Here is a 54703-nt window from a genome sequence, read left to right as displayed (position 1 = left end):
GCCCGGGACATAGGGGGTCAGCTCGCGAACGGCGGGGCTCCAGAACTTGCTCATGGTCACTCGCTCGGGGGATTGGACTTTGGTCATGGTGACCCGAGCCGCGTGACCGCGCAAGCCGCGGCCATGCTAGTCTCGGGGGCCGCTATCGATCATTCGCTGCCTACGGACCCACGCAATGACCGCCCAAATCCTTGCGACCCTGCTGCCCGTCTTCCTCATCGCCGGCTGCGGGACCCTCTATGGCCGCTTCCGTACGCCGGATATCCGCGGCCTTAACACCCTCAACATGGAACTCTTCGTGCCCATGCTGGTGTTCGCCGTGCTGGCCGATCGCCAGGCGCCGCTGGCGGATTACGCTAACCTGGCCCTGGCGGGGGCCGTGGTGGTGCTGGGTTCGGGACTCGTGCTCTGGCCGGTGGCGAAGTGGCTGAAGCTCGAGACCAAGACCTTCCTTCCACCGATGATGTTCAACAACTCCGGCAACATGGGAGTCCCCCTGCTGGTACTGGCCTTCGGTGAGAAGGCCCTGCCGGCGGCGGTGGTGCTGTTCATCATCGAGATGCTGCTGCACTTCTCGGTGGGGCTCTACATGCTCAACCCGCATACTCCGCTGTGGCGGCTGCTGCGCATGCCCATCGTGCTGGCGAGCCTGGCGGGCCTCACCGTCAACCTGGGCGGCATCCCCCTGCCTGGCTGGTTCCTGGAGGCGTTGCACATGCTGGGCGGGGTCTGCATTCCGTTGATGCTCTTCGCCCTGGGCGTCAGGATGCTGGATATCGATTTTGGTGACTGGAAGACGGGCCTGCTCGGGGCGGTGCTCTGTCCGCTTTCCGGCCTGGTGCTGGCCGTGCCGCTGATCTGGTGGCTTGAGCTGTCTGGCCTGCAGGCAGCGGCCCTCTGGGTGTTTGCCGCCCTGCCGCCGGCCGTGTTGAATTATCTTGTGGCCGAGCAGTATCGCCAGGAGCCCCACAAGGTGGCTTCGCTGGTGCTGATCGGCAACCTGGGAAGCCTGGTGGTCATGCCGCTGGTGCTGGCATTGATCTTCACCCATGTCTATCCGCTGGCCTGACGCATGGTGGGTGAGGCTGTCCGCTGAGGACGCGAGAGGTTATGCTGTCTTCAGGCTGCCGTGCATCACGGCGTCATGCTCATTGGTTAGGAGGACGCAAATGCAAATCAGGACATTGCTGGCCGGCACCGCACTGGCCGCCCTGTTGGCCGGCTGCGCCGCCGGACCCACCGATCAGGCCGTCGCACCGGAGATGGAAGCGACCACGGCGACCTACCAGGGAACCCTGCCGTGTCGCAACTGCGACGGCATCGACCTGAACGTGACCCTCAACGGCGAGGAGCAGGGGGCCATTGACGAGCGTACTTTCGATCTCGAGGCGTCCTACAGGGGGCACCCCCAGAGTCCCCCGGACGAGAACTACACAGGCAACTGGGAAGTTCTCCAGGGCACCGAGCAGGATTCCTCCGCCACCGTCTACGAGTTGACCCCCGATGGCGAAGGGCAGACCTACTACTTTCTGCGCGTCGATCAGCAGACTCTCGAGCTGATCGATCCCAACCTGCGTCGCTTCCAGAACAGCGAGATGCTGCAGCTCAAGCGTCTGTAAGCGTCTGGGTGCACAGTATCGGGGCGGCCCTAGGGTCGCCCCTTATTGTTGCGGGTATGCCATCGGCACAGGCAGATGGCGACGCAACGATGGCCTCGATCGTGGGAGAGAGTATCGCATGGCCAAAGCGAAGAGCGCCTTTGTCTGCACCGAGTGCGGTGCCGAGTATCGCAAGTGGCAGGGGCAGTGCAGCAGCTGTCAGGAGTGGAACACCCTGAGCGAAGTTCGTCTTTCGGAGGCGCGACCCGGTGCCGCCACGGGCGCCGCCTCGAAAACCGCTCGTGGCGGCTACGCTGGTGACCTCTCCCGCGAGGTGGTCGACCTGGGCAGCGTCGATCTCAGCGAGGTGCCGAGGCTCTCTTCCACCTTCGCCGAGTTTGACCGTGTGCTGGGGGGAGGGCTGGTGCCGGGTTCGGCCGTGCTGCTGGGGGGAAATCCCGGGGCCGGCAAGTCGACGCTGCTGCTGCAGACCGCCTGTAAGCTGGCCCAGTCCCGCCAGGTGATCTACGTCACCGGTGAGGAGTCGCTTTCCCAGGTGGCGATGCGCGCCCATCGCCTGCAACTGCCGGTGCAGGGCCTGAAAATGCTGGCCGAGACCAGTATCGAGACCATCCTTGCTGTCGCCGAGCGCGAGCGGCCCGATATCCTGATCATCGATTCCATCCAGACCATGCATCTGGAGGATATCGCCTCGGCACCCGGTGGCGTCGCTCAGGTGCGCGAGTCCGCCGCGGCCCTGACCCGTTTCGCCAAGCAGAGTAATACCGTATTGCTGTTGGTGGGGCACGTCACCAAGGATGGCACCCTGGCCGGCCCCAAGGTGCTGGAACACATGATCGATGCCTCACTGCTGCTGGAGGGCGGAGCGGATTCGCGCTTTCGCACCCTGCGCGGTCAGAAGAACCGTTTCGGTGCGGTCAACGAGCTCGGCGTGTTCGCCATGCTCGAGCACGGTCTCAAGGAGGTGAAGAACCCCAGCGCCATCTTCCTCTCGCGCAACGAGGAGCAGAGCCCCGGCAGCCTGGTGATGGTGGTCTGGGAGGGCACCCGGCCGATCCTCGTGGAGGTCCAGGCGCTGCTCGACGAGTCGGCGCTGGGCAATCCGCGTCGCGTCGCCGTAGGCCTCGACCAGAACCGCCTGGCCATGCTGCTGGCGGTGCTGCACCGCCATGGAGGACTGTTCACCGGCGACCAGGACGTCTTCCTCAATGTGGTCGGTGGGGTCAAGGTGCTGGAGACCAGCGCCGACCTCGCGGTACTGCTGGCGGTGGTCTCCAGCCTGCAGAACCGGCCGCTCCCCCGCGAGCTGGTGGTGTTCGGCGAGGTGGGGCTTTCCGGCGAGATTCGCCCGGTGCCCAGTGGCCAGGAGCGCATCGTCGAGGCGACCAAGCATGGCTTCAAGCGCGCCATCGTGCCCCGCGGCAATGCGCCCAAGCGCTCACCCGAAGGCATGGAGGTGATCGCCGTGGACAAGCTCGCCGAGGCTCTGGACGCCCTCTAGGCCCTTCGCTCTGATGTAGAATGCGTGTAGTGAATGCCAAGGAGAACGAGATGAGTGCCATCCGCCTGACCCAGTACAGCCACGGCGCCGGCTGCGGCTGCAAGATCGCTCCCGACGTGCTCGACAGCATCCTCGCCAAGGCCAGCCCCGGGGCCCGCCACTCGAAGTTGATCGTCGGCAACCAGGGGCGCGAGGACGCCGCCGTCTACGACCTCGGTGACGGTCGCGGCATGATCGCCACCACCGACTTCTTCATGCCCATCGTCGACGATCCTTTCGACTTCGGCCGCATTGCTGCGATCAATGCCATCAGTGACGTCTATGCCATGGGCGGCAAGCCGGTGCTGGCCCTGGGCATCCTCGGCTGGCCGCTGGACAAGCTCGGCGCTGACGTCGCAGGTGACGTGGTGGCCGGTGCCCAGGCGGTGTGCCGTGAACTGGGCGTGGCGCTGGCCGGCGGCCACTCCATCGATGCCCCGGAGCCGATCTTCGGCCTGGCGGTCAACGGCCTCGTCGACCTCGAGTATCTAAAGCTCAACAAGGGGGCAAAGCCCGGTGACCTGCTGTTCCTCACCAAGCCATTGGGGGTGGGTCTGCTGACCACGGCCGAGAAGCAAGGTCTGATCGAGCCCGGCCATCAGGGCCTGGCGCGGGAGACCATGCTCAAGTCCAATGCCATCGGCATGGAGTTTGCTCGGGTCAAGGGCGTGCATGCCATGACCGACGTTACCGGCTTCGGCCTGGCCGGCCATCTCGCCGAGATCTGCGCGGCCAGTGAAGTGGCCGCCCGGGTCAACTTCCGCCGCCTGCCACGGCTCGCCGAAGCCGAGGCCTATCGCCGCCAGGGCGCAGTGCCCGGCGGCACCCAGCGCAATCGTGAGGCGCTGGGTGCGAGCCTGCCGCAGATGGACGAGGCCCACTGGCAGTGGCTATGCGACCCGCAGACCTCCGGTGGCCTGCTGCTCTCGGTGCACCCCTCCTGGGAAGACGATGTGGAGCGTATCGGCCGTCAGCACGGCATCGAGCTTGTGCCCTTCGGCGAGGTCGTCAAGGCCAGCGGACCCGCGTTGATCGAGGTGCGTGGATGAGTTTGCCGCTGGTCGAGCCCGACCTTGCGCTGCTGCGGGAAGGGCGCGTGCTGATCGATGTCAGGGCGCCGGTGGAGTTCGCCCAGGGCGCCCTGCCCGGGGCGGTCAACCTGCCGCTGATGGACGACGAGGAGCGCCACCTCGTGGGGATAACCTACAAGGCGCATGGCCAGGACGCGGCCATCGCCCTGGGCGAGCGGCTGGTCAGTGGAGGCCTCAAGGCGGCGCGGATCGCCGCCTGGCAGCGGCTTCTCGCGGCGCACCCCGACGCCATCCTCTACTGCTTCCGCGGCGGGTTGCGCTCCCAGCTCGCCCAGCAGTGGCTGGCGGATGCCGGCATCCGGCGTCCCCGCATTCGCGGTGGCTGGAAGGCGATGCGCCAGGCCCTCTGTGCGCGCATCGACGCCGCGGCCGAGCAGCCGCTGCTGGTAGTGGGCGGCCTCACCGGCTGTGCCAAGACGCCGCTGATCCTGGCGCTGGACAATGGCCTCGATCTGGAGGGCTGTGCCCGCCACAAGGGCTCGGCCTTCGGGCGCCACCCGCTGCCGGCGCCCAGCCAGATCAACTTCGAGCATGCCATGGGGCGGCGCCTCCTGGACCTGCCCGGGCCGCTGGTGCTGGAGGACGAGTCCCGGCGCATCGGGGCGGCCAACATACCCCTGCGCTTCTGGGAGGCCATGGTGCCGGCGCCGCGGATCCGCATCGAGATGCCGCTGGACTGGCGGCTGGCGCAGATCCGCAAGGACTACATCGACGATCTGTGGGAGATCCATCGGCGACAGTTCGGCGACTGGCTGGGCTGGGCGCTGATGCGCAAGCAGCTCTCCTCGGCCCTGGGCAGGCTGAGGAAGCGCCTGGGCAGCGAACGCCTGGCCCGTCTGCAGCGCCTGCAGGCGCTCGCCTTCCGCGAGCATGAACGGGGCAACCGCCAGGCCCATGAGGCCTGGTTGGCCCCGCTGCTGACCGAATACTACGACCCCCTCTATCGCCACCAGCTGGAGAAGCACCCCGAGCGCCACTTCCTCCACGTCGGCGACTGGGAGAGCTGCCTGCGGGTCGCCAGGGAGTGGTCCGCCGAGGCGGCGAGCAAGGACGGCCGGCCGCAGTCCCAGTCGGCCTGAATTGTCATGCCGCTGCTGTGCTGTGCAGCCATTGGCTGAGCAGGCGGTCGAGGAGCGGGGCCAGCCGGTCGAAGCGCCTCGGGTCGTCGAGCATCGCCGCCCGGTCCTGGGCATGGGGGCTGGTTGGGCTGCCTTCGGGCGGCGCCTGATGGTCGAGCAGGGCCCGCACGCTGTCGGCAGTGGCTTCCAGGTGGCACAGCAGGCCGACCACCCGGCCGTCGTCCCAGGTGAAGCCCTGCAGCGGGCTGGCCTCACTGCGGCCCAGGGCCAGGGCATAGTCGGGCAGGGCGAAGACCTCGCGGTGCCACATGAAGGCCTCGAAGGTGTCGGGCAGGTCGACGGGGCTCAGCGGGGCGAGGTCCACCCGGTGCCAGCCGGTCTCGGCCACGGAGCCGCGGGCCACCACCGCCCCCAGCGCCTCGGCGATCAGTCTGGCGCCGAAGCCGATCCCCAGTAGCGGCTTGTTGCCGTTCAGCGCCTGGAGGATCAGCTTGCGCTCGCCCCTGAGCCAGGGGCACCGTTCGGTTTCGAGGCTGCCCTCGGGGCCGTCGAGCACGATCAGCGCATCGCCATCGGCCAGCCGCGGCGGCAGCTCTCCTGCATCGAGGTGGAAGACGGTGTGACTGTGGCCCATGCTGGCAAGCCAGTCGGCGATGCGGGCCGGTCCCTGGTGGGGGCTGTGCTGGAGAAGATGAACGTGCATGCGGGCCTCGCCTTGATGGTATGCCGAGTGACGGACGGGACGGAGCGCAAGGGTACATGAAGCCGGAGCTGCGGGAACAGATACTGACCATCCTGGCCGAGATCCCGTCCGGCCGGGTGACCACCTATGGACGCATCGCCGCGATGACCGAGGGTGCCACGCCGCGCCTGGTGGCCCGGGCGCTGCGCGAGTTGCCCGCCGGCCACGACCTGCCCTGGTTCCGGGTCATTACCGCCTCGCGCAAGCTGGCCGACCATCCCTGTGCCGCCGAGCAGCGCGAGCGTCTGGCCGCCGAGGGCGTGCTCTTCGATCCCCGTGGGCGGGTGGCGGCCGAACGCCTCTGGCCCTGAGACAACGCAACCCAAAGGAGACTCCATGAGCGGCTTCTTCCAACGCCTGCAGCAGCTCGATCCGCGTCGCCAGCAGGCCTTCATGGCGGCGCTCTGCGAGCGCCTGCTGCCCAACTACGGCCTCTATGCCGAGACCACCGGCCAGGGCGACCCGCATGGCATCAGGGTGATCCTGGACCTGGTCTGGGAGCAGCTGGGGGTGAGGGAGGCGCGCATCGACTTCGACCGCCAGGCCGAGAAGCTCGCCGAGCTGGAGCCGCCCGCCGAGGACGACAGCTTCGGCGCTCGGCGGGCGCTAGAGACGGTGGTGGCACTCTCGGCGATCCTCGACACCTTGCGTGGTGAGGCCTCGGAGGCGGTGCTGGAGGTTAGCCGTGTTTCGCGCAGTGGGGTGCGCGCCTTCATCGAGCTCACCGAGGGTGAGGATGACGCCACGCGGCTGGACGAGCTGGTTCGCCGTCATCCGCTGATGGCGGACGAGAACGATTTCCAGGACGCCGTGCTGGAGGCCGTTGAGACAGGGCCATTGAATCGCGAGACCCTCAGGTCGCTGCGCCGGCTGGGGCGCAACGACGGTGTCAGCAACCTGGGGCTTTCCGCCGACTGAGTCGGCGGTACAGGCTCGGGACTAGAGCCGCATCTCGATGCCCCGCTCGGCCATGTAGCGCTTGGCCTCGGGGATGGTGTATTCGCCGAAGTGGAAGATGCTGGCCGCCAGCACCGCATCGGCACCCCCCTTGATGACGCCCTCGACCAGGTGATCGAGGTTGCCGACCCCGCCGGAGGCGATCACCGGCACGCTCACCGCCTCACTGATGGCATGGGTCACACCGATGTCGAAGCCGACCTTGGTGCCGTCGCGGTCCATGCTTGTCAACAGCAGTTCACCGGCGCCGTAGGCCACCATCTTCTTCGCCCATTCCACCGCATCCAGTCCAGTGGGGCGGCGTCCGCCATGAGTAAAGATCTCCCAGCGGTCCGGCTCGCCTTCCTCGGAGACCTTCTTGGCGTCGATGGCCACTACGATGCACTGGCTGCCGAAGCGCTCAGAGGCCTCGTATACGAAGTCGGGGTTGGTCACCGCGGCGGTGTTGATGGAGACCTTGTCGGCACCGGCGTTGAGCATGGTCCGGATGTCGTCGCAGCTGCGGATGCCGCCGCCCACGGTGAGCGGGATGAATACCTCGCCGGCGATGCGCTCGACCATCTCCACCGTGGTGTCGCGGTCCTCGTGGCTAGCGGTGATGTCGAGGAAGGTGATCTCGTCGGCGCCCTGCTGGTTGTAACGCTGAGCGATCTCCACCGGGTCACCGGCGTCGCGGATGCCGATGAAGTTGACGCCCTTGACCACGCGGCCGGCGTCGACGTCCAGGCATGGAATGATGCGCTTGGCGAGTCCCATGGATCAGCTCCCCTTCTGGCTGAGTTCGTCGCAGAGCCGCTGCGCCTCGGCGACGTCGAGGCTGCCCTCGTAGATGGCTCTCCCGGTGATGGCACCCAGGATTCCGGGTTCACCGGCGGCGATCAGATCACGCAGGTCGCCCAGGTTGGTCACGCCACCGGAGGCAATCACCGGCAGGCCGCCTTCGCGGGCCAGGGCCGCGGTGGCCTCGACATTGACGCCGTTCATCATGCCGTCGCGGGCGATGTCGGTGTAGACGATGCTGGAGACGCCATCGTCGGCGAAGCGCTTCGCCAGTTCGGTGGCCTTGAGCGTCGAGACTTCGGCCCAGCCATCGGTGGCCACGAAGCCATCGCGGGCATCCAGGCCGACGATCACGCGTCCGGGAAAGGCTCGGCACATCTCGCCGACGAAGTCCGGTTCCTTGACCGCCTTGGTGCCGATGATCACGTAGGAGACCCCGGCTTCGAGGTAGTGCTCGATGGTCTCGGCGCTGCGAATGCCGCCGCCGATCTGGATCGGCAGGTCGGGCCAGGCGCGGGCGATGGCGGTGACTGCCTCGCCGTTGACCGGCGTCCCTTCGAAGGCACCGTTGAGGTCGACCAGGTGCAGGCGTCGGGCGCCGGCCTCCACCCAGCGGGCAGCCATGGCCACCGGGTCGTCGCCGTAGGTGGTGGCATCGTCCATGCGCCCCTGCTTGAGACGCACGCATTTGCCGTCCTTGAGATCGATGGCGGGAATTACCAGCATGTCAGTGTCCTTGGTTGGCGCGGCGTCGTGCGCCTGTAGAAGAGTGGCGCCCCTCAGGGTATCCATTGAACGAAGTTTTCCAGCAGCTTGAGCCCGGCCCGGGAACTCTTCTCCGGGTGGAACTGCACGGCGAAGGTGGCATCCCGGCCAATGGCCACATGGGCAGTCAAGCAGCCGTATTCGGTGGTGCCGAACACCGTGGCGTCGTCGGTGGCATCGACATAGTAGCTATGCACGAAATAGAAGTGCTCGTCCTGGTCGATGCCCGCCCACAGGGGGTGGTCGTGGTGCTGGTGCACCAGGTTCCAGCCCATGTGGGGTACCTTGAGCCGGTTATCCCTGTCATCGCGCATGTCGGTGGGGAACTTCCTCACCTCGCCGCGCAGGAAGCCCAGACAACTGATGCCGCCGTTCTCATCGCTGTGATCGAGCAGCATCTGCTGGCCGACGCAGATGCCTAGCAGCGGCTTGGCCTGGCTGGCGAGCAGTTCCTCGACCAGGCCGCGCAGCTCGGTCTTTTCGAGCTCGCCCATGCAGTCGCGGATGGCGCCCTGGCCGGGCAGCACCAGGCGGGTGGCGCCGCGAATGCGACGGGCATCCCGCGTCACGATCACATTCTCGTGAGTGACGTGTTCCAGTGCCTTGGCGACGGAATGCAGGTTACCCATCCCGTAGTCGATGACGGCAATGGTCATGGAGCGCTCCTCTTGTGATCGTTCGACGGCTTCAGAGGCTGCCCTTGGTGGACGGCATCTGGCCGGCCATGCGCGGGTCCGGTGCCACGGCCATGCGCAGCGCGCGGCCGAAGGCCTTGAAGATGGTTTCTGCCTGGTGGTGGGCGTTGAAGCCCTTGAGATTGTCGATGTGCAGGGTCATCCGGGCATGATTGACGAAGCCCTGAAAGAACTCCCCGAACAGTTGGGTATCCAGGCGGCCGATGCTGGCGCGGGTGAACTCGACGTCCATGAACAGACCAGGACGGCCCGAGAAATCCACTACCACCCGCGACAGGGCCTCATCCAGGGGCACGTAGGCATGGCCGTAGCGGTAGATGCCGCGCTTGTCGCCGATGGCCTGGTGGAAAGCCTGACCCAGGGTGATACCGAGGTCCTCGACGGTATGGTGGTCATCGATGTGCAGGTCGCCCCGCGCCTCGATGTCGATGTCTATCAGACCGTGGCGGGCCACCTGGTCGAGCATGTGGTCGAGGAAGGGCACGCCGGTCTCGCAAGTCAGGCGTCCCTCGCCGTCGAGATTGATGGTCACCGTGATCTGGGTTTCCCGGGTGTTGCGGGTGACCGTGGCGATACGCTCGGACATGTCGGGTCTCCAGCGCCGGAGCGCGTGTGAGAGGGGCCGGTGGTGGTCACCAGCCGGCAAGGCATAAGGGCGCCGGATGCTGTGCCTGACGCCGCGAGCCTGCCATTATAGTGAATCGCCCGCCCCATCCGCTACAATGCGGGTCATTACAGTGGTGGCGACCTCGCCGCCCCGGCTCAAGGAGAATCCCGCATGCCGGTGACCCTTCAACAGGTCGACCACGCCGCCTGGGAAGCGGATGCCCAGGTACGTCTCGACCTCGCGCGCATCTATGCCGACGCTCCTGCCGAGCGCCTGCCCCTGCCCGTGGACGACTTCATTCGCGATCATCTCGCGAGTGGCCACCTCTTCAGCTGCGCCCGTTTCAACGATCGGCTGCTGGGAGCTGTGGCGGTTATCCCCGATCAGCATACCTGGTGGCTGTCGAATCTCTGTGTGCGCAAGACGACCAGACGTCGTGGCGTCGGGTCACGGCTGCTGGCGCTGGTCAGCGAGGTTGCCTATGCCGAGGGACGTCGCCTCTATGCCGCTTCTTCCCAGTTGCCGGTCGCCGACCAGATGCTGCTCACCAGGCTCGGCTATCGGCTCACGAAGGACGGTGACTATTTCGAGCTCGACCTGCCTCCTCGGGGAGGCCAGCAATGAGGCGCCTGTTGCGGACCCTGCTTGCCGCCATCGGTGTGCTCGGCCTGGTGATGGTCGGCGCCGTGGTCTATGTCACCACCTTCTTCGACCCTAACGATCTCAAACCGCGTCTGGTCGAGGTGGTGCGCGAACACAGCGGGCTGGAGCTGAGCCTGGATGGCCCCCTCTCCTGGTCCTTCTATCCTCGTCTGGGGGTGGGCATGGAGAAGGCCGAGGCACGCCTGCCGGATCAGTCAGAGGACTCGACGCCCTTCGCTGCTTTCTCCCACGCGGAGGTAAGCCTGGCCTTCACGCCGTTGCTGCGCGGCGAGATTGCTATCGACGGCCTGACCCTCGAGGGCCTCTATCTCGACCTGCAGCGCGACGCCCAGGGTGAGGGCAACTGGGAGGTGCTGCTCGAGAGGCTGAGTGAGAGCAGTCAAGAGGCCGAGGCCGCCCTGGCCCCGGCAAGCGCGGGGCCCGACCCGAATATCGATACCGGCCTCTCGGTAGCGCTCAACGTCGCCAGCGTGCAGGTCCAGGATGGTGAGGTGCGCTTCCGCGATGCCCTGAGCGACCGTGAGCTGCTCTTCGAGAACCTCCAGGTCAGCGGCAGCAACGTCAATCCCGGGCGGGCCTTTCCGATCGTATCCTCCTTCCGGCTAAAGGCCTACGAGGGCCTCGACTGGCAGGGGCAGGAGCGTGAGCCGCGTCTGGGCAGTGACATTTCCCTGGAGGGTCGGGTGGCTCTGGGCCTTGCAGAGGGTCGGCACGTGCTGGAGGGGTTGAGTCTGGCGACGGTCAACCGCCTCCATGGACTCGACGGCGAACAGCAGGTCAACCTCACTGGCGCCGAACTGGTGGTGAACGTCGGTGAAGGCAGCCTTCAGTTGAAGGAAGGGAAGCTCGACGCCAGTCTGAAGCATCCGCGGCTGGGCGAAAAGGTGCTTCCGCTGTCGCTTGCCTTCACCCTGGATGCCGACCTCGACGAGCAGAGCGCCAGCTTGCGTGATATGGCGCTCACCGGCCCTGACGGCCTGGAGCTCAACGGTAACCTCAACCTCAGCGCCCTCGCCGAGGCACCGGCCTACACCGGCCAGCTGCGCATGGCGTCGCTGTCGCTGCGACCCTGGCTGGCGAGGCTCGATATGATGCCGACCATGGCCGATGGCGAGGCACTCTCCGACGTGGCGCTGACCAGTCCCGTCAGCGGCGACCTCGAACGCTTCGAGCTCGCCGGCCTGACCCTGGTGCTGGATGGCAGCACCTTCACCGGCCGTCTGGCGGGACAGTACGACGGCGAGCAGCTGGCCGCCGACCTGCAGGGCGACCGGCTCGACCTGGACGGCTACCTGCCGCCCCCGGGGGTGGAGGACGATGGCGCCTGGCTGTGGCGCTTGCCGGGCATCCGCCGGGCCCATGCCGCCGAGTCGGATGTGCTGGTGCCGACGGAGTGGCTCTCCGCCCTCACGCTCGATGCCCACCTGGCTCTGGGCGAACTGCGCCTGGCGGGGATGGATTTCTTTGACGTCGACCTGACTCTCGAAGGGCGCGATGGTCGCCATCGCCTGGTTGCCTTCGAGTCTCGCTTCCACGATGGCCGGCTGGCCGCCAATGGTGCCCTCGACCTGCGCGAGACGCCGGCTCGCTGGCAGCTGTCGCCGACGGTCGAGCGGGTGCGTCTGGAGTCGCTGCTGGAGTCCTTCGGCAACGAGTCTGCACCCCTGAATGGCCGCTTCAGCGGCGAGGGTGAGCTTGCCACCCGTGGCAATACCCTGTTGGAGCTCAGGCGCCACCTGGGCGGTGAGCTTTCCACCCGCATCGAAGAGGGTGCGATTCCCGGCGTCAACATTTCGCGGGAGCTATGCACCACGGCCGCTGCCCTGGAGGGCGAGGAGCTCAACCGCGAATGGCGCGACGAGACTCGTTTCGAGCACATCCGTGCCACCCTGCGGCTTAACGAAGGTGCTGCAAGGAGTGATGATCTGCGGGTCACGCTGCCCGGCATGGAGGTGGACGGCAAGGGCGAGCTGGACCTGGTCAGCGAGCAGTTCGATCTGCGTGCCGCGCTGCGCCTGGTCGATGTTGAGAACGCTCCCTGCGAGGTTAACCCTCGCCTCGAGCGGGTGCCGCTGCCGGTGCGCTGCGAGGGGCAACTGGGCGGCAACAGTGCCGAATGGTGCCGCCTGGACCGCGAAGCCTTCCAGGGCACCCTGGCCGAACTGCTGCGCAACGAACTCTCGCAGCGTGCCGGCGAGGAGGTGGAGAAAGGCCTCGAGGGTGCCGCCGGAAAGATCGACGAACGCCTCGGCGAGGAAACCGGCAAGGAACTTCGCAATGCCCTGAAGGGTCTATTTGATTGAGCAACACGTACGACCAGTCCCTGCGCCGACTTCCCCAGTCGGCGCTTTTTTGTTCGCAGTGAGAGCCCCATGACGGACATGCCGCCAGCCATCCTGCCGCCGAAGCGCTTCCAGCAGCGCCTGCTCGCCTGGTTCGACTCGCACGGCCGCCACGACCTGCCCTGGCAGTATGAGCGCACCCCCTACCGGGTATGGGTCTCGGAGATCATGCTGCAGCAGACCCAGGTGGCCACGGTGATCCCCTATTTCGAGCGCTTCATGGTGCGCTTTCCCGACGTTGAGGCGCTGGCGGCGGCCGACCAGGACGAGGTGCTGCACCTGTGGACCGGCCTTGGCTACTACGCCCGGGGTCGCAACCTGCACAAGGCTGCCCGGGCGGTGGTCGATGAACATGGTGGGGAGCTTCCCGTCCACTGTCTCGAGGAAATGGCGGCCCTGCCCGGCATCGGCCGCTCCACGGCCGGCGCGATCATTGCCCAGAGCACCGGACGGCGCGCGGTGATTCTCGACGGCAACGTCAAGCGGGTCCTCACCCGCCTGCACGCCGTGGAGGGCTGGCCGGGACGGCCGGCGGTGGAGCGCCGGCTCTGGGCCCTGGCCGAGCATTACACGCCCGAGGAGCGGCTGGTCGACTTCACCCAGGCAATGATGGATCTGGGCGCGACCCTGTGTCGGCGTGGCACGCCAGATTGCGCCCGCTGCCCCTTTGAGGAGGTTTGCCTGGCCCACGCCCGTGGTGAGGAAAAGCGCTTCCCCGAGTCCAAGCCGAAGAAGACCCTGTCCACGCGCATGACCGTCATGTTGCTGCTGCAGGACCGAGAGGGACGTGTGCTGCTCGAACAGCGACCCTCCAACGGCCTATGGGGTGGGCTCTGGAGCCTGCCCCAGTTTGACGATATTCAGGCGCTGCAGGCCTGGCTGGACGCCCGGGCGCCGGGCAGTGAACTCCAACTCGCCTGGACGCCCTTCACGCATGCCTTCAGCCACTTCCGCCTCGAGATCACCCCTCAGCCGGCACGCATCGACCGGCTGGACTCGGTGGGCGAGGCGCACTGCTGGTACGATCCTACTGAGCCCGCCAGCATCGGCCTGGCGGCACCGGTCAAGGCACTGCTGGCGTCGCTGGCGCCTTTCACACTGACCACTACCGCCGGGCCCTGACCCACGCACGAGGAGAGACCCCGATGAGCCAGACCGTCTTCTGCCGCAAGTACCAGAAGGAAATGGACGCCTTGCCGTTCCCGCCGTTGCCCGGAAAGAAGGGGCAGGAGATCCAGGCCAACGTCTCCCGGCAGGCCTGGGAAGAGTGGCAGGCGCTGCAGACTCGCCTGATCAACGAGAAGCACCTCAACATGCTCGACGCCGCCTCGCGCGAGTATCTGATGGAGCAGATGGAGCGCTTCCTCGATAACCGTGAAACCGACCAGGCCGAGGGTTATGTGCCCCCGACCCAGTAGCCCCGTCATGTCGCCGTTCTCCGGCCATCTTTCTGAAACGGAAGGGGTTGACGGAAACGGTTCGCTAGGGTTTAATACGCCCCGTTGGCAGCGGCCAGATAGCTCAGTCGGTAGAGCAGGGGATTGAAAATCCCCGTGTCGGCGGTTCGATTCCGTCTCTGGCCACCAATCTGCTGGGGTATAGCCAAGTGGTAAGGCACCGGTTTTTGGTATCGGCATTCCCAGGTTCGAATCCTGGTACCCCAGCCACGCCAACCCTGTTTCCGATTCTGTGACTCGAGTCGGTTCCCGAGCCGGCATAGCTCAGTTGGTAGAGCAACTGACTTGTAATCAGTAGGTCGCGGGTTCGACTCCTGCTGCCGGCACCAATCAAGCATCGGGAAGTTCTCGGCCAGACGCCTAGAATACAATGAGTTGCAGCACAAAGAGGCCGCCCGTCGAGGTGGCTTTTTTTGGTCCTCGATATTTCCGCAGCATTATCGTATGGCATCGTTCGGCCTCTTAATCACGGCGTCAGCGTGATGGGTCGGTGCCGTCGGTACACTGGACCCAGGTTGTCGCTGGAGTAGACTGGAACCCTGTCGCCTGATCGCGGCGGCGATCACCAGAAGGAGAACAACCGCCATGCGCTTCGTGCCACGTTTCACCGATGGCCAGCCGTTCCCCGAGCCCCTGGGCAAGATCGTCTGCGTCGGCCGCAACTATGCCGACCATGCGCGGGAACTGGATAACCCGGTACCCAGCGAGCCCTTGCTGTTCATCAAACCGGCGACGGCCGCCGTCCCCCTGGAGCAGCCGGTCGATGCTCCTTTCGAGCGGGGTGAGGTTCACTATGAGACGGAGTTGGCGCTGCTGATTGGCGAAGAGCTTTCCCGCGTCACGAACGACGAGGCCGAGCGGGGCATCGTCGGCATCGGCCTGGCGCTGGATCTGACCCTGCGTGATGTCCAGTCGCGCCTCAAGGAGAAAGGGCATCCCTGGGAGATCGCCAAGGCCTTCGATGGGGCCTGCCCGATTTCCTCTTTCCTGCCGCTTTCGCAGGTGCCCAACTGGAGCGGTATCTCCTTTTCCCTGGAAGTGGATGGCGAGTCTCGTCAGCATGGAGAAGGGGCGGATATGCTGTTCCCGGTGGCGACCCTGGTGGCGGAGATGAGCCGCCACTTCACCTTGCAACCGGGGGACGTGGTACTCACCGGTACCCCGGCAGGGGTGGGCCCGCTGGAGCGTGGGGTGACGCTGCACTTCACCCTTACCGGCGGACTGGAGGTCACCACCCGCGTGGTGGATTAGCACCACGGCGCCCCTCTGAAAAGAAGACGCCCCGCAGCACGCAGTCTGCGGGGCGTCTTCGCGTTCCAGGTGACGTGCATCTACTCCAGGTAGGTGTAGCCGTCAAGGCCATCCGAGAGGTCGTCGAGGAAGGCCTGCTGTTCAGCCTGCTCCAGGCCGCTGCGCGCAAGCTGCTCGGCCAGCCGCTCGCGCAAGGCGGCGACGTCGAAGTTGACGTAGCCGAGCACGTCGGAAACCCGGTCCCCCTGCTGGATCTGGCTGATCGACCAGCAGCCGTTGCCGTCCAAGGCGGCATCCGCCGAGTCGGTGTCGCCGAACAGGTTGTGCAGATCGCCGAGAATCTCCTGGTAGGCGCCCACCATGAAGAAGCCGATGAGCTTCTCGTCGCCCTCCTGCCATTCCGGCAGCGGCAGAGTGGTCTCCACGCCCTGGCCATCCACATAGCCGTCGATGCGACCGTCCGAGTCGCAGGTGATGTCCTGGATGACGCCGCGACGCACCGGCTCACGGTCCAGGCCGGTCAGCGGCAGTACCGGGAAGATCTGCTGGATCCCCCAGACGTCGGGCACCGACTGGAACAGCGAGAAGTTGACGAACAGCTTGTCAGCGAGCTTCTCTGCCAGCTCGTCGTTGATCTCGCGGTGGGCACGGTTTCGGGTATCGAGCCGAGCGCGTAACCGGGCACAGGCGGCGAAGTAGACGCCCTCGCCCTCGGCACGGGCGGTGATGTCGGTGAGGCCCATCACGAAGCGCTCATGGAGTTCGCCCATGGCCTGCACCAGGTCATGCCAACCCTCCACCAGGCCGCGAGGCTCGGCCTGTTCGTGCAGCAGGTCATGGACGCGCCACAGCTCATCCACCTGCGGGTCGCCCACGACTCGGCGCGGGGGCGCCTCCTCGCCGATGCGCTCCTCGCCGATCACGTTGGTGATCAGTACCGCATGGTGAGCGGTGAGCGCCCGGCCCGACTCGCTGATCAGGTGGGGCTGGGGCAGGTCGAGCTCCTGACAGGCTAGGCGGAAGGCGTACACCACGTTACGCGCGTACTCCAGCATGGAGTAGTTGGCCGAGCAGAAGCTTCGCGAGCGGGTGCCCTCGTAGTCGACGCCCAGGCCGCCGCCCACGTCGACGGTGTCCACCGGGGCGCCAAGCTCCACCAGGCTCTGATAGAAGCGCGCACACTCGCGCAGTCCACGCTGGATGTCGCGAATGTTGGCGATCTGCGAGCCCAGATGGAAATGCACCAGCTGGAGGCTGGCCAGGGCATCGGCCTCTCGCAGCTGCTCCACCACCGCCAGTACCTGGCTGGCCGTGAGGCCAAACTTGGACTTCTCGCCACCGGTGTTCTGCCAGCGGCCGCGTCCCACGGTGGCCAGGCGGGCGCGCAGGCCGATGCGTGGCGTCACGCCGATGCGTTCGGCTTCCTCGAGAATCAGCGGCAGCTCCGAGAGCTTCTCTACCACCAGGTAGACCCGGTGGCCGAGCTTCTCGCCCATCAGGGCCAGGCGCACGTACTCGCGGTCCTTGTAGCCATTACAGACGATCAGCGAAGGGCCGTCGCCGGAGAGTGCCAGCACGGCGAGTAGCTCCGGCTTGCTGCCGGCCTCGAGTCCCACCCGGCCATGGCCGCGCTCCTGGGTGCCCAGGATCTCTTCCACCACCCGGCGCTGCTGGTTGACCTTGATCGGATAGACCGCGGTGTAGCCGCCACCGAACTCCTCCTCCTGCATGGCGGTATCGAAGGCGGCGCAGAGCTGCTCGACGCGATCGTGGAGGATGTCGGTGAAGCGAACCAGCACCGGCAGCCGCAGCCCGGCCTGGCGGAGTTCCGTCACCAGGTCGTTCAGTGGCAGGGCCGGGCCCTCGGCCTCGCTGCCCAGTGGGCGCACCAGGGCATGGCCGTTGTTGTCGACGTCGAAGTAGCCGCTGCCCCACTGATCGATGTTCCAGGTGCGCCGGGCGCGTTGTGCCGGGTCGGCGGCACTATTCTTGGGCTGGCTCATTCGTTCACCTCGGGCAGCGGCAGGGCGCCGTGTTCCAGGCGCGCCTTGAGAATGGTACGGAACTGCTCGGGATCATGGGGGGTGAGGTCGTGGGCCGGCGGGTCCACGTAGACCACCAGCAGACGCGAGAGCCAGTAGCGCAACGCGGTCAGGCGCAGCATCATCGGCCAGGCGTTTCGCTCGGCGGCGGTCAGCGGTCGGCGCGCCAGATAGGCCGCGAGGATGGCATCGTGCCGTGCGGCATCCAGGCGGCCATCGGGTCCGCTGGCCCAGTCGTTGATGACGATGGCCAGGTCAAACAGCAGATCACCGGTGCAGCCGTTGTAGAAGTCGATCAGCCCACCCAGGCGGTCGCCATCGAAGAGGGTGTTGTCGCGGAACAGGTCACCGTGAAGCGCGCCCTGGGGGAGGTCGGGGGCGTTGCCCAATGACTCCTGGTAGATTTCCACCTCGTCTTTCATCAACGCCTGATCCTGTGGGGAGAGATAGACCAGCACCTTGTGGTGCATGGGCAGCAGCCAGTGCAGGTCCCGCGGATTGGGGCGGTGGCCGGGGAAATGGCGGGAGACCATGTGCATGCGACCCAGCGTGTCGCCGAGCTCGCGGCACTGGGCCAGGTTCGGATCCTTCGGGTGCCGGCCCGGCAGTTTCGGGAACAGCAGTGCCGGCTTGCCGGCCAGGGCGTGCAGGGCGATCCCGTCACGGTCATGCAGGGGCCCGGGTACCGGCAATCGGTGTTCGTCAAGATAGTCGAGTAGCTCGACGAAGAACGGCAGTTCCTCGTGCTCGCCCTGTTCGAACAGGGTCAGCACCAGTTCGCGTCGGTCGGTGGTGACGAAGAAGGTGGTATTTTCGGTGCCGGCGGGCACTCCCTCAAGGGAAACCAGTGAGCCGGCATCGAAGCGGCTGAGGAGCTCGACGACCTGAGGTTCGGTAAGCGGTGTGAATACGGCCATGTGTCTCTCGCCCGGGAAATGCTAAGCCGCCTATTGTAGCGATTTGGCACACCGATGCACGTGCCTCTGCCGCGGCAGAGACCCTGCCGAAGCCAGGAGTCGTAAGGAGGTGGCAGCAGGTTCAGAAGGTCTTCAATACCCACTGGGGAACGGCGATGCGGTCACCCTCCCGGCGCTCGAAGTCGCCGTCGCCGTCGTGGTCGACGAGGTAGTAGGAGGGGCCGGAAGAGGGGCGGATCTCGATGGCATAGAGCTCGCCGTTGACGCGGTACTCGCGGATGGTGCGATCCTCCTCCTGGCGGACGGTGATATCCGGCTCGAGGTCGCCGGAGGACTGCGCCAGGGCACTGCCACCGGTGGTCAGGGCGAGGGCCAGCAGCAGGGCGGTGGTCGAGCAACTCGCGATCTTCTTCATGATGACCTCCAGGGCCGCACGTGGCGGGAAGCGGGATTGCCTACAGTGTAGGGGGTTGCGGCCGCCCGGCCTACCGCCCACGGCAAAAGATGGTGGCAATGGGTATCATGGATCATCAGGATCACCTCACGCCACGCTTCAATGGATACCTTATATGGCCGATACGCCCATCGTTCTCGTCGACGGTTCCTCCTATCTGTACCGCGCCTTTCACGCCCTGCCGCCGCTGACTACCTCAGATGGCCAGCCCACCGGCGCGATCAAGGGCGTGCTCAACATGCTCAAGCGGCTGATCAAGGACTATCCCGACAGCCCCATGGCGGTGGTCTTCGATGCCCCGGGCAAGACATTTCGGGATGAGTTGTTCGAACAGTACAAGGCTCACCGGCCACCGATGCCCGATGATCTGCGCTCCCAGGTGCAACCGCTGCACGACTGCGTAGAGGCGCTTGGTTTGCCGCTGCTGTGCATCGAGGGGGTAGAGGCGGACGACGTCATTGGCACTCTGGCCCATCAGGCTACCGAAGCCGGCCGTGATGCAGTGATATCCACCGGCGACAAGGACATGGCCCAGCTGGTCAACGAGCACATCACCCTCGTCAATACCATGAAGGACGAGACGCTGGACGTCGACGGCGTGACGGAGAAGTTCGGGTTGCCCCCGGAGCGTATCATCGATTTCCTGGCCCTGATGGGCGACAAGGTCGACAACATCCCCGGCGTGCCGGGTGTCGGCGAGAAGACCGCACTGGGCCTGCTGCAGGGCATAGATGGTGGGCTCGAGACCCTCTATGACGACCTGGAAAAGATCAAGGCGCTGGACTTTCGCGGTGCCAAGACGCTGCCCAAGAAGCTCGAGGAGTACCGCGACCAGGCCTTCCTCTCGTACCGACTGGCCACCATCAAGACCGACTGTAAGCTGCCGGTGGGGCTCGACGACCTGGACATCGCCCATCCCGACCGTGAGGCGCTGCTCGAGCTCTATCGCCGGCTGGAATTCCGGGCCTGGCTCTCCGAGCTGCTCGAGGGCAAGGACGAAGGGGTCGACTACGCGGCAGGCGGTACGCCGTTGCCGGCCGAGGATGAGGGGGCGACAAGCTCGGGCAGCCCCGCCGACCGTGAGGACCATGTGATCCTCGCCCAGGCCGATCTCGACGCCTGGCTCGAGCGGCTCGAGGCGAGTGATACCTTCTGCTTCGATCTGGAGACCACCAGCCTGAACTACATGGAGGCGCAGGTGGTCGGCGTCGGGCTCGCGCTCACGCCGGGCGAGGCGGCCTATATTCCGTTGGCCCATGACTACCTCGATGCCCCCGAGCAGCTTGACCGCGAGGCGGTGCTCGAGGCCCTGCGACCCCTCTGGCAATACGCCGGCAAGACCAAGATCGGCCAGAACCTCAAGTATGACATCTCGGTGCTGGCCAATTACGGCATCGAGGTAGTCGGGCCCCTGGAGGACACCATGCTGGAGTCCTATGTGCTCGACTCCACAGCGACCCGCCACGACATGGATTCCCTGGCCCTCAAGTACCTGGGCGAGAAGACCATCTCCTTCGAGGAGATCGCCGGGAAGGGCGCCAAGCAGCTCACCTTCAACCAGGTGGCCCTGGAACAGGCCGCGCCCTACGCCTGCGAGGACGTCGATATCACCCTGCGCCTGCACCAGGAGCTGCGTCCCCGCGTCGAAGCGGAAGGGAGGCTGGCCGAAGTGCTCGAGGAGATCGAGCTGCCGCTTATCCCGGTGCTCTCGCGTATGGAGCGCACCGGGGTGGCGCTGGACCCGGAGCGCCTGCACGCTCAGAGCAAGGAGCTCGAGACGCGTATCCGCGAACTGGAGGCTCGTGCCCATGAGCTCGCCGGGCGCGAGTTCAACCTTGGCTCCCCCAAGCAGCTCGGGCAGATCCTGTTCGAGGAGCAGAAGATCCCGGTGATCAAGAAGACCCCCAAGGGGGCGCCCTCCACCGCGGAGGCGGTGCTCGAGGAACTGGCGCTGGACTACCCGCTGCCCAAGGTGATCATGGAGCATCGAGGCCTCGCCAAGCTCAAGTCCACCTACACCGACAAGCTGCCGCGGCTGGTTAACAAGGCTACCGCGCGGCTGCATACCAGCTACCACCAGGCGGTCACCGCCACCGGCCGGCTGTCGTCATCGGATCCCAACCTGCAGAACATCCCCATTCGCACCGAGGAGGGGCGCAAGATCCGTCAGGCCTTTATCGCCCGGCCCGGCTACCGGATCGTCGCTGCCGACTACTCGCAGATTGAGCTGCGCATCATGGCCCATCTTTCCGGCGACAAGGGGCTGCTCGAGGCCTTCGCCGAGGGCCGCGATATCCACGCCGCCACCGCCGCCGAGGTGTTCGGGGTGGCGCTGTCCAAGGTCTCGTCCGACCAGCGGCGCAGCGCCAAGGCGATCAACTTCGGACTGATCTACGGCATGAGCGCCTGGGGCCTGGGTCGGCAGCTGCAGATCGAGCGCGGCCAGGCGCAGACCTACATCGACCGCTACTTCGACCGTTATCCCGGCGTGGCTCGCTACATGGAGCGCATTCGCGCCCAGGCGGCCGAGGACGGCTTTGTGGAGACGGTCTTCGGCCGGCGCCTCCACCTGCCGGAGATCCACTCCCAGAACCGCGCCCGCCGCCAGGGGGCCGAGCGCACCGCCATCAACGCTCCCATGCAGGGCACTGCGGCGGACATCATCAAGCGGGCGATGATCGACGTCGATGCCTGGCTCTCGGGCGAGGACTTCGATGCAGTGATGGTGATGCAGGTTCACGACGAGCTGGTCTTCGAGGTCAAGAAAGGCCAGGTCGAAGCCTTTATCAAGGAGGTGAAGGGGCGCATGGAAGGCGCCGCCCGGCTAGACGTGGCGCTGACCGTCGAGGCCGAGTCGGGGGCCAATTGGGACGAGGCCCACTGACCATGAAAAACGCCACCGCGGCTGCGGTGGCGTTTTCGTCCGGGCTGTCCCGAAGGCTTACCGCCAGCCGGCGCGATCGAAGATACGCACCGCTTCGGGGTTGTTCTTGCCCAGTTCGCTGACGTTCAAGTCATCCTTCTTGAAGTCGCCCCAGGAGGCGATGACGCCATCGGTCTCCACGGACTCCACGGCGGGAAACTCGTAGTTGCCGGTGGCGAAGAGAGCCTGGGCCTCGTCTGAAGCGAGGAACTCGAGGAAGTGCACGGCGTTCTCCTCGTTGGGCGCACCCTTCACCACGCCGGCGCCGCCCACGTTGACATGCGCGCCGCGACCTTCCTGGTTGGGGAAGACGATCTCGACATTCTCTGCCACTTCGCGGTCGGCCTCGTTGTCGGAGTTGACCAGGCGCACGTAGTAGTAGTGGTTGGCCAGGGCGATGTTGCATTCGCCGCTGGCGACGCCGCGGATCTGGTCGGTGTCGCCGCCCTCGGGGTCACGCGCGAAGTTGTCGACCACGCCCTCTGCCCACGCCTCGGCTTCTTCTTCACCGTGGTGAGCAACCAGCGAGGCCAGCAGCGACTGGTTGTAGATGTTGTTCGATGAGCGAATGCACACCTGGCCCTCGAACTGCGGATCGGCCAGATCCTCATAGCTTGTGATCTCGCTGGCATCGACTTCGCTGGGGTCGATGAAGATCGCCCGGACGCGCTGGCTGAAGCCGAACCACTTGCCTTCCGGATGGCGCATATAGTCGGGCAGCCGCTCATTGAGCACTTCCGATTCCACGCTGGCGAAGATGTCCTCCTGCTCGCCGCGCCACAGACGGCCGGCATCCACTGTGATCATCACGTCGGCGGGGCTGGCTTCGCCCTCCAGCTTGAGACGCTGGATCAGCTGGTCGGAGTCGCCCTCGAGAACATTGACCTCGATCCCGGTCTGTTCGGTGAAGGCGGCATAAAGCGCCTCGTCGGAATCGTAATGGCGAGCCGAATAGACATTGAGCTCCTCGGCGGCAGCGGCCTGGGAGGCCATGGCGGAGCCGGTCACCAGGGCGGCGAGGGGCAAGGCGAGACGACGGTTCAGCGGCATGGGACACCTCATTTTGCGGAGTTGTGGTTCAGAATGATAATGCTTTGCATTGCATTTCGCTATTGAAGCGCCTCCCATCCTCGGCGTCAAGGCCCGCTGGCGGGCAACCTGACCCAGGTCAGGGATCATCGTCTCTTGACGCCGGCGGTGCGAAATGCGAGCGATAGTACAACGCATTCAGGAGGTTTTCGCGTTACCATGCAGGCCATATCTTTTTTCCCAATGGCCGCTCAGATCCCATGACTAGCCAACCGATGCTCTCGATCGACGAGAATACCGATGCCGCGCCCGTGCTCGCCATGCACCAGGTCCGCCATTCCTATCAGCAAGTCCTGGCCGTGGAGGACGTCTCTCTGGAGGTCAAGCCCGGGGAGATCGTCTGCCTGCTCGGCCCCTCCGGCTGCGGGAAGTCCACACTGCTGCGTATCGCTGCGGGGCTTGAGGGGGTGCAACAGGGGCGTGTGGAACTGGGCGGCGAGTCGATGGGACGCGCCGGACGCTCCCATGTGCCACCTGAGAAGCGCAATGTCGGCCTGGCCTTTCAGGACTCGGCGCTGTTTCCTCACCTGTCGGTGCTCGACAACGTGGCCTTCGGGCTCGAGTCGCAGCCTGTCCAGCAGCGTCGCCGACGTGCCTACGAGCTACTCGAGCTGCTGGGCATGGAACGCTATGCCCGGGTCTTCCCGCACGTGCTCTCGGGAGGACAGCAGCAACGCATCGCCCTGGCCCGGGCACTGGCGCCGGCGCCGCAGCTGATGCTGCTCGACGAGCCCTTTTCCAGCCTCGATGCTCGCCTGCGTGACCAGATCCGTGACGATACCCTGCACGTGCTGAAGAAGTTGGGCGCAGGGGTGCTGCTGGTGACCCACGACCCGGAGGAGGCCATGTTCATGGCCGATCGCATTGTGCTGATGCGCGAAGGGCGGGTAGTGCAGGCGGGAACACCCCTTGACCTCTACTGTGCCCCCACCGATCCCTTCGTGGTCACCTTCTTCGGCGAGGTGAACGATCTCGAGGGGCGCGTGGTGGATGGCAAGGTGGCGACACCGGTGGGTGATGTCTCCGCTAGTGGGCAGCCCGATGGCAGCTGGGTGCGCGTGATGATCCGTCCCGAGGCCCTGCGGGTAGTACCACTAGACGAGCCCCCGGAGCATCACCCCAGTCATGTCATCATGGCCAAGCTACTTGGCCGCACCAGCCTTCTGCATATCTGCGCCCACACCCCCGATGGTCGGGAGTCACACCTGCATGCCCGGTCCCCGGGGGTCTTCCTGCCCCGTGAGGGCCAGCCGATCATGATCGGCCTGGATGCCTCCCAGGTCTTCGTCTTCCCCCTCGAGCCTTCAACGGCTGCCGGGGCGGGAGCGGCGCATGGCGATGCTGAGCAGTATCACCGGCAGGATGCCTACTGCCACGATGGCCAGTGACGAGGTCGATGCCTCGGCCAGACGCTCGTCCGCGGCGAGGTTGTGGGCGCGGATCGCCAGGGTATCGAAGTTGAAGGGGCGCAGGATCACCGTGGCCGGCAGCTCCTTCATCACGTCCACGAATACCAGGATGCCGGCGGCGATCAGGCTGCCGCGCATGATGGGGGTATGCACCTTGCGCAGGGTGCCGCCTGCCGTCTGACCCAGGGTCCGGGAGGCCGCATCCATGCTCGGTGTCACCTTGCCAAGGCTCGCCTCGATGGCATTGAAGGAGACGGCGAGGAAGCGCACCAGGTAGGCATACACCAGGATGAAGGCCGATCCGCTGAGCAGCAGCCCCACCACGACCCCGAATTGCCCCTTCATGAAGTCGTTGATCTGGTGGTCCAGCCACACGAAGGGGATCAGGATGCCCACCGCTACCACCGAGCCGGGTACCGCATAGCCCATGGCGGCCACGCGGGTCGCTATCCGCGTCACCTTGCCGGGGTTCAGGCGAGCACCGTAGCTGAGCAGCAGTGCCAGGCTTACGGCGACCACCGAGGCGAGTGTCGCCAGTATCAGGCTGTTGCCGGCAAAGCCGAGGAAAGCCGAGCCGAACAGGGCATCTCCGCCCTGGATCGAGAGGTAGCCCAGCAGCCCGCTGGGAATCAGGAAGCCGAGCAGCACCGGCGCCAGGCAGGCCAGGGTGGCGGCCCAGGCTCGCCAGCCGTAAAGCGCGAATTCCGGCAGATGCTGGTAGCGTCCGGTGGTATGGAAGTAGCGTCGCTTGCCGCGCGAGGCGCGCTCGAGCAGCACCAGAGCGATGACAAACGCCAGCAGGCAGGCGGCAAGCTGGGCCGCGGCCACCTGCTCGCCCATACCGAACCAGGTGCGATAGATCCCGGTGGTGAAGGTGTCGACCCCGAAGTACTGGACCGCCCCGAATTCGTTGAGGGTCTCCATCAGTGCCAGCGATACCCCACCGACGATGGCTGGCCGCGCCAGCGGCAGGGCCACGCCGCTGAACAACCGCCAGGGGCCCCGTCCCAGGGTGCGCCCTACGTCCAGTACGCAGACCGATTGCTCCAGGAAGGCTGCTCTGGCCAGCATGTAGACATAGGGATAGAGCACCAGGGTGATGAGGGTGGCCGCCCCCCCCAGGGAACGGATGTTGGGAAAGAAATAGTCACCAGCCGACCAGCCGAAGCTCTCCCGCAGCCAGGTCTGCACAGGACCGGCGAACTGCAGGAAATCCGTGTAGGCATAGGCGATCACATAGGTCGGCACCGCCAGCGGCAGCAGCAGTCCCCACTCGAACAGGCGGCGCCCCGGAAAGCGGCACATTACCACCAGCCAGGCGGAGCCGGTGCCGATCACGAAGGTGCCCAGGCCCACTGCTACCACCAGGAAGAGGGTGTTGCCGAGATACCTGGGCAGCACGGTGCTGGCCAGGTGCTGCCAGATGCCCTCGGCGGGCATGAAGAGGTGCGCCAACACCACGATGACCGGCAGTGCCACGATCAGGGCGATGCCGATGGTCAGGGCATTCCAGACATTGAAGGGCAACGATAAGCGGGAGGAGGCGGGAGCGCGGGCGTGGGGACTGGCCGGTCTGGTCAACGAGGTCTCCTTCCAGCGAAGTCTGGAGGCTGTGGATGCGAGGCATTTACGCGTGAGAATTGTATCAGCTGCCCCTCCTGGCTGCAGCTACTGCCACTGATCCGCATCAACATAAACGCCCGCCGCTCGGTGAGCGGCGGGCGCCTGGTGTTGCCACGGCAGGTGCTACGCGCTGACTACCCCAGCAGAACCGACGGCAGGCCAAGGATCAGGGAGGGGAAGAAGGCCATCAGCAGGCAGGCCAGCACGATAATGGCGACGAAGGGAATCACTGCCTTGTAGAGATCGACGATTTCAACGCCAGGTGGTGCCACCCCCTTGAGGTAGAAGAGCGCATAGCCGAAGGGTGGGGTGAGGAAAGAGGTCTGCAGTACCACGGCGACCATCACCACGAACCACAGCACGTCGACACCCATGTTCTCGACGATCGGCAGCATGATCGGGAAGCTCAACAGCACGATGCCGGTCCAGTCCAGGAACATGCCCAGGATGAAGACCAGAAACAGCATCAGGATCAGCGCTCCCGTGGTGCCGCCCGGCATCGCCATGACCAGGTCGTGGATCACCTGCATGCCGCCGCCACGGGAGAAGACCCCAGTGAAGGCGGTGGCGCCGACCAGTACCAGCATCACCATGGTGGTGGTCTTGCTGGCATCGATCAGCGTGCGGTAGCAGGTCGAGATCTTGCGGTCGCCGAAGATCAGGAACAGCAGGAAGGCGATGGTCACGCCGATCGCTGAGGCCTCGGTGGCGGTAGCGATGCCGGTGAATAGGGCGCCCAGCACACCCAGGATCAGCGACATGGGGGGGAGTACGTACTTGGCCAGCATGATCAGCAGCTCGCGGGTGCTGGTCTCGGCACGCTCTTCAGCTGGCACGCGGGGGCCGTAGGCAGGCTTGATAAAGCAAATAATCAGCACATAGAGGGCATACATGGCGCCCAGCATCACACCGGGTACCAGGGCGCCGGCGAACAGCGCGCCCACCGAGACCGGCGAGTAGCTGGCCATCAGGATCAGCATGATACTCGGGGGAATCAGGATGCCCAGGCAGCCGCTGGCCATGATCACGCCGGTGCTGAGCTCCTTGTTGTAGCCGTACTTGAGCATTGGCACCAGGGCGATCATGCCCATCACCGCGATCGAGGCACCGACGATGCCGGTGGTGGCGGCCAGCAGCACCGAGACGATGACCACGGTAAGCGCCAGGCCACCGCGCAGGTTGGCGAGCAGCAGGCGCATTGCCTCGAACATCTTCTCGGTGACCCCCGAGTCGTTGAGGAAGCGTGCCATCAGGATGAACAGCGGGATGGCCACCAGGACGTAGTTGTCCATGGCGTTGCCGTAGATATTGTTGATCAGGGTGCCGAGGATCTTGGCACCGGGGCCGAGCCAGGCGCCGAGCACGGCGATGCCGCCCAGCACGAAGGCCAGCGGATGGCCCATGAACAGGCCGACCAGCAGGCCGCCGAACATGAACAGGGTGAGCATTTCGGCACTCATGCGGCCTCCTCCTCGCGCAGTTGCTGGATGGCCCGAATGACGATGGCAACGGCCTGCAGCAGGATCAGGAAGGCGGCGATGACGATGACCGCCTTCACCGGATAGACAGGGATGGCGACCATGCCGTAAGTGGTCTCGCCGCGGCTGAAGGAGCGCTCGAAGAAGTCCCAGCCCAGGGTCAGCAGCATCCAGATGAAGGGCACGAAGAAGATCAGATAGCCCAGGATCTCGAGGGCGGCCTGCTTGCGGCGCGAGAGCAGCCGCTTGAGGACGTCGACCTCCACATGGGCATGGTGGCGCAGCCCGTAGGCAGCCATCAGCATGAAGTGGACGCCGAACAGCATCTTGGTGACATCGAAGGCCCAGTCACTGGGGCGTCCGATGAAGAAGCGCATGGCAATATCGTAGATCACGATCAGCGTGATCACGGCGATCAGCGGGGCGATCAGGCGACCGAATGCCTCGTTGAGGGCATCGATGACCTTGGCAATGGCGTTCATGTGCGGGGATCTCGTGAATCAGTGGGAGAACGACACACTGCCGGCCGGCGACGATCGGCCGCCGGCCAGGCATCAGGCCCTCCAGGGAGGGCCCTGGCGAAGCCTTACATGCAGGCTTCGATCTCCTCCAGCGACGGCAGGTTGTCGGTGACGCGGCTCATGTTGTAGGGCACCGAGATGTCACGCCAGTTGGCGTAGTGTTCCATGTAGCTGATCATGGAGTGATAGACCTTGGCGTGCATCGGGTCCTCGCAGGCCCCCTGGACGATCACGTTGTTGGTGATTTCCTGGATCTCGGCCAGGTCCTCTTCGGAGAGCTGGTTGATCTCGGTGCCGTCCTCCTTGAACTTCACCGTGCCCTCGGTGGACTCGCGCTCGGACCAGGCCAGCGACCAGGCCATGGTGGCCTCGGCGGCGATCTTCAGCGTCTCCTGGGTCTCCTCGGAGAGGGCGTCCCAGGCCTCCTGGTTGATCATCACGCCGAACACGCTGGCAGACTGATGCCAGCCCGGCACGGACCAGTAGTCGGCCACCTCGGAGAAGCCGGCCTTGTAGTCCACGCCCGGGGTGGAGAACTCGGCGCCGTCGACCACGCCACGCTCGATGGCCTGGTAGATTTCGCCGCCGGCCAGGGTGACCTGGGAGCCGCCCAGTTCCTCGAGCACGCGTCCCTGGTCGCGGCCGGAAAGACGCAGGCGCTTGCCCTCCAGGTCGGCGATGCTCTCGATGGGCGTGCCGCCGCGGAAGCCGGACTCGTTGTTGGTGATGCCGTAGGGCAGGTAGACCATGTTGTAGTCGCCATAGACCTCCTGATAGAGGTCGAAGCCGCCCCACTCCATGATCCAGTTCAGGTAGTCGACGCCATTGAACAGGCTGGTGGTGGTGGCGAGCGGCGAGAAGGCCGGGCTGTAACCCGCCCAGTACCCGGGCCAGTCGCCGGCGGCCTCGATGCTGCCGGTCTGGGTGGCATCGAAGACCTCGGTGCCGGGCATCAGGGTGCCGCCGGCGCGGAACTCGATCGTGAGTTCGTCACCGACCAGGTGGTTGACCAGCTCGACCCAGTGGCGGTCGATCTGGATCAGGTCCAGGTTGTCCGGCCAGGTGGTGGTCATGGTCCACTGCTCCTGGGCCTGGGCAGTGGAGCTCATGGCGGCGAGGGCAACGCCCGCTGCCAGCCCGGTGAGGGCAAATTTGTTCATCTTCTTCATGGAGGTGCTCCCTTGGTGGGTTGTTCTGCTTGTCGAGAGGTCGATGGAAGTCGGCCGTGGGTGCAGGGAAGCGGCCGTCTGCCCCGCGGGCGGGTCTGCCCATTCGCGCAACCCGACAACAGCAGACAAGCTAGCATGGGGCGGCGGACACACTCGACTGAGACCTTGGCCGCTCCGCCGCCTCGGTCAGGGCCTGCCTGGCTCTCCTCTAGCCATGGATAAGTTCTTTTTAATCAATAGGATAAAACGATCGTATGACAGCTATGTTGCACTGCCTTAACGCCTGCCAGCGTTGAAAGGTCGCACGGACTTAGACCAAAGTTGAAATTCCGAAGGAGCCTTTAATGACCCGCGACCGTTTCGCTTTCCTGCAGGATACCCGGCGCCGGCTGAGGCAGCATCGCTGGCGCAGCCTGGTCTGGTTGAGCGGTACCTCCGATGCCTGCCGTCGGGAGGCCCTGGCCCTTTGGCAGGAGAGTGCCTGGTTGTCGCCGCTGTGGGTCGCCGCCGAGCCTGGCGAAGGCATCGAGGTATCGCGCTGGTTGCCGGCGGCCAAGGCCCGCACGCGCCTGGGGGGCGAACAGGACCTGGTGGTGTTCGATGCCGTCTCGGCCGAGAGCGGCTTCGATCCCGAGGCCTTCGGTGCGCTGTCCGGCACGTTGCGAGCCGGTGGCCTGCTGGTGCTGATGACCCCGCCCGACTGGGGCGCGTACCCCGATGCCGACTACCGCCGTCTGGCCGAATACCCCTGGCGGGCCGAGCAGCTCAGCGCTCGCTATCTGGCCCGGCTTGCCCGTCTGCTGTTGGCCGACCAGCGCGTGATCCGCTGGACGGCGGGTGAGGTGCCGCAGGGTCTGCCGCTGCTCGAGGTACCGCCGTCAGGGAGGGCATCGAGCATCGAGGACCCGGACTGCCTTACTCCTGACCAGGCCGAGGCGGTGGCAAGGCTTACCCGGCTGCGTCGCCGTCGGCCGCTGGTGCTGACCGCCGACCGCGGTCGCGGCAAGACGGCGGCCCTGGGCATCGCCTGTGCGCGGCTGCTGGCGGCAGGGGAGACGGAAATCCTGGTCACGGCACCGCGCCCCTCGGCCGTGGCCGGGCTCTTCGAGCGGCTGGCAGCGCTCTGCCCCGAGGGGCAGCGGCGCGGCAATGCCTTCGAGGCGGGTCGCGGCCGGGTCGCCTTCCTGCCTCCCGACGCGCTGGGACAGCTGGCCGAGCAGGGCGAGGTCGGTGGCCCCGGCCGGCTGCTGCTGGTCGACGAGGCGGCGGCGATTCCCGCGCCATTGCTTGGACGCTGGCTCTCCGACTTCCCACGCATCGCCTTTGCCACGACGATCCATGGTTACGAGGGATCGGGACGCGGCTTCGCACTTCGTTTCCGCGAACGGCTCATGCGCCAGACCCCCGACTGGCGGGCGTACCACCTGGCCGAGCCGATCCGCTGGGCCCTGGGCGATCCGCTGGAGGCGCTGACCTCGCGCCTGTTGCTGCTGGATGCCGAGCCCGCGGCCTGTGCAGGCGCCGGGGGAGAGCCGACCCTTAGACGCCTGGACCGCGATGCCTTGGCCCACGACGAGCCGCGGCTGCGCGCGCTCTTTGGCCTGCTGGTGCAGGCACACTACCGCACCACGCCTGCCGACTTGCGTCACCTGCTGGATGGCCCGGGCGTTGCGCTTTCCACCCTGGAGGCCGGGCCGGCTCTGCGGGGTGTCGTGGTGAGCGGTGACGAGGGAGGCTTCGAGACTGACCTGGCCGAGCAGGTGGCGCGGGGCGAGCGGCGCCCGCGAGGCCATCTGCTGGCCCAGTCGCTGGCCGCCCATGCCGGCGAGCGTGAGGCGCTGACCGCCCATCTGCGGCGGGTGCTGCGCATCGCCGTGCCGGTCGAGCAGCGCCGCTACGGGACGGGGCGCCAACTGATCGAGGCCGAGGTCGCTCGAGCCCGTTGCGACGGCATCGACCTGCTGGGGGCGAGCTTCGGCGCTGAAGCGGGGCTGCAGGCCTTCTGGCAGGCGGCGGGCTTTCGGGCGGTGCGTCTGGGACTGACCCGGGAGGCGGCCACCGGCGAGCACGCCCTGATGGTGGCAAGGCCCACCAGTCCGCGAGGGGAGCGACTTGCCGAGCGCCTCCAGGCCCGCTTCCACCGACAGTTGCCGGGGTTGCTGGCCTTCGAACTGGCCGAGTTGGCGCCGGCGGTGGTGGTGGCCCTGGTCGCCGAGTCGCCCGCCCCGCTGCTTGGCGACGAGGACCGCCGCGACCTCGACGACGTGGCCTTCGGCCATCGCGAGCCTGCCCTGGCCCGTCCGGCGATCCAGGCCCTGGTAAGATGCCATGCTACACGCCTGGCGGGTTGCCAGGACGAGACGCTGGCCCTGCTGGCCGCCTGGGCCTTCCAGGGGCGTGCGACGGCCTGGCTGGCAGCGCGCCTTGGCGTATCGGGAAAGCGAGGCGTGCTGGCCTGGCTGCGCGAGGTCGTGGCAGGTCGTCTCGGCGCCGAACGCGGGCTTTCCCCGGGCGAGGCCGGCCGGTAGAGTTCCCGGGTCAATCGCGAAGCAGGACCGCCATGAACGAACATCTCGAGCAACTTTCCCCTCGCCTCCTGTGGCGCCACTTCCGCACCCTGTGCAATACGCCGCGTCCTTCCGGCCACGAGGCCGCCCTGGTGGCGATCCTCGAGCGCTGGGCCGACGGCCTGGGGCTGGCCCACGACCGCGACGCCTTCGGTAACCTGCGCATCCGCAAGCCCGCCTCCGCCGGCTTCGAGTCGGCGCCGGGAATCATCCTGCAGGGCCACCTGGACATGGTGGCCCAATCCAATGCCGACCATCCCCACGACTTCACCCGGGATGCCATCGAGACCCGGGTGGACGACGATGGCTGGCTGCGCGCCTGCGATACCACCCTGGGGGCGGACAACGGCCTGGGGGTGGCGGCGGCGCTGGCGATCCTCGAGGACGAGACCCTGGTGCATGGCCCGCTGGAGGCGCTCTTCACCCTGGAAGAGGAGTCCTCCATGGGCGGGGCCCTCAACCTGGCCGAGGGGTGGCTCGAGGGAAGCCTGCTGCTCAACCTGGACTCCGAGGATCGTGGCCAGGTCTACATCGGCTGCGCCGGCGGCGCCGACGTCATCGTCGAGGCGCAGCTGCCCAGCGCGCCGCTGGGCGACGACAAGGTGGTGCTGCAGCTGTCGCTGACCGGGCTCTCGGGGGGGCATTCCGGTATCGATATCCACAAGGGGCGCGGCAATGCCAACCGGCTGCTGGTGCGGGTGCTGCGTGCCCTCGAGCCCTGCGGTGCGCGGCTGATCGACTACCGTGGCGGCACCCTGCGTAATGCCTTGCCGCGCGAGGCCTTCGCCACCCTGGTGCTGCCCGACGACGAACAGGTGTCGGCCAGTGAGCGAGTGTCCGTGCTGCAGGAGGAGCTGCGCGCCGAACTGGCCGGGGTCGACGAAGGGCTCACCCTGACGCTGTCGCCACTGGACATCCGGCCGGCCGAGGCGCTGACGGAGCAGGCCAGTCAACTGCTGGTCCGCGCCCTGCACGTGGCCCCCTGCGGCGTCGAGCGCATGAGCGTCGCGGTCCCGGGAGTGGTGGAGACCTCCAACAACCTGGGCGTGGTCAGCCTGGAGGGCGGGCGCTTCCACCTCTGCGCCCTGGTGCGTTCGCTACGCGACAGTGCCACCCGGGACCTCGCCGACCGTTTCCGGGCGCTTTTCGAGCTGATCGGGGCGCGCACCCGGGTCGAGAACGCCTATCCGGGCTGGGCGCCGAACCCGGAAAGCCCCCTGCTGGCGCGCTTCTGTCGCCTGCACCGTGAGCGGCTGGGCAGTGACCCCGAGGCCAGGGTGATCCACGCCGGGCTCGAATGCGGCATCCTCGGTGGCAAGTATCCGCAGCTGGACATGATCTCCTTCGGCCCGTTGATCCGCGGCGCCCACTCCCCCGACGAGCGGGTGGAACTGGCCTCCGTGACGGAGTTCTGGGAGCTGCTGCGTGCCCTGGTCGAGGACCTGGCCCGGGGCGAGACGCCTTGATCGCTTCACACTCGAGGTCGTGATGAACGAACTGCTGCAGGGGACGGCACCTGCCTGGCTGGCCACGGGTCTGGCCGGGCTGCTGGTGGTGATGGCCTGGGCGGGTCTCTCGTGGCGCCGGCGTCTGGTCGCCGCCGAGGCACGTCTCTTCTTCCGGGAGCAGGCGCTTGCCGAGGGCGAGGCCACCGTGCGACGGCTGGAGCAGGAGCTGGCCCAGAGCGATGCGCAGCTGGATGGCAGCCGCGAGCGCCTGGCCACCCTGGAAGCCGAGCTGGCCGATACGCGCGACCGGCTGGCCGAGCGACGCGAGCATGCCGCCCGGCTGGAGACCGAGCGCGAGCAGATGGCGCTGCGGCAACGGGAGCAGCTGGCCCTGATGGAGGAAGCCCGAGAGCGTCTCAAGGAGGAGTTCCAACAGCTTGCCGGGCGCATCTTCGAGGAGCGTCAGCAGGCCTTCTCGGTGCAGAGTCGCGACAGCCTCGAGGCGACGCTGCGCCCCTTCCGCGAACAGGTCGACCAGTTCCGCCGTCGGGTCGAGGAGTTGCATGGCCAGCAGAGCCGCGACAGCGGCTCCCTCAAGGCCCACCTCGAGCAGCTCGCCGGGCTCAATGCCCGCCTCGGCGACGAGGCCGCGGGCCTCGCCCGGGCCCTCAAGGGCGACCAGAAGGCGCAGGGCCACTGGGGCGAGCTGATGCTCGAGACCGTGCTGGAGCGCAGCGGCCTGCGCCGCGACATCGAGTACCGCCGCGAGGTCTCGCTGCAGGGCGACCAGGGGCGCCAGCGTCCCGACGCGGTGATCTACCTGCCCGACGACCGCCATCTGATCATCGACGCCAAGGTGTCGCTGGTGGCCTGGACCCGCGTGGTCAACGCCGAGGACGAGGCCGAGCGCGAGGCGGCCATGAAGGCCCATCTGCAGTCGCTGCGGGGTCATGTCGCCGGGCTCTCGGGCAAGGATTACCCGTCGCTGCCGGGACTCAACTCGCCGGACTTCGTGTTCCTCTTCGTGCCGGTGGAACCGGCGTTTGCCGCCGCCTTCGAGCGCGACCCCACGCTCTTCCAGGAGGCCTTCGACCGCCAGGTAGTGGTGGTCACGCCGACCACCCTGCTGGCCAGCCTGCGCACCGTGGCCGGCCTGTGGAGCCTGGAGCGACAGAACGAGAATGCGCGCCTGATCGGCGACCGGGCCGAGAAACTGCTGGCCAAGTTCTCCGGCTTCGTCGAGAGCCTCGAGGAGGTCGGCCGTCACCTGGAGCGGGCGGGCGACAGCCATCGTCGTGCCATGGCGCGGCTCTCCAGCGGTCAGGGCAGCCTGGTGGCCCAGGCCACCGAGCTGCAGCGCCTGGGGGTGCGCATGAAGAAACCCTTGCCGACGGAGTTGGTGCGGGCCGCCGGGGAGGAGGGCGAGCCGGACGACGAGGGGACGGGGCCCTTCTGAGCCCCGGGCCGAACGCTCGCCGCCGCAACGACGACGCCGCCCCGAGGGGCGGCGTCGTCGTGCTTGGGTGCCGCGGTGCCGGTGATCAGCCGAGGTAGGCGCCCAGCATCCACACGGTCTTCTCCTGCTCGCGGATGTAGTCGCCGGCCTGGGCGGCGGTGCCCTCGTCGTCGGCATCCGAGGCCAGGGAGAGCAACTCGCGCTGCAGCTCGATCAGGGTCTGATAGCCCTCTAGAACACCGCGCACGCAGGCCTCGCCGTCATGGACGTTCTTGTCCTCCTGGATCCTGGCGAGCTTCACGTAGTCGCTGTAGGCGTGAACCGGCTGGTGGCCCAGGGTCAGGATGCGCTCGGCGACCTCGTCGACCTTGGTCAGCAGGTCGGTGTAGAACTCCTCGAACTTCTCGTGGAGCTGGAAGAACTGGCGGCCCTTCACGTTCCAGTGGTAGCCGCGCACGTTCATGTAGAAGATCTGGTAGTTGGCCAGCAGCTCGTTGAGCTTCTCGGCCAGCTGGCTGGCGCTGGCCTCGTGCAGGCCGATGGTATTGGTGTCGCTCATGCAATGCCTCCTTGATCGCGATGCAGTCAGGGTAATGCGTCCGCCGGCGGTGGATAAGTCAATTCTCGCCATGGCCACCATAGCCGATGTCCATGACATGCGGGAGTCGTACGCCTTCTTCAAGGCCTGCGGTCCGGACAACCTTGAAACTCTCCGGGCAGATCAGGATCTCCATGGGGCTGGTGTTGCGGGATCTCGTTGTCGCCTGGTGCTTCCGTTCGTCCCGCTGTAGCCCGGTATTTCCTCGAGCCAGGGCGATGCGTAGACTGCTTACATCCGTTCACGAGAGATTGCTCATGCGCCCCTGGTTGTTACCCCTTCTGGGGATAGGGCTGGCGCTGGCCGGCTGCCAGACCATCCCCGAGACGCTGCCCGAGGCCGAACCGGCTCCGGCCGCCGAGTGCCGCTGGCCCGCAGGGCCCGGTGACAGCCTGGCCAGGGTCGTGACGGCTCTGGAGCATGAGGGCTTCCTGGTACGTCACACCGATGCGCCGCTGGGGCTGGTCGGTGCCGAACGCGCCCGCAACACTGTCTATCACGACCATGGCGTCGATCATCTACCCCGGTTCGGCGGCTTCGTGCTGGGCGGCAGTGGCGGCCATCTGGCCTCCGGCGTGATGATCGGGATCGGTGGCGGCATTGGACCAGCGACCCACGAGGCGACCCGCATCGAGCGTCTCTCGGTGGTAGTGGGGGCGCAGCAGGTGCAGGTATCCCGGGATATACGCATCTTCGATTGGCGAGGCGAGCTGCGCGAGTCCCGCAGTGCCAGCGATGCCGCCTTCTGCCGCGATCTGCGCGACACCATCGAGGCCGTACCGCCACAGGAGGCCCCATGAGGCTAACCCCCCTCGTCATCCTGCTGGCCGCCTGGCTGACCGGCTGTGCCACTCCGACCCCGCCTGAGCCCCGCGAGATTCACCTGGCGGCGACACCCGAGACCACCCTGCGCGAGGCCATGGACCTGCTGATGGAACGCGGCTACGTGATCCGCCATGCCGACGGCGACCTGGGGCGCCTGGAGGCGGTGCTCGGCCGAATGCCGGGTTACGTCGTGTCCCTGCGCGTGGCCGGCCAGGGGGATGGTAGCCAGGCTAGCTTCATCGCCACCCGGGGTGGTCGGCCCCTGCCACCCAGCGTCCTTGCCCCCCTGCTGACCGACCTGCAGTCGCGGCTGAGGCTGTCACCCTGATGGGCCCCACAAGACGACAAGGCCGCCGATGATTCCTTACGTGGTGTCCCCTCGCCTGATCGGTGCGCTCTGCCTCGCCGCAGGCCTGCTGTTGCCGCTGGCGGCCGCGGCGCACCCCCATGGCTGGATCGACCTGCGCATGCGCCTTGTGCTCGATGGCGAGGGGCGGCTGCAAGCCCTTCAGCAGTCCTGGCGCCTGGATCCCTTCTACAGCCTGGTGCTGCTCGAGGAACTCGGCCGGGAAGCGGGAGGCGGCGGTCTCGATGCCGCCCTCGACCAGCTGGGCAGCGATATGCGCGAGACCCTGTCGCCGCAGGGTTATTTCACCGAGCTGACCCTCGAGGATGACAGGCTCGGGCTTGGCGAGGTCAACGACTACACCGTGCTCGAGCGGGACGGGCGGATCGAATTCGTCTTCCTGCTGCCGCTGGTTGAGCCGCTGGAAATGGCGGGAGAGACGCTGCGCTACCGGGTGTTCGACCCCACCTACTATATCGAGGTGGTCCACGAAGCGGCGGGCGACACGCCGCTCGCGGATGCCCTGGTGGTGGGTGGCGAGCTCAATTGCCAGACGCGTATCCGGGCGGCCGAGCCCGATCCCGAGCGGGTCATGGCGGCAGCGATGCTCGACGTCGATGACGAGGCCGAGCCTGGCCTGGGCCGCCACTTCGCTGAGACCGGGGAGGTGACGTGCCGTTAGCCCTCAAGCGACTGGTGTGGCTGGCCGGTGGGCTGTTGCTCGCTCTGCTGGCCTGGCAGTGGATGGTTCAAGAGGCCCTTCAGGACCTCAGTCTGCAATTGGTGGTCTGGCAGCGCGACTTCCACCGGGCGCTGACTCTGGCCATCACGGGGCTCTCCGGAACTCCCTCGCCGGCCACCTGGGCGACGCTGCTCGGCATCAGCTTTGGCTACGGCGTCTTCCATGCTGCCGGTCCCGGTCATGGCAAGGCGGTACTGACCACCTACCTGCTCTCCCAGGGCGGTGCCCGTCGTCGGGCCCTGGCCCTCTCCTGCGCCGCCTCCCTGCTGCAGGCGCTGGTGGCCATCGGCCTGGTGGTGGGACTGGTGCATGGTCTGGGCTGGCTGACGCGCCAGGCCATGGGGAGCGTGGCCTGGGTGGAACTGGCGAGCTTCATCATGGTGACCCTGCTGGGTGCCTGGCTCTGCTGGCGGGCCATCCGCCAGCTGCGAGATCGTACGGCTGTAGCGGAGGTCGCGGCGGGAGAAGGGCTTCATCGTCCCCATGTCCATGACGCCGACCCCGCTTGCTGCGGGGGGCACCACCATGTGGATCCCCAGCAAGCGGGGGACTGGCGCACGGCCCTGATCACGGTGGTGGCCATCGGCATCCGCCCCTGTAGCGGAGGCGTGCTGCTGCTGGGAGCGGCCACCCTGCTGGACCATTTCATGGTCGGGGTGGCGGCGGTGCTGGTGATGGCGCTGGGGACGGCGCTCACTGTCTCGGCCCTGGCGCTGGCCAGCGTATTCGCGCGAGGCTGGGCAGAGCAGCGTCTGGCGGCCCGGGTCACGGACCACCGCATCGGCAGGCTGCTGGGCTGGACCGCCCTGGCGGGTGGGCTAGCCATCATGGTCCTGGGGGTGTCGCTGACCGTGACCGGCGTCGGCCAGCCGGCCAGCTCGCCGCTGCTGGGCGAGCCGCCACCGCGCAGCGCGACGGCAGCGCCGACCAGGGTGTCTCCCTTCGGCGGTTAGCGCTCGGACGGCGTCAGGTCCATCCCCTCGACCTCGGCCAGGATGCGAGCGCGCATCTCGGCCAGGCCATCCAGGTCGTAGGGTTCGGCCTGGCCATGGCCCCAGACTGGCGCCGGCCAGGCGGCGTCTTCGTGACGCCGTACGATGACATGCACATGCAACTGGGCGACGATATTGCCGAGGCTGGCAATGTTGAGCTTGTTGCCGCCCAGAGCGTCGAGCATGGCCTTGCCGACCGCGGTGGCCTCTCGCCACAGCTGCTGCTGGGCCGAAGCGTCAAGCTCGAACACCTCGCTGGCCTCGAGGCGTCGAGGTATCAGTACCAGCCAGGGAAAGCGGGCGTCGTCCATCAGTCGCAGCTGGCACAATGGCAGCTCGGTGAGCGGGTAGCTGTCCTCCACCAGGCGGGTATCGGGCACGAAATCCTGCATTGCGGGTCTCCTTTCGCTCGGCGGTCCCCGTGTCCGCTATCATGGCACACTGCTCCGTTATCGGGGCAGATTCCCCCCGCGGGTCTGCCCCGGTATGCTGGGCGGCTTACCTCCGACCCGCCAACAACGGACGCTGCCATGACACTGCTCGAGGCGCTTGCTCTGCTGACCATCGGGACCCTGGCCGGCTTCATCAACGTGCTCTCTGCGGGTGGCTCGATGCTGACCCTGCCTCTGCTGATGTTTCTGGGGTTGCCGCCACAGGCGGCCAATGGCACCAACCGGGTCTCGATTGCCCTGCAGAGCATCTCTGCCGTGACCAGCTTCTTCCGTGCCGGTGCTCGCTACGTGGGTCTCTCGTTGCGGCTCTCGGTGCCGGCGGTAGTGGGTTCGCTGCTCGGCGCCTGGTTGGCCCTGCAGACCGGGGATGCGCTTTTCGAGGCGATACTGATCACGGTGATGGCGTGCTCGGCGGTGCTGATGCTGCTGCCCCAGCCGCGCCTGGATACCCGCCCGCTGACCCCGGAGCGCCTCACGCCGGCGGTATATATGGCGATGTTCGCCATCGGCCTCTACGGCGGTTTTATCCAGGTCGGAGTGGGCATCCTCTTCATTGTCGTGCTCTATCGCATGCTGAAGATCGACCTGGCCCAGGTGAACGTCTTCAAGGTGCTGATCGTGCTGATCTATACCCTGCCTGCTCTCGCCATCTTTCTGGCCAACGACCAGGTACGCTGGGGCTATGGCCTGATGCTGGCAGCCGGCAGCATGCTGGGGGCCTGGCTGGCGGTGAAAGTCAACATGAGCCCGCGCGGGGCCTTCATCGTCAAGTGGCTGACCGTTGCGGTGATACTGGCGATCATCCTGCGGCTGCTGCTGGGGTAAGCTCACCGGGGGAATTTCGCCGGACCTTGTCTCCTGGAATCTGCTAGATTGGATGGGACACCCCTTGTGTTTCACATCGGGAACGGCAACGAGGACGCCACTATGAAGAAACGCACCCTATCGCTGATACTCGTCTCACTTTTCACTTTCTCCCTGCTTAGCGGCTGCAATACCATTCGCGGTGCCGGCGAAGACGTCGAGCGCGGCGGTGAAGCCGTTCAGGACGCCGCCAGCTGAGTTCCCGCCGATCAGGCTGAATTGAGCGGCTGAGTCTCCCACGGGCATGCCTTTCGGCGTGCCCGTTTTGGCACCTGTTCGATGAAACGTCCCCCTCAATAGCCTGGAAAGAGTCCTATGTTTCGCCTCTGCAAGCCCTGGTTGACGGCCGTCGGTCTGATGCTGATGACTGCCTGTAGTGCCACGAACGAGTCCACGGTTCCACGTGATCCGGCGCCTGAGCCTCCTCGCGTCAGTGAAGGTGATGACGCCTGCGGAGCGGGGCGTGTACAGGGCTGGGTAGGGAAGCCTTTCGATACGGAGTCGGGAGGAACCCTGCGTAAAGAGAGCGGTGCAGAGGCACTGCGCGTGATGCGCCCCGGCGAGGCTTATACCCTCGATTACCGGGCCGAGCGCCTCAATGTGCGTCTGGACGAGCGGGGCCGGATCACCGCCCTGGAGTGCGGTTGACGCCCTTCTCTTGTCAGGGATCGCCGTGTTCGGCCTGGGTGCGACGCTCTTCTTCCTCGGCCTGCTTGCGCAGCTTCTTGCGCAGGGCCGCCTTCTCGAAACGCAATTTCTGGATCCGTGTCTCCAGCTTCAGCGGTGGCACCCGCGCCGGCTTGCCACTGCCGTCCACGGCCACCATGGTCAGGTAGCAGCTATTCGTGTGGCGTATCATCTTCTGGCGGATGTCCTCGGCCACGACCTTGACACCGATCTCCATGGAAGAGCTGCCCACATGGTTGACGCAGGCAAGGAAGGTGACCAGCTCGCCGACATGGATCGGCTGCTTGAACAGCACCTGGTCGACGGACAGCGTCACTACGTAATGGCCGGCATAGCGGCTGGCACAGGCATAGGCCACCTCGTCGAGCTTCTTGAGGATGGCGCCGCCATGCACCTTGCCACTGAAGTTGGCCATGTCCGGGGTCATCAGCACGGTCATCGATAGTTCGTGTTGGCCGCTCAGCGGTTGGTCATCCATCGTCATGCTCCTTGAGGTTTCCTACAGCATAACGCCTTGCCCCCGCGAGGGGAGGCAAGGCGTTCGATACCGCGATGTGGGGCGGTGAGATCAGAACCAGGTCAGGCCCACCGCAATGATGATGCCGGTGATGAACAGCTGGATCAGGCAGAAGCCCATGATGTCCTTGGCCTTGAGGCCGGCGATACCCAGCACGGGCAGGGCCCAGAAGGGCTGCAGCAGGTTGGTCCAGGCGTCACCCCAGGCCACGGCCATGGCCACCCGGGGAATGTCCACACCCAGAGCCTCGGCGGCGGGCAGCATTACCGGGGCCTGCACGGCCCACTGGCCACCACCGGAGGGCACGAAGATGTTGACGATGCCGGCGCTGATGAAGGACCAGAAAGGCAGGGTGGTCTCGGTGGCAAAGGAGATGAGCGTCTCCGACATGCTCTCGGCCAGGCCCGACTGCACCATGATCGCCATGATGCCGGCATAGAAGGGGAACTGGATGACGATACCGGCACCCCCCTTTATTGCCTCATGCAGGCTCTCGAGCAGGCTGCGCGGCGTGCGGTGCAGCACGATGGCCAGTGACAGGAACAGGAAGTTGACCACGTTGAGGTTCAGGCCGCCGCCGCGGAAGATGAAGTGGTCGAGCAGGAACAACACCCCCGGAATGCCCACCAGCCAGGCCAGGGTCGTGCTGTTTTCCAGGCGTTCGGCGGGGCGGGTAATGCGCACACGCGTTTCCTCATCCTCACCCAGCAGCTTGGGGTCGATGTAGACGCTCTCATCCTCGTCGGGGAGCATCAGACGGTTGACCAGCGGCACGGCGATGAACAGGCAGGCCACGATGGCCAGGTTGAACAGCGAGAAGATGGTGTTGCCGGTGCCGATCACGCCGATCTGCTCGACGGTGAAATGGCCCTCGGTGGCGATGGTCAGCGGGATCGAGCCGGCCAGGCCACCGTGCCAGACGATGAAGCCGGAGTAGGCGCTGGCTACCAGCAGACGGTAGTCGACTCGCACCAGGCGAGCCAGCTCCTTGGCGAACAGGGCGCCCACCACCAGGCCGAAGCCCCAGTTGATCCAGCTAGCGACCAGCGACACCAGGGTGACCAGGATGATGGCGCTGCCGGCGTTCTTCGCCAGCCCGGCGAGCTTCTGCAGCAGGCGCTTGACGGGCGGGGAGCTGGCCAGCATGTAGCCGGTGACCAGCACCAGCAGCATCTGCATCGAGAAGGTCAGCAGGCCCCAGAAGCCGTCACCCCAGAAACGCATCACAGCCAGCGGAGTCTGGCGCTCCACAGCGATGGCCGCGGCGGCGGCGATGATCGTCAGCAGCAGGACGAAGATGTAGGGGTCGGGCAGGTAGCGTTCGACCAGTTTGACGGCCGGTCTCGATAGCGCCTTGAGCATGGAGTTCCCTTCTTCTGTTGTCGAATTGTCACGTGTCTGACAGAAAATAGCGCAACCTCAGAGGGTTGCGCTACCCGGCACCGGAGACGTCGTCAATGTCGTCGGCTGAGGCGGGGTGGCGCCAGCGGGTGCGTCGATGGTGCCGATAGTAGGCCACCAGCACGCCCGAGCGCACTACGGCAAAGGCCAGGAAGGCCAGCCACAGGCCATGGTTGCCCAGGGGCGTGGTCAACCACCAGAGCGGCAGGTAGACGGCAAGCCCCGCATAGATGCTGTTGCGCATCTCGCGGATCGCCGTGGCGCCGATGAAGACACCGTCGAACAGGTAGCTCCATACTGCCACCAGTGGCATGACAACCATCCACGGCAGGTAGTCCCCGGCGGCGGCCCGCACCTCCGGCAGGCCGGTGAGCAGTGCGATCAGCCACTCGCCTCCCAGGGCGAAGGCCAGCGCGGCAAGCCCCGCCGTGACCAGCGAGAAGCGGGCGGCGCTTGCGACGATCTGGCCGAACTTGTCGAAGCGCCGGCGGCCCACGGCGCGGCCGGCCAGCGCCTCGGCGGCATGGGCGAAGCCGTCCAGCGCGTAGCTGGTCAGCATGATGAACTGCAGAAGTACGGCATTGGCCGCCAGCACGGTATCGCCCTGGGCGGCGCCGCGGGAGGTGAAGAAGGCCATGGCGAACAGCAGGCCCAGAGTGCGCACGAAGAGGTTGGCGTTGACTCGGAAGAGCTCGCCGTAGGCGGCCAGGCGCAGTAGCCGTTCGCGCAGGAAGCGCCCCGACAGCCACCTGAGCTGGCGCGACACCAGCCAGAGGCCGAAAAGCAGTGCCGTGTAGTCGGCGAGCATCGTGGCCCAGGCCACGCCGTCGCTGGTCATCCCCAGCACCACCACGAACAGCAGGTCGAGGACGATGTTGACGCCGTTGGTCAGCACCAGGATGGCCAGCGTCACCCGCGAATTCTGCTGGCCGAGGAACCAGCCGAGGATGGCGTAGTTGGCCAGCACCGCCGGGGCCGAGAGCAAGCGGATGCGGGCGTACTCCGCGGCCAGCGCCGTGGCCGCCTCGCTGCCGTCGAGCAGCCACAGCCCCAGCGTCACCAGCGGGCTCCCGGCAAGGATCAAGCCCAAGCCGATCCCCAGGGCGAGCAGCAACGACTGGCCGAGCAGGTTGCGTACTTCCCCGTTCGCCTCGCGACCCACTGCCTGGGAGGTGAGGCCGGTGGTGCCCATGCGCAGGAAGCCGAAGCCCCAATAGAGGAAGCTGAACAGCGTTGCGCCCAGGGTCACCCCGGCGAGATAGCGCGAGTCGGGCAGGTGGCCGACCACGGCAGTATCCACCAGTCCGAGCAGCGGCACGGTGATATTGGAGAGGATGATCGGCCAGGCTAGCGCCAGGATGCGCTGTCGCGTGCCGGCGGTGCTCGTGGGCGACGTCACGGCGGGTCCCTTGGCGGTGAAACGGGGCAGGGTGGCGTCTTCCGCCCCGGAACGCAACGGCCCCGCCTATTGGCGGGGCCGTCGAGGGGCGAGCGTCAGACTTTAGAAGCGGTAGCCCAGGCTGGCGGAAAAGAGGTCGATCTCGAAATCCTCCCCGCTTTCGCTGATGTCGTAGCGCTCGTACTCGGCGCGCATCATGAGCTGATTGATCTCATACTCGGCGCCAATACCGTAGAAGGGATCGGTGCCATCTTCACTGGCGGAGATGTTCCAGCGATCATTGGCGTTATCGGTGAAGTTGGCACTGATTTCGCCGTCCCAAGCGACCATGCCCAACTTGCCGTGGACACTGAACCCATTCTGGATTGGAAGCTTGCCTACCAGTGCGAAGCCGAAACCTTCCACATTCAGATTGGCATCAGCCGGGTCACCATTGACGATGCCATTTGCTTCGTAATCTCCAAAGTCCAGATAGCTTGCTTCGACGGCGAAATTGGGATTGAACTGATAGCCGGCAAACAGCTTGTACGCCGTATCGCTGTCATCGGTGCTGGCACCAAGGTCACCCAGCAAATCGAGAGTATCGTTATCCAACTGCGAATACCCCAGACCGGCACCCAGATAGGGCCCCTCGGCGGGGTTGTACTGGTAGCTCTGGGCGAAGGCGGGGGAAGCGACCAGGGTGGCCAGGGCGGCGGTGGCGATCAGGCGTTTCATCATGCGCTCCTTTGCATGCTGGGACAGGCAGTGCCTGCAGTTGGGCATGCGGCGAATGCCGGCTACCCTGATGTAAGATCCTGTGAAAGGATGTAATCTCAAGATTCTAGAGCTTCATGATGATTAGCGCCATACTCGATTCGCCGAAGATGAGCCCCGAGTTACGCTAACCGCATTACAAATGGCAGGGAGCAAGGGGAGTGAAACCGATGGACAAGCGCAGCTTATTCTTCTTCGCACTGGTGCTGGTGGCGCTGCTGGTGGCTTCTCCGGCGGTGGCTCAGGGAGAACGCATGGAAGCCCAGCCCAGCGGCGGTGCGATGATTGCCGATGCCGTGATCGCTCGCCCGCTACTGGCGGCAGCTACGGTGGGTGGCACGGCGATCTTCCTGGTGTCGCTGCCGTTCACTGCCCTGGGGGGCAACGTGGACGGGGCGGCGGAGACCCTGATCAAGACTCCTGCCGAAGCGGCTTTCCGCCGCTGCTTGGGGTGCACGGTGAGCCGTCGCGCTGACGAGATGTAGGGCAAAAGCCGGCTATTGGCGACGGCCATTCCCTCGATCAGATGTCCGCGCCGTTCAGGCGTGGTATCAGACAACGGCGCCCCGCTCATTGAGCGGGGCGCCGTTGGCCGTGCCGGCGTCGAACCGGTCAGGCGGCGGTGATGAGCTGGTACTTTGCCATCAGTTCTTCACGGCTCTCCTTGCGCTCCGGGTCCAGCGGAATGCAATCCACCGGACAGACCTGCTGGCACTGGGGTTCGTTGTAGTGGCCGACGCACTCGGTGCACAGGCCCGGGTCGATGACATAGATCTCTTCCCCCGGCGAGATGGCGCCGTTGGGGCATTCGGGTTCGCAGACGTCGCAGTTGATGCACTCGTCGGTGATCATCAGGGCCATGGGGTACCTCACGGATATCGCTGGCCGGAAAGTAGTGCCGGGAGCAGACTAATCCCGAGTTTCCTGGTCAGGTATTGTAATGGCTCTTGAGCGTTTCGGCGACCCTGGGATGCACGTGCTTGGAGACATCGCCGCCGAGCTTGGCGATCTCGCGCACCAGGGTCGAGGAAATGTAGGAGTTCTCGACCTCCGGGGTCAGGAAGACTGTTTCCAGCTCCGGCATCTGGGCGCGGTTCATGTTGGCCAGCTGCAGCTCGTACTCGAAGTCGGATACCGCCCTCAGTCCGCGCAGTAGCACGCGTGCCTTCTGCTGGATCATGAACTCGGTCATCAGCCCCGAGAAGCCAATCACTTCGACATTGTCGAGGCCTGCGACTACCTCGCGGGTCAGGCCGATGCGGGTGTCGATATCCAGGGTAGGCCCCTTGCCCGGGCTCGTGGCGATGGCCACCACCACCTTGTCGAAAAGCCGGGCGGCACGCTCGATCAGGTCGAGGTGGCCGTTGGTGACGGGGTCGAAGGTGCCGGGATAGACGGCGATGTTCATCATGTTTCTCCTTCGTCGAGTCGTCCGAAGGGATTGTCCACGGCCAGCGACACCTCCCTGGCATAGCCGGGAATGCGGATCGCGTCTCGGCCGACATCGAGCTCGGGACCTTCCAGCACGCCTTCGCCGAAGCGATAGCGAGCTTCGAAGTGGCCGCGGTCGGCGGCTCGATGGTAGGCCGCTGCAGCCTCCCGGGTAGCCTCCCGGCGTGTCTGCCAGGTGGCCACGGCGGTTTCGCCATGGCGCTGCACCAACAGTCGCTCGGTCACCGCAGGGGAGAGCACCACGCCGGTGGCGTTGTTGCCACCGAAGCCCTTGGCGTTGATGAAGGCGGCATCCGCCATGAAGGGCAGCGGATCGCGGAACAGCCTCAAGCGTTCGGCATGGACGTCGTCGGCCACCGCATCGAGGGTGAAGATACCCGGGAGCAGCCCGTGGGCGAAGCTGCCCAGGGCGCTGGTCAACTGGTCGCCGGCGGCACTGCCCTGGGAGTGACCGACGAAGGCCTTCACCGCCACCACCGGCCACGCCGTGATGTCGTTGGCCCGAGCCACCTGGTCGAAGACATGAGATTCGGTGATGCGGTTCTTGGGGGTGCTGGTGCCATGGGCGTGGAGAAAGGTGCGCTCGCGTAGTGCCTTCTCGCCGAGCATGTCGCGCACCAGCGCAACCGCCTTGGCCAGGGAGATGTAGTTGCCGATCCCGGGGGCAGAGATCGAACGCTTCCAGCCATCGGCATTGACGAACACGCCCGGCACGCTGCCGAGGATTTCGGCACCGGTCTCCAGTGCCAGGGCGTCGTCCATCAGCATGATGAACTGGCTGGATTCGCCCATGGTGAAGCCACAGTTGCGGGCGAAGGGGCGGCAAGCCCGCTGGTAGTCGGCGTCGGTGAGCAGCTCAAGAGCATCCAGGGCCTTGAGACCGTCGTCATCGGCCAGCGCTCCCATGGTGCGGAAGCCCTCGATGACCTCGGGCGTGACCGGGGCATCGGCAGTGCCCACCAGGACCACCCGGCGGCGGCCGGCACGGATGTCGTCCACGCCCAGGCGCAGGTTGTAGAGAAAGCTGGCGCAGGCGCCCAGGGCCGCCCCGGTACCGCCCACGCTGCCCAGTACATAGGCATTGATGAAGTCGGCGGGCATCTGACCGTAGCCCAGCGGCATCTGCTTGGAGGTGGCGCGCTTGCCGGAGACGAAGCTCTTGAGCAGCCCACCCCAGCCCTCGTCGTCGAGCTGGCCAATGGAGTTGCCGGCGTAGACGGCGACCTCATCGGGGTCCAGGCGGTCGCGCAGTCCGTCCCACTCGAGACCGCTGTCGCCCAGGCAATCGCTTGCGGCGAAGACGGTCATGGATAGCCCGCGGGGATGGTGCACGCTGCGATAGAGCCGGTTGGGCTCGAATCCCGTGGGTAACTGGCCGGCGGTCCGCACCTGGGCCGGGCGCGTCTCGGGCAGCATCACCTCCATGGTGCCGGCGGGAACAGTGACCTCGACGTTCTGGCGGTCCAACTCCCGGACCTGCCAGGTGGGGGGCAGGTTGTCGGGCAGCTGGCGGCGACGGATGCGGAAGGTCAGCGGTTTGTCCAGCGCGAGGCTCGCCTTGCGGTTGGCCGGCAGGCCCTCCTCGTTGAAGCGGGGATCCTCGATGCGCCGGATCAGGGTGTGGTCGAGCACTCGTTGACGGGTCTGCTCGACGATCGCGGCAGCGTCCAGCGGCCGGCCCTCGGCGTCATGCCAGTCACCCTCCTCCTGGCAGTCGGCCAGGCGCATCATTGACGCCAGGCCCAGCAGGGTGCGGGTCTGGTCGTCGTCGGACAGGGCGTCGAGCACGGTACGGCGAAACGCCTGGTGGCCCGAGGTTCGGCCGGCGGGATTCACGCCGCCCATGCCGACGATCACCGGTAAGTGTGGCAAGCCGGGTTCCTCGTTGTGCGGTTGATATCGGGGCTGAATTGCTTAGTGGCTGTCTGGCCATGGATCATAGCACCCGGCCCGTGGCGACGTCATGCGGCCCCCTGCGCAGGGGGCGTGAGGCTGGTAGAATGATTGCCCTTTCCGTTTCCGCTGAGCCCGCTGTCATGACTGCCTGTTCGCGTTCCATCGTCAGCCGCCAGACTGGCCCCCACGAGGACCTCGCCCGACGCGTGGTGCGGGCTCTGGCGCACCCCCTGCGCAAGCCGGTCGCGGAGCACACCCGCGAGGCCTTTGCCCGGACGCGGGACTGGCTCGAGCATCGTGGCGGGGCACCGTTGATCCTGGATGCGGGCTGCGGCGTGGGGCTCTCGACGCGCCGCCTGGCCGAACAGGCCCCGGCCGCCGCAGTGATCGGCGTCGATCGCAGCGCCGACCGCCTGTCCCGCGACCATGGCCCGCTGCCGGACAATGCCTTGCTGGTGCGTGCCGACCTGGTGGACTTCTGGCGCCTGGCTCTGGCCGAGGGCTGGCGGCCGGTGCGTCACTACCTGCTCTATCCCAACCCCTACCCCAAGGCCACCCATCTGAAGATGCGCTGGCAGGGTCATCCTGTGTTGCCGGTGATCCTGGCGCTGGGCGGCCGGCTGGAGCTGCGTTCCAACTGGCGGCTCTATGTAGAGGAGTTCGCCCTGGCGGTGACCCAGGCCACTGGCATGGCGGCCGCGGCGGAGCCCTTCGTGCCGGATGAGGCCTGCCTGACGCCCTTCGAACAGAAGTACCATGCCAGCGGTCAGGCGCTCTGGCGGCTGGTGGTAGAGCTCCCCCACGACCCCGGAATGGTGCCCGGCGACAGCCTGCCTGTCGCAGGGGAGGACACGTAATGGTGTACCTGTTCCTGGCCCTGGCCATCGTCGCCGAAGTGATCGCTACCAGTGCCCTGAAGGCCTCGATGGGTTTCACCCGGCTGTGGCCAAGCGTCACGGTGGTGGTCGGCTATGGTCTGGCCTTCTATCTGCTCGCCCTGGTGCTGCGAAGCATGCCGGTGGGCATCGCCTATGCCTTCTGGGCGGGGCTCGGCATCGTGCTGGTGACCCTGGTCGGCATCCTGGTCTATGGCGAGAAGCCGGATTTCCCGGCACTGCTGGGCCTGGCCATGATCGTTGGTGGCGTGGTGGTAATCCAGGTGTTCTCTTCCGTTTCGTCCCATTAAGCTGAGTGCCTTTTATGCTTCCTGGAGGTGTCATGCACCCCCGTCCGCTGCTCTGTGTCCTGCTGATGCTGTTGCCCCTGTTTGCCCAGGCGAGCGGCTTCACACGCCTGGCCGAGCTGGCCGGTAAGGGCTTCCTGATTGGTGCCGAGGCGCGTCTGCTGAGTAGCGGCGAGACACTGGGCACCATCGAGCCCGAGCGGCAGCTGTCGCCGGCCTCGGTGTCCAAGATCTACGTGGCGGCGGCGGCGCTGGAACGTTGGGGACCTCAGTACAGGTTCACCACCCGCTTGGTGAGTCTGGCCGAGCCCGATGCGGACGGGGCGCTTCACGGCGACCTGGTGCTCGACGGCGGAGGCGACCCGATGCTGACCAGCGAGGACCTGTGGCGGCTCACGCAGCGGCTGCACCAGGCCGGCGTGCGCCGGGTCGAGGGACGCCTGATGGTCAGCCAGTGGCGCTATGGCCCGGTGGAGTGCATCACCACCGACCGCTGTCAGGCCCACTCCCGGGTGGCCAATGCCTACAGTGCACTGCTCTCCTCGGCGGGGGTGAACCACGGCAGCTGGTGCGTCAGCGTGGCCCCTGCCGCCGTGGCCGGCGAGCCCGCCCGCATCACCAACTGCGACAGCCAGGTGCCGATCGTGGGGATCGACAACCGGGTCGAGACCAAGCCCGACGACAGCGGCACCCGGCTCAATGCCGAGCGCGTGCTGCGCGACAGCGGGGATGTCATGGTGGTGAGCGGGCAGATCTCCACCAATGCCCGACCGCGCTCCATCTATCGGGCCAGTTCCGACCCGGCGCGCCAGAGTGCCGCCACCCTGAAGGCGATGCTGGAACAGGCCGGCATCGGCGTGCGTGACGGTATCGGCGTGGCTGCCTCCCAGCCGCCGGCCGAGGCCCGAACCCTGGCCTACGTGGAGAGCGAGCCCCTGCAGGAACTGCTGCTGCGGACTCTCAATCACTCCAACAACTTCATGGCCGACCAGCTGGCGCTGAATCTGGTGGAGCTTCCTCAAGCCGGCCTTGTCCAGGCCGGGGGGGCGTTGGAGGCCTTCGTGGCCGGCATTCCGGAACACGGCCCCGTGACACTGCGCAGCGGTAGCGGCCTGACCCCGGAGAATCGCACCTCGGCGGCAGGCATCACCGCCCTGCTGGAGAGCATGTACCGCCGTCCGGCGCTCTTTCCCAGCTTCGTCGCGTCCCTGCAGTCGCCCGCCAACGGCGTGATGCGTTTCCTGCGGCGTGGTTCGGCGACTTTCCAGCAGCATGTCATGCTCAAGACCGGCACCCTCAACCAGCCGGTGGCGGTGCGTTCCGTGGGTGGCTACTTTCGTACCCGCAGCGGGCAGTGGGGTGTGTTCGCGGCGCTCGTCAACGGTACCTCCAACACTCCCTGGCTCAACTGGCAGCAGGTCCTCGACCCGCTGGCCGCCGACCTCGAGGCGATGATCGATGCCCACTGATACCATGGACCTTACGACATGAAGCCAGGACACACCGGCTGGCAGCACCTGGTGCACTCCACTCGCTACTCCCTCAAGGGGCTCAGGGCGGCCTTTCGCAACGAAGCGGCCTTCCGCCAGGAGCTCGGGGTCTGTGTGGTCCTGCTGCCACTGGCCTGGTGGGTTGGCCAGGGGCCGGTGGAGTGGATCCTGCTGGCAGGCAGCTGCCTGCTGGTGTTGATCGTGGAGCTGCTCAACAGTGCCATCGAGAATGTGGTGGACCGCATCGGCACCGAACGTCACGAGCTCTCGGGACGCGCCAAGGACATCGGGTCGGCGGCCGTGATGCTCTCGCTGTTCTTCGCCGGCCTGACCTGGGGGTTATTGGTCTGGCAGAAATTCCTGTCCTAGCCCGGGTTATGGGGCGGGGCAGGCTTCGCTATGCTGGAGGCATTCGAGAACCGGATACGAGATGCCCATGGCCCTGCCCGATGACTTCCTGCCGCTGGATGACATTCCCGAGCCCCTGGAGGCTCCCCTGGCACACGCCCATGATCGGCTGGCGAGCTCGCTGGAGCAGGCCGACAATCTGGCCGACATGAACGGCAACGACTCCCCCCTGGAGGACTGGCTGGCGCTCTCGGACGAGCGGCGCCGTCAGCTGGCCAAGGTGCTGGCCGTCTCGACCTTTGCCGCCGAGACCCTGATGCGCTATCCGGAATGGCTGTTGCACCTGGATGCCAGTGGCGAGCTGGATGCGACGCCCTCAGAAGAGATCTTACGCGACTGGCTCGACGAGCGGCTGGAGGCGGCCGAGGATGAAGAGACCCTGCATGGCGCTATCCGTCGCTTTCGTCGCGCGCGGATGCTGGGCATCGTCTGGCGTGACTTGACCCGTCCCCCGGGCATCGACATGTGGCAGACCAGCGGCGCCGTGTCGCGGCTCGCCGAGACCTGTCTGGAGGGGCCCCTGGCGTGGCTGGAGGCCCATTTTGCCCCGCGCTGGGGGCGCCCCGCCCTACGTCGCGACGGCAGCGAGCAGCGGCTGGTCGTGCTGGGCATGGGCAAGCTCGGTGCCGGCGAACTGAACCTCTCCTCCGATATCGACCTGATCTTCGGCTTTCCCGAGCAGGGGGAGACCGAGGGCGGGCGCAATTCCCTGGAGCACCAGGAGTATTTCACCAAGATCGGTCAGAAGCTGATCACCGCCCTGGACGCAGTGACCGCCGATGGCTTCGCCTTCCGTGTCGACATGCGCCTGCGTCCGCTGGGCGATGGCGGCCCCCTGGTGGGTAACTTCTCTTCGCTGGCCGGCTACTACCAGGACCAGGGTCGTGAATGGGAGCGTTACGCCATGCTCAAGGCCAGACCCGTCGCCGGCGACCGGGACGCGGGTGCCGAGCTGCTGTCGAGTCTGCGCCCCTTCGTCTATCGCAAGTACCTGGATTTCGGTGCCATCGAGTCGCTGCGTGAGCTCAAGTCGATGATCAACCGCGAGGTCCGGCGCAAGGGCATGCAGGGCAACATCAAGCTGGGTCCCGGGGGCATTCGCGAGGTGGAGTTCGTGGTTCAGGCCTTCCAGCTGATCCGCGGTGGCCGTGACACCGAACTGCAGGTCACCTCGCTGAAGACCGCGCTGGAGCGCCTGCCCGAGCTTGGCCTGCTGCCCCAGGAGGTGGTCGAAGAGCTGATGCCCGACTACGTTTTCCTGCGCGATCTGGAACATGTGCTGCAGGCACTGGAGGATCGCCAGACCCAGACCCTGCCCGAGGATGACACCGACCGCGAGCGGGTGGCCCTGGCACTCGAGATGGAGGACTGGCCGGCGGTGATGGCACGGCTCGACGAGGTACGTGAGCGGGTGCGTCGACACTTCGATGCGGTGATCGCCGAGCCTGAGGAGGAGGTCGAGGAGGACGATGTCGCCGACCAGGCCTCCGGCGCTGTCGCTCTGGAGGAGTGGCGCGCGCTGTGGCGCGGCGAACTGGAGGAGGATGAGGCCCGGGAGCTCGTGGAGGAGGCCGGCCTGGCGGCGCCGGATGACGCTCTGCGCCGGCTGCGAGTGTTGCGCCAGTCCCGCCAGGTGCAGGCCATGCAGCGTATCGGCTTCGAACGACTCGAGGCCCTGATGCCGCTGCTGCTCGATGCCGTGGTCGCCAGCGAGACTCCTGACATCGCTCTGGAACGCGTGCTGCCGCTGATCGAGGCGGTGTTGCGGCGCACCGCCTACCTGGCACTGCTGCGTGAGAACCCGGATGCTCTGGGCCATCTGATGAAGCTGTGCAGTGCCAGCCCCTGGATCGCCGCCCAGCTCGCCCGCCATCCCATCCTGCTCGACGAGTTGCTGAACCCGGACACCCTCTATACCCCGGCCGACAAGGAGCGCTTGGCCGATGAGCTACGTCAGGCCCTGGGTCGGCTTCCCGAAGATGATGAAGAGGCCCAGCTCGAAGCCTTGCGGGTCTTCAAGCATGCCCAGGTGCTGCACGTGGCGGCCTCCGACATCGTCGGCACCCGTCACCTGATGAAGGTCAGCGACTATCTCACCTACATCGCTGAAGTGGTCCTTGAAGAGGTGCTGGTCATGGCCTGGAAGCACCTGACCCGCAAGCATGGTTTTCCGGAACGCCGCGAGGAGGGGCGCTGTGGCAGTGAGGCCGAGTTCCTGGTGGTCGGCTACGGCAAGTTGGGCGGCATCGAACTGGGCTACAGTTCCGACCTGGACCTGGTGTTCCTCCACGACGGCGCCAGCCAGGGGACCACCGACGGCAAGCGCCCCATCGACAATGCGGTCTTCTTCACACGGCTGGGCCAGCGCATCATCCACCTGCTCACCGCGGTGACGCCGGCGGGTACCCTCTATGAGGTAGACATGCGTCTGCGACCCTCGGGCAACTCGGGGCTACTGGTCTCGACGCTCCCGGCCTTCGCCGACTACCAGCGCGAACAGGCCTGGACCTGGGAACACCAGGCTCTGGTGAGGGCCAGGGTGGTGGCCGGCCATCCACGCCTCGCCGAGCGCTTCGACGCGATTCGTGGCGAGATCCTCGGTCGCCAGAGGGACCTCGCGGCGCTGCGCAAGGAAGTGGTCAAGATGCGCCACAAGATGCGCGATCACCTGGGGAGCAAGGGCGAGAGCGATGATTTCGACCTCAAGCATGACCCTGGCGGGATGGTCGACATCGAGTTCCTCTGTCAGTTCGCGGTGCTTTCCATGGGGCACGAGACCCCCGAGCTATTGGCGTACAGCGACAATATTCGTATTCTGGAGACTCTCGAGGCGACAGAGCGCCTGCCGAGCCGGGATTGCCAGCGCCTGCGCGAGGCCTATCTCGCCTGTCGCACCGCCGCCCACCGGGCGGCCCTGACCGGCGGAGCCGGGCGCGGTCACAACGATGACTTCCGGGCGCATCGCGAGGCCGTCATCGAGCTCTGGCAACGCCTGCTCGAACCGGAAGATCACTGAGCGTGGGCTGGATCCCACGGTTCTCCCGTTTTCACGATTGAGAAGATGAAAGGACGTAGATTATGTCGATGGCTGACCGAGACGGTCTCATCTGGTTCGACGGCGAACTGGTTCCCTGGCGCGATGCCCAGGTGCATGTACTGACTCATACCCTGCACTACGGCATGGGCTGCTTCGAGGGTGTGCGCGCCTACGCGACCGATCAGGGCGCGGCCATCTTCCGGCTCAAGGAGCATACCGACCGCCTGTTCGATTCGGCCAAGATTCTCGGCATGCACATGCCCTTCACCAAGGAGCAGGTCAACGAGGCTTGCCGCGCCGCAGTCCGCGAGAACGGCCTCGACGAGGCCTATCTGCGACCCATGGTGTTTTTCGGCAGCGAAGGAATGGGCCTGCGCGCCGACAACCTCAAGACCCACGCGATCGTGGCCGCCTGGGAATGGCCCTCCTACATGTCGCCCGAGGCCCGTGAGCTCGGCATCAAGGTGCAGACCTCCTCCTTCACTCGGCACCATGTCAATATCGCCATGACCCGTGCCAAGGCCAACGGCCAGTACATCAACTCGATGATGGCACTGGCCGAGGCACAGCGCGGCGGCTACGACGAGGCGCTGCTGCTCGACCCCCAGGGCTATGCTGCCGAGGGCTCCGGCGAAAACCTCTTCATGGTCAAGAACGGTATCATCTACACGCCGATGCTGACCTCCTGCCTCAACGGCATCACCCGCAACACCGTGCTGCACATGGCTGAACACCTTGGCTTCGAGCTGCGCGAGAAGTTGATCACCCGCGACGAGATCTACATCGCCGACGAGGCCTTCTTCACCGGCACCGCCGCCGAGGTGCTGCCGATCCGCGAACTCGACGGCCGTATCATCGGCGAGGGTCGCCGTGGCCCGGTCACCGAGAAGATCCAGTCGCTCTATTTCGATGTGGTGCGCGGCAAGCAGGCCATCGATGCCAGCTGGTTGACCCCGGTGGCCTGACGCCCACCC

Annotated in this window: 54 protein-coding genes and 3 tRNA genes (1 of these 57 cut by a window edge); 34 read left to right on the top strand and 23 right to left on the bottom strand. The window is 66.2% G+C overall.

All coding sequences use genetic code 11. The features are described from left to right. Nucleotides 1-54, bottom strand: the beginning of a protein-coding gene (gene hisC, locus HALO32_RS04490) for a histidinol-phosphate transaminase (RefSeq protein ID WP_151442588.1). 1002 nt of this gene lie to the left of the window's left edge; 54 of the gene's 1056 nt are visible here — the first part of the coding sequence; it begins with the start codon at nt 52-54; its stop codon lies off the left edge, out of view. Between the two features lie 121 nt (nt 55-175). Here hisC and HALO32_RS04485 point away from each other — a divergent pair, with 121 nt between their 5' ends. The 5 genes from HALO32_RS04485 to mnmH all read left to right on the top strand — a co-directional run bounded on the left by HALO32_RS04485 (nt 176) and on the right by mnmH (nt 5329). After that, nucleotides 176-1069 carry an AEC family transporter gene (locus HALO32_RS04485; RefSeq protein ID WP_151442587.1) on the top strand — a complete coding sequence of 298 codons (894 nt, stop codon included), beginning with the start codon at nt 176-178 and terminating at the stop codon, nt 1067-1069. Between the two features lie 100 nt (nt 1070-1169). Beyond that, the gene (locus HALO32_RS04480) at nt 1170-1619 is read left to right on the top strand and encodes a copper resistance protein NlpE N-terminal domain-containing protein (protein ID WP_151442586.1); all 450 of its coding nucleotides are present in this window, start codon (nt 1170-1172) and stop codon (nt 1617-1619) included. Between the two features lie 118 nt (nt 1620-1737). After that, on the top strand, nt 1738-3120 hold the full coding sequence (gene radA, locus HALO32_RS04475; RefSeq protein ID WP_151442585.1) for a DNA repair protein RadA: 1383 nt from the start codon (nt 1738-1740) through the stop codon (nt 3118-3120). Between the two features lie 50 nt (nt 3121-3170). Next, on the top strand, nt 3171-4208 hold the full coding sequence (gene selD / locus HALO32_RS04470) for a selenide, water dikinase SelD (protein ID WP_151442584.1): 1038 nt from the start codon (nt 3171-3173) through the stop codon (nt 4206-4208). Beyond that, nucleotides 4205-5329, top strand: coding sequence for a tRNA 2-selenouridine(34) synthase MnmH (gene mnmH / locus HALO32_RS04465; protein WP_151442583.1), 1125 nt, complete (start codon nt 4205-4207; stop codon nt 5327-5329). The genes selD and mnmH overlap by 4 nt, the downstream gene beginning before the upstream one ends. Before the next feature lie 4 nt (nt 5330-5333). Here mnmH and HALO32_RS04460 read toward each other — a convergent pair whose 3' ends face one another. Then, entirely contained in the window at nt 5334-6032 is a 699-nt protein-coding gene (locus HALO32_RS04460) for a type 1 glutamine amidotransferase (protein ID WP_151442582.1), read from the bottom strand. Between the two features lie 56 nt (nt 6033-6088). Between HALO32_RS04460 and HALO32_RS04455 the strand changes: the two genes are divergently transcribed. Continuing rightward, nucleotides 6089-6382, top strand: a complete 294-nt coding sequence (locus HALO32_RS04455; RefSeq protein ID WP_151442581.1) for an MGMT family protein — start codon at nt 6089-6091, stop codon at nt 6380-6382. A gap of 25 nt (nt 6383-6407) precedes the next feature. Further along, nucleotides 6408-6989, top strand: coding sequence for a YjaG family protein (locus tag HALO32_RS04450; RefSeq protein WP_151442580.1), 582 nt, complete (start codon nt 6408-6410; stop codon nt 6987-6989). Between the two features lie 21 nt (nt 6990-7010). Here the strand turns inward: HALO32_RS04450 and hisF are convergent, their stop codons facing one another. Genes hisF through hisB form a run of 4 tightly spaced genes read right to left on the bottom strand, consistent with a single transcriptional unit; the run spans nt 7011 to nt 9854 of the window. Further along, the gene (gene hisF, locus HALO32_RS04445) at nt 7011-7784 is read right to left on the bottom strand and encodes an imidazole glycerol phosphate synthase subunit HisF (protein ID WP_151442579.1); all 774 of its coding nucleotides are present in this window, start codon (nt 7782-7784) and stop codon (nt 7011-7013) included. Between the two features lie 3 nt (nt 7785-7787). Continuing rightward, complete coding sequence (gene hisA, locus HALO32_RS04440; RefSeq protein WP_151442578.1) at nt 7788-8534, bottom strand: 1-(5-phosphoribosyl)-5-[(5-phosphoribosylamino)methylideneamino]imidazole-4-carboxamide isomerase; 747 nt, start codon at nt 8532-8534, stop codon at nt 7788-7790. Between the two features lie 53 nt (nt 8535-8587). Continuing rightward, nucleotides 8588-9229 carry an imidazole glycerol phosphate synthase subunit HisH gene (gene hisH, locus HALO32_RS04435; RefSeq protein WP_151442577.1) on the bottom strand — a complete coding sequence of 214 codons (642 nt, stop codon included), beginning with the start codon at nt 9227-9229 and terminating at the stop codon, nt 8588-8590. A 31-nt stretch (nt 9230-9260) separates the two neighbouring features. Continuing rightward, on the bottom strand, nt 9261-9854 hold the full coding sequence (hisB, locus tag HALO32_RS04430; RefSeq protein WP_151442576.1) for an imidazoleglycerol-phosphate dehydratase HisB: 594 nt from the start codon (nt 9852-9854) through the stop codon (nt 9261-9263). A 192-nt stretch (nt 9855-10046) separates the two neighbouring features. Between hisB and HALO32_RS04425 the strand changes: the two genes are divergently transcribed. The 8 genes from HALO32_RS04425 (at nt 10047) to HALO32_RS04390 (ending at nt 15588) form a co-directional block, all read left to right on the top strand. Beyond that, a complete protein-coding gene (locus HALO32_RS04425; RefSeq protein ID WP_151442575.1) occupies nt 10047-10499 on the top strand; it encodes an acetyl-CoA sensor PanZ family protein in 453 nt (150 codons plus the stop codon). After that, entirely contained in the window at nt 10496-12841 is a 2346-nt protein-coding gene (locus tag HALO32_RS04420; protein WP_151442574.1) for an AsmA family protein, read from the top strand. The genes HALO32_RS04425 and HALO32_RS04420 overlap by 4 nt, the downstream gene beginning before the upstream one ends. Nucleotides 12842-12910: 69 nt before the next feature. After that, entirely contained in the window at nt 12911-14002 is a 1092-nt protein-coding gene (gene mutY, locus HALO32_RS04415) for an A/G-specific adenine glycosylase (protein WP_151442573.1), read from the top strand. 23 nt (nt 14003-14025) lie between these two features. Further along, nucleotides 14026-14298, top strand: coding sequence for an oxidative damage protection protein (locus tag HALO32_RS04410; RefSeq protein WP_151442572.1), 273 nt, complete (start codon nt 14026-14028; stop codon nt 14296-14298). 92 nt (nt 14299-14390) lie between these two features. Further along, nucleotides 14391-14466 (top strand) — tRNA-Phe (locus HALO32_RS04405). A 6-nt stretch (nt 14467-14472) separates the two neighbouring features. After that, nucleotides 14473-14547: transfer RNA gene (locus HALO32_RS04400), tRNA-Gln, on the top strand. A gap of 43 nt (nt 14548-14590) precedes the next feature. Continuing rightward, a tRNA-Thr gene (locus tag HALO32_RS04395) sits at nt 14591-14666 on the top strand. Nucleotides 14667-14922: 256 nt separating this feature from the next. Further along, nucleotides 14923-15588 carry a fumarylacetoacetate hydrolase family protein gene (locus HALO32_RS04390; RefSeq protein ID WP_151442571.1) on the top strand — a complete coding sequence of 222 codons (666 nt, stop codon included), beginning with the start codon at nt 14923-14925 and terminating at the stop codon, nt 15586-15588. Between the two features lie 80 nt (nt 15589-15668). Here the strand turns inward: HALO32_RS04390 and speA are convergent, their stop codons facing one another. The 3 genes from speA to HALO32_RS04375 form a co-directional block, all read right to left on the bottom strand. Continuing rightward, nucleotides 15669-17591: a biosynthetic arginine decarboxylase gene (gene speA, locus HALO32_RS04385; RefSeq protein WP_151442570.1), complete on the bottom strand. Its 1923-nt coding sequence runs from the start codon at nt 17589-17591 to the stop codon at nt 15669-15671. Continuing rightward, nucleotides 17588-18547, bottom strand: a complete 960-nt coding sequence (locus HALO32_RS04380) for a homoserine kinase (RefSeq protein WP_151442569.1) — start codon at nt 18545-18547, stop codon at nt 17588-17590. Before HALO32_RS04380 ends, speA begins: the two co-directional genes overlap by 4 nt. Before the next feature lie 121 nt (nt 18548-18668). Further along, nucleotides 18669-18962, bottom strand: a complete 294-nt coding sequence (locus HALO32_RS04375; RefSeq protein ID WP_151442568.1) for a DUF2782 domain-containing protein — start codon at nt 18960-18962, stop codon at nt 18669-18671. A 154-nt stretch (nt 18963-19116) separates the two neighbouring features. Here HALO32_RS04375 and polA point away from each other — a divergent pair, with 154 nt between their 5' ends. Then, on the top strand, nt 19117-21885 hold the full coding sequence (gene polA / locus HALO32_RS04370) for a DNA polymerase I (protein WP_151442567.1): 2769 nt from the start codon (nt 19117-19119) through the stop codon (nt 21883-21885). Nucleotides 21886-21942: 57 nt separating this feature from the next. On the opposite strand, the gene HALO32_RS04365 is transcribed toward polA, so the two are convergent. Continuing rightward, complete coding sequence (locus HALO32_RS04365) at nt 21943-22974, bottom strand: Fe(3+) ABC transporter substrate-binding protein (protein ID WP_151442566.1); 1032 nt, start codon at nt 22972-22974, stop codon at nt 21943-21945. 239 nt (nt 22975-23213) lie between these two features. Between HALO32_RS04365 and HALO32_RS04360 the strand changes: the two genes are divergently transcribed. Beyond that, nucleotides 23214-24401, top strand: a complete 1188-nt coding sequence (locus tag HALO32_RS04360; protein WP_151442565.1) for an ABC transporter ATP-binding protein — start codon at nt 23214-23216, stop codon at nt 24399-24401. On the opposite strand, the gene HALO32_RS04355 is transcribed toward HALO32_RS04360, so the two are convergent. From HALO32_RS04355 to dctP, 4 genes are all read right to left on the bottom strand, one after another. Continuing rightward, nucleotides 24318-26003: an ABC transporter permease gene (locus tag HALO32_RS04355; RefSeq protein WP_407646824.1), complete on the bottom strand. Its 1686-nt coding sequence runs from the start codon at nt 26001-26003 to the stop codon at nt 24318-24320. The two genes, HALO32_RS04360 and HALO32_RS04355, sit on opposite strands and share 84 nt — an antisense overlap. Nucleotides 26004-26179: 176 nt before the next feature. After that, complete coding sequence (locus tag HALO32_RS04350; RefSeq protein WP_151442564.1) at nt 26180-27505, bottom strand: TRAP transporter large permease; 1326 nt, start codon at nt 27503-27505, stop codon at nt 26180-26182. Next, complete coding sequence (locus tag HALO32_RS04345; protein WP_151442563.1) at nt 27502-28005, bottom strand: TRAP transporter small permease subunit; 504 nt, start codon at nt 28003-28005, stop codon at nt 27502-27504. Before HALO32_RS04345 ends, HALO32_RS04350 begins: the two co-directional genes overlap by 4 nt. Before the next feature lie 104 nt (nt 28006-28109). Next, the gene (dctP, locus tag HALO32_RS04340) at nt 28110-29213 is read right to left on the bottom strand and encodes a TRAP transporter substrate-binding protein DctP (RefSeq protein ID WP_151442562.1); all 1104 of its coding nucleotides are present in this window, start codon (nt 29211-29213) and stop codon (nt 28110-28112) included. A 344-nt stretch (nt 29214-29557) separates the two neighbouring features. Between dctP and HALO32_RS04335 the strand changes: the two genes are divergently transcribed. Genes HALO32_RS04335 through rmuC form a run of 3 tightly spaced genes read left to right on the top strand, consistent with a single transcriptional unit; the run spans nt 29558 to nt 34684 of the window. Beyond that, nucleotides 29558-31741: a tRNA(Met) cytidine acetyltransferase TmcA gene (locus tag HALO32_RS04335; RefSeq protein WP_151442561.1), complete on the top strand. Its 2184-nt coding sequence runs from the start codon at nt 29558-29560 to the stop codon at nt 31739-31741. Nucleotides 31742-31773: 32 nt separating this feature from the next. After that, entirely contained in the window at nt 31774-33246 is a 1473-nt protein-coding gene (locus HALO32_RS04330) for an aminoacyl-histidine dipeptidase (protein ID WP_151442560.1), read from the top strand. A gap of 22 nt (nt 33247-33268) precedes the next feature. Then, nucleotides 33269-34684, top strand: coding sequence for a DNA recombination protein RmuC (gene rmuC / locus HALO32_RS04325; RefSeq protein ID WP_151442559.1), 1416 nt, complete (start codon nt 33269-33271; stop codon nt 34682-34684). 85 nt (nt 34685-34769) lie between these two features. Here the strand turns inward: rmuC and HALO32_RS04320 are convergent, their stop codons facing one another. Beyond that, complete coding sequence (locus HALO32_RS04320; RefSeq protein ID WP_151442558.1) at nt 34770-35243, bottom strand: Dps family protein; 474 nt, start codon at nt 35241-35243, stop codon at nt 34770-34772. A gap of 296 nt (nt 35244-35539) precedes the next feature. On the opposite strand from HALO32_RS04320, the gene HALO32_RS04315 reads away from it, so the two are divergent. From HALO32_RS04315 to HALO32_RS04300, 4 genes are read left to right on the top strand one after another with little or no spacing between them, the layout of a single operon-like run. Then, nucleotides 35540-36082 carry a hypothetical protein gene (locus HALO32_RS04315; RefSeq protein ID WP_151442557.1) on the top strand — a complete coding sequence of 181 codons (543 nt, stop codon included), beginning with the start codon at nt 35540-35542 and terminating at the stop codon, nt 36080-36082. Next, nucleotides 36079-36435 (top strand): outer membrane protein assembly factor BamD, encoded by a 357-nt coding sequence (locus HALO32_RS04310; RefSeq protein ID WP_151442556.1) that lies wholly within the window; start codon nt 36079-36081, stop codon nt 36433-36435. The genes HALO32_RS04315 and HALO32_RS04310 overlap by 4 nt, the downstream gene beginning before the upstream one ends. A gap of 28 nt (nt 36436-36463) precedes the next feature. After that, on the top strand, nt 36464-37135 hold the full coding sequence (locus tag HALO32_RS04305; protein WP_151442555.1) for a DUF1007 family protein: 672 nt from the start codon (nt 36464-36466) through the stop codon (nt 37133-37135). Beyond that, complete coding sequence (locus HALO32_RS04300; RefSeq protein ID WP_225809740.1) at nt 37126-38148, top strand: nickel/cobalt transporter; 1023 nt, start codon at nt 37126-37128, stop codon at nt 38146-38148. The genes HALO32_RS04305 and HALO32_RS04300 overlap by 10 nt, the downstream gene beginning before the upstream one ends. On the opposite strand, the gene HALO32_RS04295 is transcribed toward HALO32_RS04300, so the two are convergent. After that, nucleotides 38145-38579, bottom strand: coding sequence for an HIT domain-containing protein (locus tag HALO32_RS04295; protein WP_151442554.1), 435 nt, complete (start codon nt 38577-38579; stop codon nt 38145-38147). The two genes, HALO32_RS04300 and HALO32_RS04295, sit on opposite strands and share 4 nt — an antisense overlap. A 138-nt stretch (nt 38580-38717) precedes the next feature. On the opposite strand from HALO32_RS04295, the gene HALO32_RS04290 reads away from it, so the two are divergent. From HALO32_RS04290 to HALO32_RS04280, 3 genes are all read left to right on the top strand, one after another. Continuing rightward, nucleotides 38718-39464: a sulfite exporter TauE/SafE family protein gene (locus HALO32_RS04290; protein WP_151442553.1), complete on the top strand. Its 747-nt coding sequence runs from the start codon at nt 38718-38720 to the stop codon at nt 39462-39464. A 102-nt stretch (nt 39465-39566) separates the two neighbouring features. Then, nucleotides 39567-39701 carry an entericidin A/B family lipoprotein gene (locus tag HALO32_RS04285; protein WP_151442552.1) on the top strand — a complete coding sequence of 45 codons (135 nt, stop codon included), beginning with the start codon at nt 39567-39569 and terminating at the stop codon, nt 39699-39701. A gap of 117 nt (nt 39702-39818) precedes the next feature. Next, nucleotides 39819-40151, top strand: coding sequence for an I78 family peptidase inhibitor (locus HALO32_RS04280; RefSeq protein ID WP_225809737.1), 333 nt, complete (start codon nt 39819-39821; stop codon nt 40149-40151). Nucleotides 40152-40164: 13 nt separating this feature from the next. Here the strand turns inward: HALO32_RS04280 and HALO32_RS04275 are convergent, their stop codons facing one another. The 4 genes from HALO32_RS04275 to HALO32_RS04260 form a co-directional block, all read right to left on the bottom strand. Beyond that, entirely contained in the window at nt 40165-40674 is a 510-nt protein-coding gene (locus tag HALO32_RS04275) for an acyl-CoA thioesterase (RefSeq protein ID WP_151442551.1), read from the bottom strand. A gap of 84 nt (nt 40675-40758) precedes the next feature. Further along, nucleotides 40759-42069 carry a short-chain fatty acid transporter gene (locus HALO32_RS04270; protein WP_151442550.1) on the bottom strand — a complete coding sequence of 437 codons (1311 nt, stop codon included), beginning with the start codon at nt 42067-42069 and terminating at the stop codon, nt 40759-40761. A gap of 70 nt (nt 42070-42139) precedes the next feature. After that, nucleotides 42140-43507 (bottom strand): MATE family efflux transporter, encoded by a 1368-nt coding sequence (locus tag HALO32_RS04265; protein ID WP_151442549.1) that lies wholly within the window; start codon nt 43505-43507, stop codon nt 42140-42142. Nucleotides 43508-43609: 102 nt separating this feature from the next. Beyond that, nucleotides 43610-44224, bottom strand: a complete 615-nt coding sequence (locus HALO32_RS04260; protein WP_192576429.1) for a porin family protein — start codon at nt 44222-44224, stop codon at nt 43610-43612. 209 nt (nt 44225-44433) lie between these two features. On the opposite strand from HALO32_RS04260, the gene HALO32_RS04255 reads away from it, so the two are divergent. Continuing rightward, on the top strand, nt 44434-44748 hold the full coding sequence (locus HALO32_RS04255; protein WP_151442547.1) for a hypothetical protein: 315 nt from the start codon (nt 44434-44436) through the stop codon (nt 44746-44748). Between the two features lie 127 nt (nt 44749-44875). Here HALO32_RS04255 and HALO32_RS04250 read toward each other — a convergent pair whose 3' ends face one another. The 3 genes from HALO32_RS04250 to HALO32_RS04240 all read right to left on the bottom strand — a co-directional run bounded on the left by HALO32_RS04250 (nt 44876) and on the right by HALO32_RS04240 (nt 47560). Beyond that, on the bottom strand, nt 44876-45124 hold the full coding sequence (locus HALO32_RS04250; RefSeq protein WP_151442546.1) for a YfhL family 4Fe-4S dicluster ferredoxin: 249 nt from the start codon (nt 45122-45124) through the stop codon (nt 44876-44878). Between the two features lie 67 nt (nt 45125-45191). Continuing rightward, complete coding sequence (gene coaD, locus HALO32_RS04245) at nt 45192-45671, bottom strand: pantetheine-phosphate adenylyltransferase (RefSeq protein WP_151442589.1); 480 nt, start codon at nt 45669-45671, stop codon at nt 45192-45194. Beyond that, the gene (locus HALO32_RS04240; RefSeq protein WP_151442590.1) at nt 45671-47560 is read right to left on the bottom strand and encodes a beta-ketoacyl synthase; all 1890 of its coding nucleotides are present in this window, start codon (nt 47558-47560) and stop codon (nt 45671-45673) included. The genes coaD and HALO32_RS04240 overlap by 1 nt, the downstream gene beginning before the upstream one ends. A gap of 191 nt (nt 47561-47751) precedes the next feature. On the opposite strand from HALO32_RS04240, the gene trmB reads away from it, so the two are divergent. From trmB to HALO32_RS04210, 6 genes are all read left to right on the top strand, one after another. Beyond that, on the top strand, nt 47752-48468 hold the full coding sequence (gene trmB / locus HALO32_RS04235) for a tRNA (guanine(46)-N(7))-methyltransferase TrmB (protein ID WP_151442545.1): 717 nt from the start codon (nt 47752-47754) through the stop codon (nt 48466-48468). Beyond that, nucleotides 48468-48797, top strand: coding sequence for a DMT family transporter (locus tag HALO32_RS04230; RefSeq protein WP_151442544.1), 330 nt, complete (start codon nt 48468-48470; stop codon nt 48795-48797). Before trmB ends, HALO32_RS04230 begins: the two co-directional genes overlap by 1 nt. 32 nt (nt 48798-48829) lie before the next feature. Then, nucleotides 48830-50263, top strand: coding sequence for a D-alanyl-D-alanine carboxypeptidase/D-alanyl-D-alanine endopeptidase (gene dacB / locus HALO32_RS04225; protein ID WP_151442543.1), 1434 nt, complete (start codon nt 48830-48832; stop codon nt 50261-50263). Nucleotides 50264-50281: 18 nt separating this feature from the next. Further along, complete coding sequence (locus HALO32_RS04220) at nt 50282-50653, top strand: diacylglycerol kinase (protein ID WP_151442542.1); 372 nt, start codon at nt 50282-50284, stop codon at nt 50651-50653. Between the two features lie 67 nt (nt 50654-50720). Then, entirely contained in the window at nt 50721-53708 is a 2988-nt protein-coding gene (glnE, locus tag HALO32_RS04215; RefSeq protein ID WP_151442541.1) for a bifunctional [glutamate--ammonia ligase]-adenylyl-L-tyrosine phosphorylase/[glutamate--ammonia-ligase] adenylyltransferase, read from the top strand. Between the two features lie 62 nt (nt 53709-53770). Next, entirely contained in the window at nt 53771-54694 is a 924-nt protein-coding gene (locus tag HALO32_RS04210; RefSeq protein WP_151442540.1) for a branched-chain amino acid transaminase, read from the top strand. Nucleotides 54695-54703 lie beyond the last annotated feature (9 nt).

Origin of the sequence: Halomonas lysinitropha (genome assembly GCF_902500215.1) — a bacterium.
GTDB lineage: Bacteria > Pseudomonadota > Gammaproteobacteria > Pseudomonadales > Halomonadaceae > Halomonas > Halomonas lysinitropha.
The sequence above is the reverse complement of the archived record's forward strand: the minus strand, read 5'-3'. Positions and strand labels throughout refer to the sequence as shown.

Coding starts and splice junctions, on each gene's coding strand:
- HALO32_RS04485 (WP_151442587.1), top strand. CDS start 176: ATGACCGCCCAAATCCTTGCGACCCTGCTGCCCGTCTTCCTCATCGCC.
- HALO32_RS04480 (WP_151442586.1), top strand. CDS start 1,170: ATGCAAATCAGGACATTGCTGGCCGGCACCGCACTGGCCGCCCTGTTG.
- radA (WP_151442585.1), top strand. CDS start 1,738: ATGGCCAAAGCGAAGAGCGCCTTTGTCTGCACCGAGTGCGGTGCCGAG.
- selD (WP_151442584.1), top strand. CDS start 3,171: ATGAGTGCCATCCGCCTGACCCAGTACAGCCACGGCGCCGGCTGCGGC.
- mnmH (WP_151442583.1), top strand. CDS start 4,205: ATGAGTTTGCCGCTGGTCGAGCCCGACCTTGCGCTGCTGCGGGAAGGG.
- HALO32_RS04460 (WP_151442582.1), bottom strand. CDS start 6,032: ATGCACGTTCATCTTCTCCAGCACAGCCCCCACCAGGGACCGGCCCGC.
- HALO32_RS04455 (WP_151442581.1), top strand. CDS start 6,089: ATGAAGCCGGAGCTGCGGGAACAGATACTGACCATCCTGGCCGAGATC.
- HALO32_RS04450 (WP_151442580.1), top strand. CDS start 6,408: ATGAGCGGCTTCTTCCAACGCCTGCAGCAGCTCGATCCGCGTCGCCAG.
- hisF (WP_151442579.1), bottom strand. CDS start 7,784: ATGGGACTCGCCAAGCGCATCATTCCATGCCTGGACGTCGACGCCGGC.
- hisA (WP_151442578.1), bottom strand. CDS start 8,534: ATGCTGGTAATTCCCGCCATCGATCTCAAGGACGGCAAATGCGTGCGT.
- hisH (WP_151442577.1), bottom strand. CDS start 9,229: ATGACCATTGCCGTCATCGACTACGGGATGGGTAACCTGCATTCCGTC.
- hisB (WP_151442576.1), bottom strand. CDS start 9,854: ATGTCCGAGCGTATCGCCACGGTCACCCGCAACACCCGGGAAACCCAG.
- HALO32_RS04425 (WP_151442575.1), top strand. CDS start 10,047: ATGCCGGTGACCCTTCAACAGGTCGACCACGCCGCCTGGGAAGCGGAT.
- HALO32_RS04420 (WP_151442574.1), top strand. CDS start 10,496: ATGAGGCGCCTGTTGCGGACCCTGCTTGCCGCCATCGGTGTGCTCGGC.
- mutY (WP_151442573.1), top strand. CDS start 12,911: ATGACGGACATGCCGCCAGCCATCCTGCCGCCGAAGCGCTTCCAGCAG.
- HALO32_RS04410 (WP_151442572.1), top strand. CDS start 14,026: ATGAGCCAGACCGTCTTCTGCCGCAAGTACCAGAAGGAAATGGACGCC.
- HALO32_RS04390 (WP_151442571.1), top strand. CDS start 14,923: ATGCGCTTCGTGCCACGTTTCACCGATGGCCAGCCGTTCCCCGAGCCC.
- speA (WP_151442570.1), bottom strand. CDS start 17,591: ATGAGCCAGCCCAAGAATAGTGCCGCCGACCCGGCACAACGCGCCCGG.
- HALO32_RS04380 (WP_151442569.1), bottom strand. CDS start 18,547: ATGGCCGTATTCACACCGCTTACCGAACCTCAGGTCGTCGAGCTCCTC.
- HALO32_RS04375 (WP_151442568.1), bottom strand. CDS start 18,962: ATGAAGAAGATCGCGAGTTGCTCGACCACCGCCCTGCTGCTGGCCCTC.
- polA (WP_151442567.1), top strand. CDS start 19,117: ATGGCCGATACGCCCATCGTTCTCGTCGACGGTTCCTCCTATCTGTAC.
- HALO32_RS04365 (WP_151442566.1), bottom strand. CDS start 22,974: ATGCCGCTGAACCGTCGTCTCGCCTTGCCCCTCGCCGCCCTGGTGACC.
- HALO32_RS04360 (WP_151442565.1), top strand. CDS start 23,214: ATGACTAGCCAACCGATGCTCTCGATCGACGAGAATACCGATGCCGCG.
- HALO32_RS04350 (WP_151442564.1), bottom strand. CDS start 27,505: ATGAGTGCCGAAATGCTCACCCTGTTCATGTTCGGCGGCCTGCTGGTC.
- HALO32_RS04345 (WP_151442563.1), bottom strand. CDS start 28,005: ATGAACGCCATTGCCAAGGTCATCGATGCCCTCAACGAGGCATTCGGT.
- dctP (WP_151442562.1), bottom strand. CDS start 29,213: ATGAAGAAGATGAACAAATTTGCCCTCACCGGGCTGGCAGCGGGCGTT.
- HALO32_RS04335 (WP_151442561.1), top strand. CDS start 29,558: ATGACCCGCGACCGTTTCGCTTTCCTGCAGGATACCCGGCGCCGGCTG.
- HALO32_RS04330 (WP_151442560.1), top strand. CDS start 31,774: ATGAACGAACATCTCGAGCAACTTTCCCCTCGCCTCCTGTGGCGCCAC.
- rmuC (WP_151442559.1), top strand. CDS start 33,269: ATGAACGAACTGCTGCAGGGGACGGCACCTGCCTGGCTGGCCACGGGT.
- HALO32_RS04320 (WP_151442558.1), bottom strand. CDS start 35,243: ATGAGCGACACCAATACCATCGGCCTGCACGAGGCCAGCGCCAGCCAG.
- HALO32_RS04315 (WP_151442557.1), top strand. CDS start 35,540: ATGCGCCCCTGGTTGTTACCCCTTCTGGGGATAGGGCTGGCGCTGGCC.
- HALO32_RS04310 (WP_151442556.1), top strand. CDS start 36,079: ATGAGGCTAACCCCCCTCGTCATCCTGCTGGCCGCCTGGCTGACCGGC.
- HALO32_RS04305 (WP_151442555.1), top strand. CDS start 36,464: ATGATTCCTTACGTGGTGTCCCCTCGCCTGATCGGTGCGCTCTGCCTC.
- HALO32_RS04295 (WP_151442554.1), bottom strand. CDS start 38,579: ATGCAGGATTTCGTGCCCGATACCCGCCTGGTGGAGGACAGCTACCCG.
- HALO32_RS04290 (WP_151442553.1), top strand. CDS start 38,718: ATGACACTGCTCGAGGCGCTTGCTCTGCTGACCATCGGGACCCTGGCC.
- HALO32_RS04285 (WP_151442552.1), top strand. CDS start 39,567: ATGAAGAAACGCACCCTATCGCTGATACTCGTCTCACTTTTCACTTTC.
- HALO32_RS04280 (WP_225809737.1), top strand. CDS start 39,819: ATGTTTCGCCTCTGCAAGCCCTGGTTGACGGCCGTCGGTCTGATGCTG.
- HALO32_RS04275 (WP_151442551.1), bottom strand. CDS start 40,674: ATGACGATGGATGACCAACCGCTGAGCGGCCAACACGAACTATCGATG.
- HALO32_RS04270 (WP_151442550.1), bottom strand. CDS start 42,069: ATGCTCAAGGCGCTATCGAGACCGGCCGTCAAACTGGTCGAACGCTAC.
- HALO32_RS04260 (WP_192576429.1), bottom strand. CDS start 44,224: ATGAAACGCCTGATCGCCACCGCCGCCCTGGCCACCCTGGTCGCTTCC.
- HALO32_RS04255 (WP_151442547.1), top strand. CDS start 44,434: ATGGACAAGCGCAGCTTATTCTTCTTCGCACTGGTGCTGGTGGCGCTG.
- HALO32_RS04250 (WP_151442546.1), bottom strand. CDS start 45,124: ATGGCCCTGATGATCACCGACGAGTGCATCAACTGCGACGTCTGCGAA.
- coaD (WP_151442589.1), bottom strand. CDS start 45,671: ATGAACATCGCCGTCTATCCCGGCACCTTCGACCCCGTCACCAACGGC.
- HALO32_RS04240 (WP_151442590.1), bottom strand. CDS start 47,560: ATGGGCGGCGTGAATCCCGCCGGCCGAACCTCGGGCCACCAGGCGTTT.
- trmB (WP_151442545.1), top strand. CDS start 47,752: ATGACTGCCTGTTCGCGTTCCATCGTCAGCCGCCAGACTGGCCCCCAC.
- HALO32_RS04230 (WP_151442544.1), top strand. CDS start 48,468: ATGGTGTACCTGTTCCTGGCCCTGGCCATCGTCGCCGAAGTGATCGCT.
- dacB (WP_151442543.1), top strand. CDS start 48,830: ATGCACCCCCGTCCGCTGCTCTGTGTCCTGCTGATGCTGTTGCCCCTG.
- HALO32_RS04220 (WP_151442542.1), top strand. CDS start 50,282: ATGAAGCCAGGACACACCGGCTGGCAGCACCTGGTGCACTCCACTCGC.
- glnE (WP_151442541.1), top strand. CDS start 50,721: ATGGCCCTGCCCGATGACTTCCTGCCGCTGGATGACATTCCCGAGCCC.
- HALO32_RS04210 (WP_151442540.1), top strand. CDS start 53,771: ATGTCGATGGCTGACCGAGACGGTCTCATCTGGTTCGACGGCGAACTG.